Raw genomic sequence first — 56575 nt, 5'->3', positions numbered from 1 at the left:
GAGACTTTAACCGCTGGAACGCTTCTGCGTTCGGCTGATCCGTATCCCTCAGAACGCGGATCGGCCATGCGAGCCGGTTTTCGGGTAACCGCTCGCTAGGCGAGGGGCGGGCGGCTTCGCCGCCCCTCGCCTTCCTCTTCGTCAGGCGTCGAGGTCGGAGATCGCCGCCGGCTCGTGTGGGATCTCGTGCCACAGGTCCACGACCTCCTCGTCGCCGGGATCGTCGCCGGGGTGCGACCGGCCCACCACCGTGACCGCCGTGCTCTCGTGCGGCGACGTGCGGATGTAGATGCGATCGGATGCCGCCCCCTCGAGCGCCCGGGCGAGGTGACCGCGGATCCGCTCCAGGGCCTCCTCGCTCACGCCGTCGAGGCCTCCCTCGTCGAGGACGGTGACGATGCTGCCGCGACGGCGGGCCTCGTGCAGCTTCGCGCGGACGGACTCGTCGAGCAGGCGCGGTCCGCGCAGCTCATCGCGCAGGGCGCCTTCGGCGAGCCTCGCCTCGTCGCGCTCTGCGGCGCTCAGTCGGCCGTCCGACTCGATCGTGCGCGTCAGCACGGGGCCGGCGAGGGCGAGCGCCTGCTGCACCCGCACGCGCCGTTCCCGGCGGCGCCCTTCCTGACTCGCGAGCCATTCCGACGAGCGCCGCTCGATCTCGGTCAGCTCCGCGGTGTCGAGGGCGGCACGGTCCACGAGACCCGTCAGCAGCTGCGCCGTGCCCACCCACACCGCCGCGCCGACGGCGCCGAGGGTCAGGGCGTTGACGGGCCCGATCCAGGCGGAGGAGGCGGCCGCGAGCATCACGACGCCGGCCCAGGCGACGAGGGGGCGACGCCGCACCATCACGATGGTGAGGAGCGCTCCGACGCCGCCGAGGGTCCAGGTGGCGAACGACTCGAGCCGCGCCGCCTCGGCCACGGAGTACCACGTCGCCGAGGGGATGACGGCGGTGGCGGCGAGGGCGAACACGCAGGCCCACACCGGCAACGGGGCCGATCGCTGCAGCACCGCCTCGCCGCCCCGGCGCGTCCGCGGTGCGGCCTCCCAGAAGATGCAGAGCCAGGTCGTGACGAGGTACAGGACCAGTGCCGCCACGAAGATGGCGGGCATGTCCACCCGTCCGGTCCACACCATCCCGCCGATCGCGAGATAGGCGGTGAAGACGACGGCGAGGATCGACAGCCCGGCGCGCACGCGGCCGGTCATCGCAGCTGCTCCCAGCGCAGCTCGACCGTCGTGCCGCGCGCGGAGCTGCGGATCCGGGTCTGGCCGCCCACGGCGGCGATGCGGGCGACGATCGACCCGCGGATGCCGAGGCGGTCATCCGGCACGAGCGCCGGATCGAACCCGGCGCCGGTGTCGGTGATGCGGACGACGATCCGTCGCACGTCCGCCCCCACCTCCACCCGCAGTCCCGCGCCGCCGGCGTGCTCGACGGCGTTCACGATCGCCTGGGCGCCGGCGAGGACGAGGGCGCGCGCGACGCGGCCGGGCAGCGTCCGCGCGTGCGCGCCGATGGCGGTGGCGACGGGGAGCGCGAAGCCGTGCTCGGCCGCCGCGGCGCGGAGTCCGTCCACGACGAATGCCGCCGGGACCGGGTCGTCGGGCCCCTCCTCGGCGTCGCGGTCGGTGTTCGCGAGGCGCGTGAGCGCCTCGCGCGCCATCGCGACCGCGAGATCCCGTTCGCGCGGGGTGGTCGCGCGCTCGGCGGCGATGAGCGCCGCCAGGACGCTGTCGTGCATGAGCGCCGCCACCGAGACGCGCTCCTGCTCGGCGGCATCGGCGGCCGCCGCGGCCGCGTAGGAGCGGACGGCGACCGCCCGGGCGTTGTCGAGGTCGGCGGCGAGCTGCCGGACCATGTAGGCGATGAGGATCATGACGACCCCGAGGATGATCGCGAACACGACCTGCCGGAGGATCGGGATGACGGCATCCGTTCCCCCGCCCAGTTGGATGAACCGGGCGACGCCGTACATCGCCGGCACCATCGCCGCCCACACGAACTGCAGGACGAGCGGGAACACGAGCGTCGTCGCGGCGGTCGCGACGTTGAGCAGGTACCAGATCCACGGCTCACCGGCGCCGAGCTCGACGCGGCCGGCGGCCGCGACCGGCCACGCGACGAGGACGAGGGGGAAGGCGATCGCCACCGCCGCGGCGAAGGGGCGGAACAGGAGCCCGACGATGCCCGCCACGATCATCAGGACGAGCGGCGCGAAGGCGACCAGCATCAGGATGATGCGCCAGACCGGTGCCTCCTGATGGGATGCCAGTGCGTTGAGGAACGCCTGGGTGCCCATCACGGCGCATCCCACCCCGACGACGAGTCCCAGGACGCGCTCGATGCGCGCCCGGGTGAAGACGGACGAGTCCGACGGGATCTCGAGGGAGCCCGCGGATGCCTCAGCCGTCACGGCCGCCGTTGCCCTCGGTGACCAGGCCGTCCTCCATGGCGCGGCGCAGCAGGTCGACCTTGGTCGGGGCGGGTCGGCCGACCTCGACGTACTTCACGCGCACACGCGTGATGTTCTCCTTGGCGGTGGAGTAGGCGATGCCGAGCCGGTCGGCGACCGCCTTGAGCGGCAGCCCCGCCGCGTAGAGCCGCAGCACGTCGCGCTCCCGTGCGGACAGCTGCGCGTTGGCGAAGGTGCGATCGCCTTCGATCGCGGACGCCCACTCGACGTTGTCGAGCGTGTCGCCGCGCGCGACGGTCGCGATCGCGGCGAGGACGTCGTCGATGCGGGACGCCTTGCTGATCACGCCGGCGGCTCCGGCGACGAGCGCTTCGCGCACGGCCGCCGGCCGGTCCGCGACGCTGTGGATGATCACGGGCGAGCCGTCCTGCACCAGGCCGGTCACGTTCTCGGTCACGGTCGCACCGTCGCCGAGGGTGAGGTCCAGCACGACGACGTCGGCGGGATGCTCCTGGGAGAAGAGCCGCCAGTCCAGGTAGGCGGCGACGCTCGCCCCCGAGAAGACGACCGCGGTGGTCCCGGAGCGGGCGCAGGCGGCTTCGAGACCGAGTCGGACCGACTCGTGGTCGTCGATGAGCGCCACGCGGATCATGCGGACAGACTACCCACCCCGCTCACCGCGTCAGGACGGCGACCGCCTCGACGTGATGCGAATTCGGGAACAGGTCGAAGGCCCGGACCGACGGCGTCGTGTAGCCGAGGTCCGCGAACGTCCCGAGGTCCCGCGCGAGCGCGACCGGGTCGCATGCGACGTAGACGATGCGCTCGGGCTGCAGCGCCGCGAGGCGCTCGACGACCTCCCGGCCGGCGCCGGCGCGGGGCGGGTCGAGGACGACCACCCCCCGCTGCAGCCGCTCCCGCTGGGCGGCGCCGGCAGCGCCCTCGAGTCCGCCGAGCCAGCGGTCGACGCGTCCCGTCTCGGCGCGTGCGCCGATCCACTCCGAGAGGTTCTCCCCGGCGTGCTCGGTGGCCCGCGGATCGGACTCCACCGACGTGACGCGGGTCTGCGGGCCGCCCGCCCGGGCGACGGCCGCCGCGAGCAGCCCCACCCCGCCGTACAGGTCGAGGTGCCAGGCGTCGGGGTCGACGGCATCCGTCACGGCGTCCGCGACGGCCTGGTGGAGCGTGGTCGCCGCGAGGCGGTGGACCTGCCAGAAGCCGCCGGCGTCGACCCGGAACTCGCGTCCGCCGGCGACCTCGACGACCGTCTCCCGCGCCGCGGGATCGATGACGGACCGGCGTGACGACGGCTTCTCGGGGCGCGGGATGACGCGCACGCGGCCGTCCCCCGGCTGGACGAGATCGAGTCGGCCGGGCGCCGCGGTCCGGGCCCGGGACGCCGCGGCGGCGATCGCGGCGGTCGCGAGCGGGAGGTCCTCGACCTCGATGACGCGGTGGCTGCGGGCGGCGAACGGTCCGACGCGACCGTCCGCATCGACGTGCAGGCTGACGCGGGTGCGCCATCCGGCGCCGTCGTCCGAGTCGTCGCCGAGCGGCGGCTCCATCGTGACGGGCAGGTCGGCGCGCGCGAACCGCTGCAGGGCGTCACGGACGACCGCGGTCTTGAGCTCACGCTGGTGGCCGAGCTCGATGTGGCCGAGATCGGCGCCGCCGGGACGGTCCTCGGGCGGGACCGTCACGTCGGCGGCGGCCCAGATGTGGGGCCGCCGGTGCGGCGACGCGTCGAGCACCTCGACCACGTCGCCGCGCCAGAACGACGTCTTCCGGGTGTCGGTGAGCCGCACGCGGACCCGCTCCCCCGGGATCGCGTCGGGCACGAAGACGACGCGGCCCTCGTGGCGCGCGACGAAGACACCGCCGTGCGCGACAGCGGTGATGTCGAGGTCGAGGAGGTCGCCGGGCTGCATCCTCCGATGCTGTCACACCCCGCCTGGGCAGTAGCGTGGCGGCATGCGCGTGTGCCTCGCCTCCACGTCCCCCGCCCGTCTCATGCTGCTGCGGCAGGCCGGCATCGAGCCGCTCACCCGCGCGCCCGGCGTCGACGAGGAGGCCGTGATCGCGGAGACCGAGGCGGTCGAGGGCCGCACCCTGCCGCCGCACGAGCACGTCCTCCTCCTCGCGCGCCGGAAGGCGGCGGACGTCGCGTCGGCGCTGTCGTTGGAGGGCTTCGACGGCATCGTCATCGGCGGCGACTCCATGTTCGAGCTGGACGGCGAGATCCTCGGCAAGCCGTACGAGCCGGATGCCGCCCGCTCGCGCTGGCACGCGATGCGCGGGCGCACCGGCGTGCTGCACTCGGGGCACAGCGTGTTCCGGGTGGCGCCCGGACACACTCCCCACGAGGCGCACGCCGTCGCCGAGGCATCCGTCACCTTCGCCGCCGACGTCACGGACGCGGAGATCGACGCGTACGTCGCGACGGGCGAACCGCTGCAGGTGGCGGGCGCGTTCACCGTGGACAGCCTCGGCGGCGCCTTCATCGAGCGCGTCGAGGGCGACCCCTCGACGGTCGTGGGGATGTCCCTGTCGACGGTGCGGGGCCTGGCCCGACAGCTCGGCGTCGAATGGACCTCGCTCTGGAACCGGCCCGCCGGGTCGTAGACTTCCCCAGACGTTCTCCGAGGTATCTTGTGCGAGTTATCCAAAGAGGGCGGCATATCCATGGGTAGGCTCGAACCCATGCCTCAGAGCGCGACGACCCGGATCTCCAAGGTGCTCATCGCGAATCGCGGTGAGATCGCCGTGCGCATCATCCGCGCCGCCCGTGACTCGGGCAAGGCGTCGGTCGCCGTGTACGCCGATCAGGACCGCGACGCGCTGCACGCCCGCCTCGCCGACGAGGCGTACGCACTGGACGGCGCGACGAGCGCCGAGACGTACCTCTCGATCGAGAAGATCCTCTCCGTGGCCCGCCGCTCAGGCGCCGACGCCGTGCACCCCGGCTACGGCTTCCTGGCCGAGAACGCCGAGTTCGCGCGCGCCGTCATCCGCGCCGGGCTCATCTGGATCGGTCCGAGCCCGGAGGCGATCGAGTCGCTCGGCGACAAGGTCACCGCGCGGCACGTCGCCGAGAAGGTGGGCGCTCCCCTCGCCCCCGGAACCCCTGGTCCCGTCGCCGGCGCGGACGAGGTCGTCGCGTTCGCCCGGGAGTACGGCATGCCCATCGCGATCAAGGCCGCGTACGGCGGCGGCGGCCGCGGCCTGAAGGTCGCACGCGAGTTCGACGAGATCGAGGAGCTGTTCGAGTCCGCGACGCGTGAGGCCATCACCGCGTTCGGCCGCGGCGAGTGCTTCGTGGAGAAGTACCTCGACAAGCCCCGCCACGTCGAGACGCAGTGCCTCGCGGATGCCGCCGGCACGGTGGTGGTCGTCTCGACGCGCGACTGCTCGCTGCAGCGGCGCCACCAGAAGCTCGTGGAAGAGGCACCGGCCCCGTTCCTCAGCGACGAGCAGAACGCGATCCTCTACGCCTCGTCGAAGGCGATCCTCAAGGAGGTCGGCTACGTCGGTGCCGGGACCTGCGAGTTCCTGATCGGCGCCGACGGGACCATCTCCTTCCTCGAGGTGAACACGCGCCTCCAGGTCGAGCACCCGGTGTCCGAGGAGGTCACCGGAATCGACCTCGTGCGCGAGCAGTTCCGCCTCGCCGAGGGCGGCACCCTGGACTACGACGACCCCGCGCCCGTCGGCCACTCGTTCGAGTTCCGCATCAACGGCGAGGACCCCGGCCGCGGCTTCCTGCCCGCCCCGGGCAGCATCCACGTCTTCAAGACCTTCGGCGGACCCGGCGTCCGCCTCGACTCCGGTGTGACCGCGGGCGACGCCGTCTCGGGCGCCTTCGATTCCCTGCTCGGCAAGCTCATCGTCACCGGCCGCACCCGCGAGGAGGCCCTCGAGCGGTCCCGGCGCGCCCTCGACGAGTTCGAGGTCGCCGGCATGCCGACCGTCATCCCGTTCCACCGCAAGGTCGTCCGCGACCCGGCCTTCACAGCGGAGGGCGGCTTCGGCGTCTACACGCGGTGGATCGAGACGGAGTTCCACAACGACATCCCGGTGTGGGACGGCGAAGCCGGCCCCGCAGCGGAGTCCGAGTCGCGTCACACCGTCGTCGTCGAGGTCGCCGGCAAGCGCCTGGAGGTGAGCCTCCCCGACCGGATCGCGCACTCGCCCGCCGCGGTCGGCCGCCCCGCAGCCGTCCCGCCCTCCCGCCGGTCCCACGCGACGACCGCGATGGCCGGCGCGAGCGGCGACGCGGTGGCATCGCCCATGCAGGCCACCATCGTGAAGATCGCCGTCGAGGACGGCCAGCAGGTGATCAAGGGTGACCTCGTTGTCGTCCTCGAGGCGATGAAGATGGAGCAGCCCATCCAGGCCCACAAGGACGGCGTCGTCGGCTCGATCAACGCGGAGCCCGGCACGACCGTGGCCGCCGGTCACCAACTGCTCACGATCTCCTGATCCCGCGTGCCCGCCGGAGCGGGGTGGCATAGCGTGTGCCCATGAAGGGTTTCCGCCGGGCCGGTCTTGCGACATCGGCCGCCGTCCTGCTGCTGTGCGGGTGCGCCGCGACCCCCGAGGTCGATCTCGACGCCGCGCGAGAGTGGCTGGACACCGTGGCGGCCGAGTCGTCGGACGGACCGGGCGACGCCGGGACGGCCGGGATGCGCATCGGTCCCGCGACGGGCGGGGATCGCCCGGACGACGGCATCCGACTGGACTACGAGGCGCCGACGCAGGTGGTGCGGGTCGACGCCCGATGCTTCGGCGGCGACGGTGTCACGGCCGAGGTGACGATCACCGTGTTCCCGGCCGAGCAGTCGAGCTCCTCCCGCGCCGTCACCGACATCCCCTGCGACCGCGAGGCGCACGGGATCGCCGTCGACACCGGGCCCGCCGAGGCGATCCGCATCGACGCGAGCGCCGACGCGGAGACCTACCTGCACGCCACGGTCATCCAGGAGCTGGTCGTCGAACGCTGACCCGCTGCGCCGCAGCGGAAGCGGTCAGGAGAAGGTGTCCTCGTCCCGGCCGACCTGGTGCATGGCTCGCGTGGCATCCGTGATGCTGCCCGTCAGCGACGGGAAGACCGCGAAGACGCGCGAGAGCTGGTCGACGGTCAGGCGCCGCTCCACCGCGATGGCGATCGGGTAGATCAGGTCCGAGGCGCGGGGCGCGACGATCACGCCGCCGATCACCGTCCCGGACCCCTCTCGCGCGATGATCTTCACGAAGCCGTCCTTGACGCCCATCATCTTGGCGCGGGCGTTGGCGGCCAGCGGCAGCTTGTGCACGTAGCCGTTCACCGCACCCGAGGCGATGTCGCTCTCCTGCCGGCCGACGGTCGCGATCTCGGGGGCGGTGAAGATGTTCGCCGTCACGCGGTGCCGCTCGAGCGGGATGACGGTGTCGCCGAGCGCGTGGAACACGGCCATCCGGCCCTGCATCGACGCGACCGAGGCGAGCGGCAGGAAAGTGGTGCAGTCGCCGGCGGCGTAGATGTTCGGCACCGACGTGCGGGCGACCCGGTTGACCTGGATGTGCCCGGAGTCCGTCAGCTGCACACCGGCCTCCTCCAGGCCGATGCCGGCGGTGTTCGGGACCGAACCCACGGCCATGAGGCAGTGACTGCCCTCGACCGTGCGGCCGTCGCTCAGCGTGGCGATGACGCCGTCCGCGGTCCGCTCCACCTTCTGGGCACGCGACTTGGAGAGGACGGTCATGCCGCCGCGGGTGAAGACCTTCTCGATGACGGCGGCGGCGTCGGAGTCCTCGCCGGGAAGCACCTGGTCGCGGCTGGAGATGAGCGTCACCTCGGCGCCGAGGTTCATGTAGGCGGAGGCGAACTCCGCACCCGTCACACCCGAGCCGACCACGATCAGGTGCTCGGGAAGCGTCTTCATGTTGTAGAGCTGCGTCCAGGTGAGGATGCGCTCGCCGTCGGGCTTGGCGCTGTCGAGCTCGCGCGGCGCGGCGCCGACCGACACGACGAGGGTGTCGGCCTCGATGCGGTCGAAGTCCGTGCCGTCGGGCCCCGTCGACGCGATGACGGCGTGCGTTCCGTCGAGGCGGCCGTGACCCGAGATGATCCGGACGCCGGCATCCACCAGCTGCGCCCGCATGTCGTCGGACTGCTGCCGCGCCAACGACAGCACGCGCTTGTTGACCGCCGCGAGATTGATGGCGATCTCCGGCTTGAGCGGCTTGCCGTTGTCGCCGCGGGCGAACAGCTGCACGCCGAGGTCCGAGGCGCCGCGGGTCGCGACGGCGGCGTCGGCCGTCGCGATCAGGGTCTTCGACGGGACGACATCGGTGATGACCGCGGACCCGCCGACACCGGCACGCTCGACGAGAGTGACATCCGCGCCGAGCTGGGCGGCCGCGAGTGCCGCTTCATAGCCGCCAGGCCCGCCGCCGATGATCGCGACGCTCTGGGTGGTTTCGAAGCTCACAGACATGATGTCCATTCTCTCCCAGCACGCGAGCGTCGCGCGCCTCAATCTCGTCCGGATCCGCTCCGACTTCCTAAAGTGGACCCATGTCCGATTACAGCAACCCGCTCGACGACCCCTCCGCCGACCCGTTCGAGGTCGCCGCCACCGCGGCCGCCGACATCGCCCGGCTGACCGGCGTCGAGCGCCACGACATCGCCCTGACGCTCGGCAGCGGATGGGGCAAGGCCGCCGAGCTCATCGGCGAGACGACGGCCACGATCGACGCCACCGAGGTGACCGGGTTCAGCCGACCGGCCCTCGCCGGGCACGTCGGCTCGCTCCGCAGCATCCTCACCGCGACGGGCCGTCGCGTCCTCGTCATCGGCGCGCGCACCCACTACTACGAGGGCCACGGCGTCCGCCGTGTCGTGCACAGCGTGCGCACCGCCGCCGCGGCCGGGGCGCGGACGATGGTGCTCACCAACGGCGCCGGCGGGATCAAGCCCGCCTGGCAGCCCGGCCAGCCCGTCCTCATCAGCGACCACCTCAACCTCACCGCGGACTCCCCGCTCGAGGGCGCCACGTTCGTCGATCTCACGGACCTCTACTCCACCCGCCTGCGCGACGTCGCCCGCAGCGTCGACCCGACGCTCGACGAAGGCGTGTACTGCCAGTTCCGCGGCCCGCAGTACGAGACCCCCGCGGAGGTGCGCATGGCGAAGACGCTGGGCGGGCACATCGTCGGCATGTCCACCGCCCTCGAGGCGATCGCCGCGCGGCAGGCGGGCATGGAGGTGCTCGGCTTCTCCCTCATCACGAACATGGCGGCCGGCATCCAGACGACACCGCTCAGCCACCAGGAGGTCATCGACGCGGGCCGCGAGGCCGAGCCCGTCATCTCCGACCTCCTCGCCCGCGTGATCGGCGCACTGTGAACGCCGCGATCGTCGACGTCGCCCGCTCCTGGCTCGCCCAGGACCCCGATCCGGAGACGCGCGCGGAGCTGAGCGACCTGATCGCCCGCGCCGACGCCGGCGACGCCGCCGCGCATGCGGATCTGCACGGCCGCTTCGACACCCGGCTGGCCTTCGGCACGGCCGGTCTGCGCGGCGCCCTCGGGGCCGGGTCGAACCGGATGAACCGCGTGCTGGTCGGTCAGGCGGCGGCGGGCTTCGCCGCCTACCTGCGCGAGAACGCGACGGATGCCACCGCCTCCGTGGTCATCGGCTACGACGGCCGCCGGAACTCCGACGTGTTCGCCCGCGACAGCGCGGAGATCTTCGCGGGCGCGGGGCTCCGCGCCATCCTGCTCCCGCGCCTGCTGCCCACGCCCGTGCTCGCGTTCGCGGTGCGCCACCTGGGAGCGTCCGCGGGCGTCATGGTGACGGCATCCCACAACCCGCCCGACGACAACGGCTACAAGGTGTACCTCGGCGGGCCCGACGAGGGGTCGCAGATCGTCGCACCCGCCGATCGGGACATCGCCGCGCACATCGCGGCCGTCGCCGACCGCGCCGACCTCGGCTCGGTCCCCCGGTCGGAGGACTACGAGATCGCCGATGAATCCGTGATCGACGCGTACGTGGCCGCGACCGCGATGGTCGCACCTGCGCCGGCGGGAGCGGCGGGCATGCGGTGGGTCTACACCGCGATGCACGGCGTGGGCCATGAGACGCTGAGCCGCATCCTGTCCGTGTCCGGCTACCCCACCCCCGCCGTCGTGGAGGCGCAGATCGAGCCGGACGGCCGCTTTCCGACGGTCGCCTTCCCGAACCCGGAGGAGCCGGGCGCGATGGACCTGTCGTACGAGGCGGCCCGCGCCGCGGGAGCGGAGTTCATCCTCGCGAACGACCCCGACGCCGACCGGCTGGCCGTCGCGATCCCGGATGCCGGGACGCCCGAGGGCTGGCGCCGGCTCACCGGCAATGAGGTCGGCCTCCTGCTCGGCTGGCGCGCGGCCCGCACCACCGGCGCCGGGACGCTCGCGTGCTCCCTGGTGTCCTCGCCGGGGTTGCAGACGGTCGCCGAGCACTACGGGCTCGGCTTCGAGGCGACCCTCACCGGGTTCAAGTGGATCTCGCGCGCGCCGAATCTCGTGTTCGGGTTCGAGGAGGCGCTCGGCTACCTCGTGAACCCCGGAACCGTGCGCGACAAGGATGGGATCTCTGCGGCGATCGCGGTCCTCGGCCTCGCTGCGGAGGCGCGCGAGGAGGGAAGGACCCTGGCCGATCTGCTGGACCAGTTCAGCGAGACGTTCGGCTACTTCGCGAGCGGCCAGGTCTCGATCCGGGTCGACGACGTCTCGGTCATCGGCCGCCTCATGGCTGCGCTCCGCGCGGCCCCGGCCGCGATGATCGGCGAGGTCGCGGTCGAGCGCATCGACGACCTGCTCCCCGCCGCCCCCGGCGAGCCGTCCGGCGACGTGCTGCGGCTGTGGCTGGCCGACGGGTCGCGCGTCATCGTGCGCCCGAGCGGCACCGAGCCGAAGCTCAAGGCCTACCTCGACGTCCGCGGCGAGTCGGCCGCCGACGCAGCCGGACGTCTCGCGGGGCTCGACGCCGGCGTGCGGGCGCTGCTCGGCGCCGCTCAGGGGTGATCCCCGTGCTGTTCACCGACCCGGTCCCGCTCGAGAACGAGCACGTGCGGCTCGAGCCGCTCACGCCCGCGCACGCCGAGGACCTGACCGACGCCCGCACCGGGCTCGAGTACGCCTGGTACACGGCGGTCCCGGCATCCGTCCCCGACGAGATCGACCGGCGACGGGCCGAGCATCGCGACGGCCGGATGAACCCCTGGGCCGTCGTCGTCGACGGGCGCGCGGTCGGCATGACGACCTTCTGCGACATCGACCAGGCCAACCGGCACGTCGAGATCGGGTACACCTGGCTGTCCCCGTCGGTGCAGCGGACGGCCGTCAACAGCGCCGCGAAGCTCCTGCTGCTCGAGCACGCGTTCGAGCGCTGCGACGCGATCGCCGTGGAGTTCCGGACGGCCTGGCACAACCGGCAGTCGCGGGCCGCGATCGAGCGGCTCGGGGCGAAGCAGGACGGAGTGCTCCGCAATCACCGGCTCGGTCCCGAGGGGAGCCTCCGTGACACCGTGGTGTACTCGATCCTCCCGCACGAGTGGCCCGGCGTGCGGCTACGGCTGCAGGCGGCGATCGACCGGCGCTGACGCGCGGACGGCCCGGGCACGGGCGGATCAGCCGTCGACGACCGCGACCAGCTCGTCGAGGAAGGCGCCGAACGTCGTCCCGCGCCGCACGATGCGCTGCACGCTGTCGCGCTCGCTGAACACCTCGACGAGCTGCTCGAACACGGTCTGGAAGGCCTCGCGGTCGGACTCCGAGAAGGCGACCATCGCGACGACCTGCACGCGCTGGCCGCCCCACCGGATCGACGGGTCCGCCAGCCCGACCGCGATGGCCGTGCGGGTCGCGGTCATGCCGAGCGCATGCGGGACGGCGAGCGCGTCGGTGAACGCCGTCGACGACATCCGCTCCCGTTCGAGCGTCCGCGACACGTAGTCGTCGCCGATCACCCCCTGGGCGACCAGCAGTCCGCCGAGCTCGCCGATGACGCTCTCCTCGTCCGCACCGGGCGCGAGGCGCGGCACGAAGGCGTCCGGCGAGAAGTACCGCTCCAGCTCCGCGCGCAGCCCGGCGAGCCGGCGCGCGCGGCGGGCGCGCGAGGCCGCGGCCTGCACGCGCTCGACGTCGCTCTCGGTGAGGAACGGCTGCACGCGGACGACCCGCTCGGCGTGCGTCGGCGGGTCGATCGTCGTCAGGACCAGGTCGGTGTCGATCCCGCCCCAGTCCGGGTCGGCTCGGGTCTCGACCGAGACCACCTCGATCTCCCGTCCCAGCGCACGGTCGATGCTCGCGTGCAGGAGCTCGTGCATCTCGTAGTACCCGGGGCACACGAGCGTCGCCGTGAGCAGTCGTGCGGCACTGCGGGAGCGCTCCAGCCGGCCGCCCACGTGCATCGCGATGTAGGCGATCTCGTCCTCGTACAGCGGCGCCCCGATGAGCTCCCGCAGCTCTTCGGCGATGTAGACGGCGACCTCGAAGATCATCGGGTAGCTCGACTTCAGCGACCGGGTCAGTGCGTTCCGCGACCAGGCGCGCTCCTGCGCGCGGTGGCGCAGGTTCTGCACGTGGAGGGCCAGGCGCAGCGCGAAGTCCTCATGATCGATGTCGACGAGGAACTCGGATGCCGCACGCGCGACCGTCCCGCGGACCGCGCGCTCGATGTCGGGATCGAGCCGGTCGCGGATCACCGCGTCGGGCTCTGCCGCACCGGGGGCGACGACGCGGGTCTGCACGAGGGCGGCGAGGTGGTCGCGGTCGCCCTCGCCGAGCCGGACGTCGAGATGCCGGCGGGCCAGCCGGTCGAGCAGCTCGCCGATCGTGGTCCGCGCCGCCGAGGGCAGCGCCCCGCCGGCATCGAGGGCATGCCCGCGGCTCACGCGGTCGGCGGTGATGGCGATGTGCATCATGACGTCGCCGATCCCGAACTCGTTGACGAGATAGCCGAGGTCGCCGAGGCCCGCGACGAGGTCGGCTTTGAAGGCCACGAGCGCCGTCGTGTCGGCCGCGGTCTCGCCGAGGGCTCGCCGGAGCGCGCGCAGGTCGAAGGAGCCCTGCTCCATCTCCTCGTGCGCGAGCCGGCTGAGCAGGCGTCGCTGGGCGGTCTCCGTGCCGAGGAGGCGGACGCGTGACGCGGACCGCTCGAGGGTCAGCTGCGTTCCGCCGAGCAGGGCGCGGACCCGGCCGAGGTCGGCGTCGAGCGTGGCCTCGCTCACGAAGAAGGCCTCCGCCGTCTCGTGGACATCGATGCCGTCGGGAGCGTCGAGGATTCGGCGGACCAGCCGGTGCAGGCGGTCGCGGGGTGTCGCATCGGCCGTCCCGGCCTGCACGGCGTGCGGCGCACCGCCGCCCGCCCGGTATCCGGCGGGACCCGACTCCACGGCATCCGCACCCGGCACGCGGGCGTTGAGGGCGGCGACGTAGGAGCGGATGCTGCGCGGCGTCACGCCCACGAGGTCCGCGAGCTCGCTCGCGGTGCGCCAGGTGGCCTCCCGGGTCAGGAGCGCCATGACGCGGTCCTGTCTCGCCCGGCTCACGGGGTCCAGTCAACCACGGGCCGGGCCCGGAAGGTTTCCTCCCCCGCGGAAGAACGATGAGTTGTCCCCGGCTGGGAGCCGGATGAGAATGGCGAGAGGAACAAGGAGGCGGATCGATGAAGATCCTCGTCGTCTGCGGCGCTGGTGCGTCGAGCACGTTCGTCGCCCAACGGGTGCGCGCCGCCGCGCAGCGCCAGGCGAGGACCGTGGTCGTCGCGGCCGGGACCCCCGGCATGATCGCCGCGGAGGTCGACGCAGGGGACGTGGTGCTGATCGGTCCGCATCTGCGTTCCGCGCTCCCCGGGCTGCGCGCCGACGCCGCCGGCCGGGGTGCACACGCCGTGCTGCTGCCGGCAGACATCTTCGACGACCGGGACGGCTCCCGGACGCTCGCCCTCGCGGACGAGTGCGTCGCCCCCGCCGCCCCGACCGAAAGGACACCCCGATGACCGCTCAGGCCACGCGCACGGTGCGCATCGGCTCGGCGAACGGGTTGCACGCCCGTCCGGCGAAGCTCTTCGCACAGGCGGCGAAGGAGGCCGGCGCCGCGGTCACCGTCGCGAAGGGCTCGGGCGCCCCCGTCAACGCCGCGAGCATCCTCAGCGTCATCTCGCTCGGCGCGGAGTACGGCGACTACGTGACGCTGACCGCCGAGGGCGAATCCGCCGAGCGGGTGCTCGACACCCTGACCGAACTGCTCACCACCGATCACGATGCTTGAGGGAACCATGACAGAGCTCCGCGGAGTCGGAATCGGCCTGGGCGTCGCCCACGGCCCCATCGCCCGGATGGCAGAACCCCTGCCCGCACCCGAGGACACCCCGAGCACGGCGACCGTCGACGAGGAGACCGCGCGCGTGCAGGACGCGATCGCCGCGGTGGCGCGCGATCTGGAGAGCCGCGGCGAGACCGCCGGCGGCGCGGCGCAGGAGGTCCTCGAAGCGCAGGCGATGATGGCCGAGGACCCGGCCCTCGAAGAGGAGGTCGCCTCGCGTCTGGCGGCCGGCAGGACCGCCGAGTTCGCGGTCTTCGACGCCTTCGCATCGTTCCGCGACACCCTCAGCGCCATGGGCGGCTACCTCGGCGAGCGCGCCGCCGACCTCGACGACGTCGCGCAGCGCGTCATCGCCCACCTGCGGGGTCTTCCCGCCCCGGGCGTCCCCGACCCCGGGCATCCGTTCGTCCTCGTCGCGAAGGATCTCGCTCCGGCCGACACCGCCCTGCTCGATCTCGACAAGGTGCTGGCTCTCGTGACCACCGAGGGCGGACCCACCTCGCACACCGCGATCCTCGCGCGTGAGAAGTCGATCGTCGCGGTCGTCGGCGTGCAGGGCGCCGCCGACCTCGCCGAGGGCGAGACGGTCATCGTGGATGCCGCGCAGGGCACGGTGGCGACGTCGCCGAGCGACGACGACATCGCGCAGGTGGAGCGCCGGAAGGCCGATCGGGCCGCTGCCGCCTCCGCCCCCATCACCCCGGGCGCCCTCGCCGACGGCACCGCCGTACCTCTCCTGGTGAACCTCGGCAAGCCGGACGGCGCGGCCGCAGCGGTGGAGCTGGGTGCCGAGGGCGTGGGGCTGTTCCGCACCGAGTTCCTGTTCCTCAGCTCGGCGCAGGCGCCGACCGTCGAGGAGCAGACCGCGGCGTACACGCAGCTGCTGCAGGCGTTCCCGGGCAAGAAGGTCGTCGTCCGCGCGCTGGATGCCGGCGCCGACAAGCCGCTCGCCTTCCTCAACGACGCCCACGAGGAGAACCCGGCGCTGGGCCTGCGCGGCCTGCGCGCGCTGCGCGCCAGCGAGGACATCCTCCGCGAGCAGCTCACCGCCCTCGCGAACGCGGATGCCGCCACCGACGCGGACCTGTGGGTCATGGCCCCGATGGTCTCCACCGTCGAGGAGACGGAGTACTTCGTGCGCATCGCGAAGGAGTACGGCATCAAGACCGCCGGTGTCATGGTCGAGGTGCCCTCGCTCGCGCTGCTGGCCGACAAGGTGCTGGCCGTCGCCGACTTCGCCTCGATCGGGACGAACGACCTCACCCAGTACACCCTCGCCGCCGATCGCCTGCTCGGGTCGGTGGCCTCGTTCCAGGACCCCTGGCATCCCGCCGTGCTCCAGCTCGTCCAGGCGACCGGTGAGGGCGGCCGCCGCCGCGGCAAGCCCGTCGGCATCTGCGGCGAGGCGGCGGCGGACCCGCTGCTCGCCGTCGTCCTGGTCGGCCTCGGCGCGACCACCCTCTCGATGGCCCCGACGGCGCTGGCCGACGTCCGCGCCACCCTGCTCGACCACAGCCTGGACGATGCGCGTCGCATCGCCTCGGCAGCCCTCGCCGCGTCGGACGCGGCATCCGCCCGAGCCGCAGCCCAGGAGGCTGCGGCGCACCCGAAGGAGAACCAGCAATGACAACGACGTCCACTCGCAACGCGGGGGTGAACAGGGCACGAGTCGGAGTGCAGCGCTTCGGCACGTTCCTGTCCGGCATGATCATGCCGAACATCGCCGCCTTCATCGCATGGGGATTCATCACCATGCTGTTCATCCCCGACGGCTTCTTCGGAGCGAACAGCCCCTTCGGGTGGCACTGGTTCCCCGTGGCCGAGATCCTGGGCGGAGGCGGCGACGTCGCCGCCATCGGCTGGGAAGGCGCGCGCACCCAGCTCGCCGAAGGCGACAGCGGCACCTTCACCTCCTATGTGGGCCTCGTCGGGGCGATGGTGACCTACCTCCTGCCCCTGCTGATCGCGAACACCGCGGGCCGCATGGTCTACGACGCCCGCGGTGGCGTCGTGGCGACGATCGCCACCATGGGTGTCATCGTCGGCACCGACATCCCGATGTTCCTCGGCGCGATGATCATGGGCCCGCTCGCGGCCTGGGTCACCAAGCAGATGGACAAGCTCTGGGACGGCAAGATCAAGCCCGGCTTCGAGATGCTGGTCAACAACTTCTCCGCCGGCATCCTGGGCATGTTCCTGGCCATCTTCGGCTTCTTCGCCTTCGGGCCGATCATGCTCGGCGTGAGCGCCTTCCTCGGCGGCATCGTCGATTGGCTGGTCTCGCTCAGCCTCCTCCCGCTGCTGTCGATCGTGGTGGAGCCGGCGAAGGTCCTCTTCCTCAACAACGCCATCAACCACGGCGTGTTCACCCCGCTCGCGCTCCAGCAGGTGGAGGACACGGGCAAGTCGATCCTCTTCCTCATCGAGGCGAACCCCGGGCCCGGTGTGGGCCTCCTGCTGGCATTCACGTTCTTCGGCGTGGGCCAGGCGAAGGCGTCGGCTCCCGGTGCGGCGATCATCCAGTTCCTCGGCGGCATCCACGAGATCTACTTCCCGTACGCCCTGAGCAAGCCGGCCACGATCCTCGCCCTCATCGCCGGTGGCGCCACCGGTGTCACCACGAACATGCTCCTCGGTGGCGGACTGCAGTTCCCCGCGGCCCCCGGCAGCATCATCGCCGTCAGCGCGGCCGCCATCGGTGCGGGAGTGCCGAACCTGCTGGTGGTGTACCTGTCGGTCGTGCTTTCCGCGGCGGTCACGTTCCTCATCACCGGCGTCATCCTGCGGGCGTCCCGCAAGCGGGACCTCGCCGCAGAGAGCGACAGCTTCGACGCGGCGATCGCGCAGACCGAGGCGAACAAGGGCAAGAAGTCCGAGTACCTCGGCGGCCTGCGCAGCGACCAGGCCGGCGCGGGCGCCGGTTCGGCCGCCGTGACGACCGACCGTCAGGTGCAGAACGTCGTCTTCGCCTGCGACGCGGGCATGGGGTCGTCCGCCATGGGCGCCAGCGTGCTGCGCAACAAGTTTAAGAAGGCGGGCATCGAGGGTGTGACGGTCACGAACAAGGCCATCGCGAGCCTCGAGCCGTCGGCAGACCTGGTCATCACCCAGGCCCAGCTGACGGATCGGGCGCGCGGGGTGACCCCGGACTCGATCCACGTGTCGGTCGACAACTTCATGAACTCGCCGAAGTACGACGAGGTCGTCGAGATGGTGCGCCGCCAGCACGACGGCGCCTGATGCGGACCGCTGCGGGGTCGGAGACAATGGTCCCGGCCCCGCAGCCCTCGTTTTCCACCCACACAGCAGGAAGAGAGACACCCATGGCTCGCGAAGTTCTCACCCTCGGTCAGATCCGCATCCACTCCGGCTCGGTGAGCAAGGAGCAGGCGATGAAGGAGGCCGCCGACATCCTCGAGACGGCGGGTGCCGTCACCTCGGCGTACTTCGATGCGATGCAGCAGCGCGAGATCGCGGTGTCGACGTACATGGGCAATGAGCTCGCGATCCCGCACGGCACGAACGAGACCAAGGCGGCGATCCTCGACTCCGCGCTGTCGTTCGTGCGATACGACGGCGGCGTCGACTGGGGCGGCGAGCCGGTCACCTTCGTCGTCGGCATCGCGGGCAAGGGCGACGAGCACCTCGAGATCCTGTCGCAGATCGCACTGCTGTTCTCCGAGGACGAGGAGGTCGCCAAGCTGAAGGCGGCGACGACCCCCGAGGAGCTGTTCGCGCTGCTCTCGACGGTGAACAACGCATGAAGGCCGTCCACTTCGGCGCGGGCAACATCGGTCGCGGCTTCGTCGGCCTGCTGCTGCACGAGGGCGGCTACGAGCTCGTCTTCTCGGATGTCGCGGGCGCCCTCGTCGACGCCATCAACGCGGTCCCCGAGTACACCGTCCACGAGGTCGGCACCGGCGGGCGCGACACCGTCGTGACCGGCTTCCGCGCCATCAACAGCCAGAGCGACCCCGACGGAGTGGCCGACGAGATCGCGACCGCCGACGTCGTGACGACCGCCGTGGGGCCGAACATCCTCCCGTTCGTCGCCCCCAGCATCCTCGAAGGGCTGAAGCGGCGGGATGCCGCCGCCGCACCGCTGCAGGTCATGGCCTGCGAGAACGCGATCAACGCGACCGACCTGCTCCGCGCCGAGATCGAGACGCGCGCCGGCGACGAATGGGCGACGCTCGCGGACCGCGCCGTGTTCGCGAACACCGCCGTCGACCGCATCGTGCCGGGTCAGCCCGCCGACGGCGGCGTCGACGTCACGGTCGAGCCGTTCTACGAATGGGCCATCGAGAAGGGTCCGTTCGGCGCGAACCTGCCCCAGATCCCCGGCGCGCACTTCGTCGACGACCTGGCCCCCTACATCGAGCGCAAGCTGTTCACCGTCAACACCGGGCACGCCGCGACCGCCTACTTCGGCGCCGCTGCCGGCATCACGCGCATCTCGGACGCGCTGGCCGACCCGGCCATCGCCGCGAAGGTCGAGCAGGCGCTCACCGAGACCTCAGCGCTCCTGAGCGCGGTGCACCGGCTCGACCCCGCCGAGCTGGCCGAGTACCGGGCGACCATCCTGACGCGGTTCGCGAACCCCGCACTGCCCGACACGGTGCAGCGCGTGGGGCGTCAGCCGCTGCGGAAGCTGTCGCGCAACGAGCGGTTCATCGGTCCCGCGGCCGCCGCCGCGGAGCGCGGGCTGCCCGTCGACGGCCTCGTTGCCGCGGTGTCGGCCGCGCTCCGGTTCGAGGACGACGCCGATCCGCAGGCCGTCGAGCTCCAGGAGCGGCTGCGCTCCGAGGACGCGTCGGCGATCACGGCATCCGTCACCGGTCTTCCCGAGGGGCACCCGCTGTTCGGCCGTGTCCTCGATGCGGTGCGGACGCGACAGTCCGAGCTCGGCAGCTGACCGCCACCCGTGGCTGACCCGGCAGACGCCACGGCCGCGCGGTCACGTCGCCCGTCTCGCGGGCGGCGCATCCTCCGCGTCGTGGTGCTGTCGGTGCTCGGTCTCCTCGCCATCGCGGTCGTCGGCGTGGTCATCTGGAGTCAGGTCGGCGTGATGCCCGCCGAAGCGGAGCCGCTCGCGGCCGTCGAAGCCGACAGCCGGCTGTCCCTCGAGGAGCGGGACGGCAGCCTCGTCCTGGAGCCCGCGGACGGCGGTTCGGACGTGGGGATGGTCTTCATCCCCGGGGCGAAGGTCGAGGCATCCGCCTACGCTGCGAAGCTCGCCGACCTCGTTTCCGCCGCGGACGTCACCGTGGTGATCGCCCGGCCGTGGCTGAACCTCGCCTTCTTCGACCTGCGCCCGCTGTCCGCGTTCACCGACGCGGCGCCCGCCGTGGACACCTGGCTCGTCGGCGGGCACTCGCTCGGCGGCGTCCGCGCCTGCCAGCTCGCCGAGGATGCCGACGGCCTCGTCCTGTTCGCGTCCTACTGCGCCGCAGACCTGTCCGCGAGCGGGCTGCCGGTGCTGAGCCTCTCCGGGTCGGCGGACGGCCTCACCACGGCGGACAAGATCGCGGACGCGCGGCCGCTGCTGCCCGCCGACGCGACCCTGGTCGAGATCCCGGGAGCCGCGCACTCGTCGTTCGGCGACTACGGCTCGCAGGCCGGCGACGGCACCCCGACGATCTCCGACCCCGACATGACCGCCGCGCTGACGGCATCCGTCGCAGAGCTGGTCGCCGCACTCCCCCGCTGAGACGACTGCGAGAGCGGTTGCCGCCCGGGGGCGCCTGGGGCGGGCTGCCCCTTTGCCACCTGGGGCCGCTGGCGGCGGTGGCCGGCACGGCGGTGCCTGCAGGCCGAGCGCGGCACTCCCGGGCCGCGGCGGACGCCGCGGCGGCGGCACTCGCGACGGAGATCCGGGCGCAGCGCGTCCGATCCGGCGGCGGATCGGCTTCCCCGACCAGTTTCTCCGTCACGGGTGTCGGTCGTCGGCTCCTCCCCAGCCTGCGCGCGCCACGGCGATCCCCCGGGGACCGATCCGCCGCCCGTCGACCCGCGACTAGACCGGGATGGTGGGGCGATGACGGATGAACACCTCATCGACCGGACCCTCACCCGCGACGATCTGCGTGACCGCGGCTTCCGTCGCCGCGACCTCGACCGCGCCATCGCGTCCGGGCGTCTGCTGCGGCTGCGGCCGAACCGCTACGTCACCGCCGGTGTGACCGGTGACCAGCTGACGGCCATCGGACTCGGGGCACGGCTCGACTGCGTCTCACTGCTCCGCGCCCTCGGGGTCTTCGTCCTCGGCGACGACCGGCTGCACGTCCAGCTCGAGCCGCACGCGAGCCACCGTGGGCCGACCCCGGCGGGAGTCGTCCGGCACTGGCGGCCCAGCGGGCTCGAGCCCGCGACGGCGGCGACCGACGTCGTATCCGCGCTCGCCCAGGCCACGCGGTGCCAGGACCCGCGAGCCGCGATCGCGACACTCGACAGCGCGTGGCACGCCGGCGTGGTCGACGAGGCCGGCATCGCCGCGGTCTTCGCCCGTTTGCCCCGGAGGCTGCGGCGGCTGCGCAAGCTCCTCGACCCGCGCGCCGAGTCCGGGCCGGAGACCCTGATGCGCCTCATCCTGCGGTCGCTGGGCTGCTCGTGGGAGACGCAGACCGTGATCCGCGGCGTGGGCCGCGTCGACTTCGTGGTCGAGGGCTGGCTGATCATCGAGTGCGACAGCGAAGCGCACCACGCGAGTTGGGAGCAGCAGAAGCGGGACCGCCGCCGCGACCTCGCCGCTGCGGCACGGGGGTTCACGACGGTGCGTCCGATCGCAGAGGACATCTTCTTCCACCGCGACGCGCTACGCCGCGACCTCGCCGAGATCCTCGGATCCCGGCACCGGTGACGGAGCATTCGGGGCGGCAGGGGCGCTGGTCGGGAGATCCGGCGCGCACCGCCTGATCCTCCGTCCTCGCGGTCGTGGCCGGCGGGGCCGCCGCCCCTTGAGGCGGGAACTGCGGCGCGATTCGCGGCCGCGGGTGGGGCGGCACCGGCGACGGAGATTCAGGCACACTCGCGTCGTTCGGGCGGGTTTGAGCCGCTTTTCGCCGATTTCCCCGTCACGGATGCCGGGCGGGCAAGCCGGCCACCGGCGCCGCCGCTCCGGGACAGCCGCGGGCGGCCGCTCGCGGTCGAAGGATCCCCGGCACCGGGTGCCGCACGGCGGCCCCTCGCGACCGCGGGTGGGGCGGCACGCGCGACGGAGATTCGGGCAGCCACGCGTCGTTCGGGCGGGTTTGAGCCGCTTTTCGCCGATTTCCCCGTCACGGATGCCGGGCCGGCAACCGGCCGCCGGCGCCGCCGCTCCGAACTGCCGCGCCGGTGGCGAGCGGCCGGCAGATCCCGGCACGTCCGCCGCGCCGGCGGCTAGCGGCCGGCGGATCCCGGCACGGCCGTGCGGCGGGACTCGGGGATCAGCCCGAGAAGCCCTCAGCGATGAGCTCGATGAGCTCCTCGCGCTCCTCCACCGACAGGAAGGCCGCCGCGGCGGCGTTCAGCTGGAACGCCTCGAGGTCCTCGAGCGTGTAGTCGAACGTGTCGGCCAGGAGCTTCAGCTCGCGCGTCAGCGAGGTGCGGCTCATCGTCCGGTTGTCGACGTTCACCGTCACGGCGAAGCCGAGCTGGTAGAGCAGGTCGAAGGGATGGTCCTCGAGGCCGGTGCCCCACGCCGCGATCGCGCCGGTCTGCAGGTTCGACGAGGGCGACAGCTCGAGCGGGATCTCCCGGTCCCGGACCCAGCGGGCCAGGTCGCCGAACCGCACCTGCACCTCGTCGCCCTTCTGCTCGACGATGTCGAGGTCCTCGGCGATGCGCACCCCGTGGCCGAGCCGCAGCGCACGACCGTCGACGAGGGCCGATCGGATCGAGTCGAGCCCGGCCGCCTCGCCGGCATGCACCGTGACGGGGAAGAACTCGGATGCCAGGTACTCGAACGCCTCGCGGTGCTTCGACGCCGGGAACCCGTCCTCGGCGCCGGCGATGTCGAACCCGACGGCTCCGCGCCCGCGGTGCGCGACCGCCAGCTTCGCGATCTCCAGCGAGCGGTCCGCATGGCGCATCGCGGTGATCAGCTGGCCGACGCGGATGTCGCTCCCGGCGGCGTCGACGGCGTCCTCGCCCTCCTCGATGCCCTCCTGCACGGCTTCGACGGCCTCGTCGAGGCTCAGCCCGCCGGCCAGGTGCTGTTCCGGCGCCCAGCGCACCTCGCCGTAGATGACGCCGTCGGCGGCGAGATCCTCGACGAACTCCTTCGCGACGCGACGCAGCCCCTCACGGGTCTGCATGACGGCGATCGTCAGGTCGAAGGTCTTGAGGTACTCGACGAGGGAGCCCGAGTCGGCCTGGTCCTCGAACCAATCGGCGAGCTCGGCCGACTCCGTCGCCGGCACCTCGACGCCGGCCGCGTCGGCGAGCTCGAGGATGGTCTGCGGACGGAGGGCGCCGTCGAGGTGGTCGTGGAGCGACACCTTCGGCAGCGAACGGAGCGAGACGCCCTGGATCTTGGCGTCGCCGTGCTGGTCGATGGTCATGAGGATCTCCTCGGAGTCGTGGGTCAGGCGGTGATGCGCTCGAGGACGAGCGGAGTGGATGCCGGGGCTGCCGACCCGATCTCCCAGGCGCCCTCGACGGCCTCGGCGGCGCGGTCGAAGCGGCTCGCATCATCGGCCAGCAGGGTGAACAGCGGCTGGCCGGCGGTGACGGTGTCGCCCGGCTTGACGTGCAGGTCGATGCCGGCGGCGTGGATGACCGGATCCTGCGCGCGGGCGCGGCCCGCGCCCAGCCGCCACGCGGCGATGCCGAACGGCAGCGCCTCGAGGCGGGTCACGACCCCCGACGCGGGAGCCGTGATCGTGTGGGTCTCCCGGGCGGCCGGGAGGGCGGCATCCGGGTCACCGTCCTGCGCGGCGATCATCGCACGCCAGGCGTCCATGGCGCGGCCGTCCTTCAGCGCGGCCTCGACGTCCGCGTCGGGCTGACCGGCGAGGGCCAGCATCTCGCGCGCCAGCGCGACGGTGAGTTCGACGACGTCGGCGGAGCCGCCGCCGGCGAGCACCTCGACGGATTCCCGGACCTCGTTGGCGTTGCCGATCGCAAGCCCCAGCGGCGTGTTCATGTCGGTCAGCAGCGCGGTGGTCGCGACCCCCGAGTCGGTGCCGAGCGCCACCATCGTGCGAGCCAGCTCGCGTGCCTTGTCGACGTCGCGCATGAACGCGCCCGAGCCGAATTTCACGTCGAGCACGAGCGAGTCGGTGCCCTCGGCGATCTTCTTCGACATGATGCTCGACGCGATGAGCGGGATCGCCTCGACCGTGCCGGTCACGTCGCGGAGGGCGTAGAGGCGCTTGTCGGCGGGGGCGAGCCCGGAGCCTGCCGCGCAGATGACGGCGCCGACGCCGCGCATCTGCGCGACCATCTCGTCGTTGCTCAGCGCCGCCCGCCAGCCGGGGATCGCCTCGAGCTTGTCCAGGGTGCCACCGGTGTGGCCGAGGCCGCGTCCGGACAGCTGCGGGACGGCGACGCCGAAGGATGCCACGAGCGGCGCGAGCGGCAGCGTGATCTTGTCGCCGACGCCGCCGGTGGAGTGCTTGTCGACCGTCGGCTTGCCGAGGCCGGCGAAGCTCATCCGCTCCCCCGACGCGATCATGGCATCGGTCATGACGCGGATCTCGCTCCGGTCCATGCCGTTGAGCAGGACGGCCATCGCGAAAGCCGCCATCTGCGAGTCGGCGACGTACTCGCGCGTGTAGGCGTCGATCATCCACCGCAGGGCGTCCTCGGCGACGGCGCCGCCGTCGCGCTTGGTGCGGATCACGTCGACGGCGTCGAAGGGCTCCACGCTCATCGGGCGGCCTCCAGGTCGCGCGGCCCGAACGCGTCGGGGAGCACCTCGTCGATCGTGCGGATGCCGGAGACGGTCTCGAGCAGCATGCCCGGGAGGGCGAATTCGTACAGCAGCTGGCGGCAGCGACCGCACGGCATGATGGTCTCGCCGTCGTTGTTGACGCACACGAAGGCGACGAGCTCGCCTCCGCCGGTCATCTGCAGGTTGCCCACGAGGCCGCACTCGGCGCACAGCCCGACGCCGTACGACGCGTTCTCCACGTTGCAGCCCGTCACGATGCGTCCGTCGCTCACGAGGGCGGCGGCGCCCACGCGGTAGCGCGAGTACGGCGCATAGGCCTTCTCCATCGCGTCGACGGCGGCGCCGCGGAGTTCGTCCCAATCGATGTCGGTCACAGTCATCCCTTGATGTACGGCTTGCCCGACGCGGCCGGTCCTCGGATCTGACCGGCGAAGCCGGCCACGGCGAGGATCGTCACGACGTACGGGAGCATGAGCATGAATTCGCTCGGAATCGGCGTCTTCAGAACCGTCAGCAGGTTCTGCAGGGTGGTCGCGAATCCGAACAGCAGCGCGGCGAGTGCCGCGCGGATCGGGTCCCAGCGTCCGAAGATCACCGCGGCGAGGGCGATGAAGCCGAGACCCGCGGTCATCTCCTTGCCGAACTGGGGCACCGAGACGAGCGTGAAGTACGCGCCGCCGATGCCGGCGATCGCACCGGCGAGCGACACGTTCCAGAACCGCAGCCGGTTCACGTTGATGCCGACGGTGTCGGCCGCCTGCGGGTGCTCGCCGACCGCGCGCAGACGCAGACCCCACCGGGTGCGGTACAGCCCCCAGGCCACGATCGCCACCGTGAGGAACATCAGGTACACGATGAAGGTCTGGTTGAACAGCACGGGGCCGATGATCGGGATCTCGCTGAGCAGCGGGATCTCGATGCGCGTGAACCGGATCGGCGAGTTCAGCTGGTCCTCGTTCGGGACGAGGAGCGCTCCGTAGAGGAAGCCGGTCAGGCCGGTGACGAGGACGTTGAGCACGACACCGACGATGACCTGCTCGACGAGGTACTTGATCGCGAACGCCGCGAGGACGAACGCGACCAGCACGCCGCCGATCATCGCACCGACGAGGCCGACGAACGGGTTGCCGGTGATGCTCGACAGGAGCGCCGCCGAGAAGGCGCCGAGGAGCAGCTGTCCCTCGATCGCGACGTTGACGACGCCGACCCGCTCGCCGATGACGCCGCCGAGCGCGCCGAACACCAGCGGCACCGACAGCGAGATGGCGCCGGCGAGGAGGCCCGTGACGGGCACGAGACCGTCCGCGGCAGCCCAGGTCAGGAACGCGAACACCGCGAGGATGCTGTAGGCGACGGCGAGCCACATCGGCGACCGCCGGTACGACAGCGCGTCCCAGAACGCCCATGCCGTCAGCGCCGCGAGGAGCACGAGGGTGATCCAGGAGGTCGGCGCCGTGGGCACCCCGAGGTTCGGGAGGGCGACGGCGGATGCCGCATCCCCCAGCCGGAAGGTGCTCGTGCCGCTGCGCGGCGCGGCCAGGAACAGCACCGCGAGGAACACGGTCACCGCCGCCAGCACGATGGGCAGCTTCAGCTGCCGGCGCTTCACGGTGGCGAGGTGGATGGCCCCGTCGGGAGCCGTGGTGGGAGCGAGCGCGCTCATGCGGACACCGCCTTCTTGGCAGCCTTGGCTCGCGCCTTGGCGGCCTTCTCCGCGTCGGTCTTGGGAAGGAAGAACACCGTGCGCAGCAGCGGCGGCGCGGCGATGAACAGCACGATGAGCGACTGCACGACGAGCACGATGTCGACCGGGATGCCCTGCGCCTGCATGGCGAACGACCCTGCCTTCAGCGCGCCGAACAGGATGCCGGCGGCGAACACGCCCCACGGGCGGCTGCGCCCGAGGAGCGCGACGGTGATCGCGTCGAAGCCGATGCCGGCGTCGATCGTCCCGGTGAAGCCGGTCGTCACCGACCCCTGGATCTGGTTCATCGCGGCGAGCCCCGCGAGGCCGCCCGCGAACAGCATGGCGTAGATGTAGACGCGCTCCACGCTGATGCCGGCGGCGCGCGCCGCATGGGGGTTCTCACCGACCGCGCGCATCCGCAGTCCGAGGCTGGACCGCTCGATCACCCACCAGACGATCACGGTGGCGAGGATCACGATGATGAAGCCCCAGTCCAGCAGCGGGAACTGCGTGCCCAGCAGCTGCGGGAACTGCGCCGACTCGGGGGTCGCCGCGGTGACGGGCTGGTTGGTCCCCGGCTTCTGCAGCAGCGACGGGGTGCGGATCATCCACAGCACCAGGTAATAGGCGATGTAGTTGAGCATGATCGTGAGGATCACCTCGTGCGCCCCCGTGCGCGCCTTCAGGAGACCGACGATCCCGCCCCAGAGCGCACCGCCGACGATGCCGGCGACCAGGGTCAGCGGCAGGTGGAGCACCATCGGGAGGTCGACGTTGAAGGTGACGAGCGCGGCGAAACCGGCGGCCACCAGCATCTGACCGCGCGCGCCGATGTTGAACAGGCCCGCACGGAAGGCGAGGGCGACGCCGAGACCCGCGGCGATGAGCGGAGCGGCGAAGCCCAGCGAGTTCGTCAGCGGCCGGATCTGCAGGGCGAACTCGTCGACCGTGAAGTTGAACACGGAACCGCGGAACAGGGCCGCGTACCCGTTGGCGACCGAATTCCAGATCGCGACGAGGGTGTCCGTGGGACGGGAGAAGAAGTATCCGGACGCGGTCCGCACATCGTCGTTGGTCGCTGCGATGAGCACGCCGCCGGCGATCAGCGCGAGCACGATCGCCAGCACCGTCGTCACGGCGCTGCCGCGCAGCAGCTCCTTGATGAGGACGTTCGTGCGGGGCACGGCGGGCACCTCGCCTCCGGTGAGAGGGCCGGACGCGTGCGGCAGCTGCGGGTCTGCGGTGCTGCGGGTCGCGTCGTCGGGGCCGGGCGTCGTTCCGCTCATGCGGCCACCTCCGGGTCGGTCGCGCCGGCCATCATCAGGCCGAGGATGTCGCGGGCGGTGTCGGCCGGGACGATGCCGACGATCGCACCGCGGTACATGACCGCGATCCGGTCCGCGAGCGCCGTGACCTCGTCGAGTTCCGTCGAGACGACGACGACGGGAACGCCGGCATCCCTCGTCTCGATGATCCGCTTGTGGATGAATTCGATGGAGCCGACGTCGACGCCGCGGGTCGGCTGCGCGGCGATGAACAGCCGCAGGTCGCGGCTCATCTCGCGCGCGATGACGACCTTCTGCTGGTTGCCGCCGGACAGCGTGCCGGCGGGGACGTCGGGGCCCTGGGTGCGGATGTCGTACTCCGCGATCCGCTCGCGCGCGAACGTGTCGAGGACGCCGCGGCGGATGGTGCCGGCGCCGACGAACTGGGGGTCGCTGGACCGGTCGAGGATGAGGTTCTCGGCGACGGAGAACGAGCCGACGAGCCCATCCTCGGTGCGGTCCTCGGGGACGAAGCCGACGCCCTCATCGAGGATCGCCCGCACGCTCTTCCCGGCGAGCTCGACGCCGCCCAGGCGGATCGATCCCTCCGTGCGGGCGGCGAGCCCGACCATCGCGTCGACGAGCTCGGTCTGGCCGTTGCCCTGCACACCGGCGATGGCGAGGACCTCTCCGGGGCGGACGTCGAAGCTGACGTCGTCGACGACGATCTGCCCGGATGCCGTGAGCACGCGGAGGTTCCGCACCTCCAGTCCGCCGTCGGTCGGCTGGGCGGGCGTCTTCTGCACGGTGAGCTCCACCGCACGGCCGACCATGAGGGAGGCGAGCTCGGCGTTCGTCGCCGTGGGCGACGCCTCGCCGACGACCTTGCCGAGGCGGATGACGGTGATGCGGTCGGCGACCTCGCGGACCTCACGGAGCTTGTGGGTGATGAAGACGATGGCGGTGCCCTCGGCCTTGAGCTGGCGCATGATCGCCATCAGCTCATCGGTCTCCTGAGGGGTGAGCACGGCGGTGGGCTCGTCGAACACGAGCACCTTCGCATCGCGGGAGAGCGCCTTGATGATCTCGACGCGCTGCTGCACGCCGACGGGAAGGTCACCGACCAGCGCGTCGGGGTCGATCTCGAACCCGAACCGGTCCGCGACGTCGCGGACGTGCCGGCGGGCGGCGGCGATGTCGAGGCGGCCGAGCGCCTTCGTGTCCTCGTTCCCGAGCATGACGTTCTCGGCGACGGTGAACACCGGGATGAGCATGAAGTGCTGGTGCACCATGCCGATCCCCGCGGTCATCGCGTCGCCGGGGCCACGGAAGTGCTGGACGACGTCGTCCAGCAGGATCTCACCCTCGTCGGCCTGGTAGAGGCCGTAGAGGACATTCATCAACGTCGACTTGCCGGCACCGTTCTCGCCGAGCAGGGCGTGGATCTCACCCGGCTGGACGACGAGGTCGATGCTGTCGTTGGCGACGAGGCTTCCGAATCGTTTTGTGATTCCACGGAGCTCGAGCTTCATATCTGAACCCTATCTTCGACCGCCACCCGTGGGAGGCGGGACGAGACCGCACACGGCGATCGGGGCGGACAGCTTCCGCTGCCCGCCCCGATCGTCGTGTGGACTTACTGCTGGGGCGAGTTCTTCGACTCGACCGTGATGTCACCGGCGATGATGGCCTCCTGCAGGGCGGACAGCTCGTCGGCCAGACCCTCGGGAAGCTCGGCTTCGAAGTCGCCGAAGCCGGAGAGCTTGACGCCCTCGTTCTCGAGCGTGCCGATGTACGGCGCGACGTCGAAGTCGCCGGCGGCGGCCTCGACCGTGGCATCCTTCACCGCGACGTCGATCGCCTTCATGATCGAGACGAGCGTGATGTCGCTCACGCCGCTGTCCTTGACCGCGAGGTCGGAGTCGACACCGAGCATGAGGACGTCCGAGCCGCCGTCGGCGATGGCGGCCGCGGCGCTCTCGTAGATGGGACCGCCGACGGGGAGGATGACGTCGACGCCCTGGTCGAGGACACCCTGAGCGGTCTGCTTCGCGGTGTCGTTCGCCGCGAAGCCACCGGTGAAGCTGCCCTCCTGGTCGGCGACGTTCCAGCCGAAGAGGTCGACCGAGGCACCCTTGTCCTCGTTGTACTTCTCGACACCGAGCGCGTAGCCGTCCATGAACACGGCGACGGACGGGATCTGCATGCCGCCGAAGGTGCCGACCTTGTTCACGCCGGACTCCGCCGACCATGCCGCAGCGGCGTAGCCGCCGAGGTACGCGGCCTCGGCCGTGTTGAAGACGAGCGGCTTGATGTTCGGGGCATCGGTCTCGTTGTTGAAGTCGTTGTCCGCGAGGTCGTCGATGATGGCGTAGTCGATGTCGGGGTTGTTGTTCGCCGACTCGACCGTGGCGGCCGAGAGGTTGAAGCCGACCGAGACGATGAACGAGCAGCCCTGCGCGACGAGCTCCTCGAGGTTGGGCGCGTAGTCGTTCGGGGTGGTCGACTCGAGCTCGATGCCCTCGACGCCGAGCTCTTCGAGAGCGGCGTCCATGCCTTCCTTGGCGGACTGGTTGAACGACTTGTCGTTCCACCCGCCCTCGTCGGAGATCAGGCAGGGCTTGAAGCCGTCGACGACATCCGCTTCGGGTGCGGCGCCGGACGGGGAAGCCTCGGGAGCGCTGCCGCAGGCGGCGAGAGCGACGAGGAGCGCCGCAGCGCCCGTGGCGCCGAGGAGCTTCTTTGTGGTCGAAATGGTCAATGCAGCCTCCACATTGATGCGCCCCGCGGATCTCGCGGGGACAAGGTGAAAAGTTACCCACTGTGACGACGAGGGAGTGCCTCAGCGACACTCCCGGGCGCAATGGTTACAAAGACGCAACCTGCGCGACTCGCACGGCGCTCATCCAGAACGCCGCGTCGAAATCAGAGGACGTCGCCGCGGCCGGTGACCTTGAGGGCGTCGACCACGCTCTTCACCCGCTGCGCATGCTCGCTCGTGGTGACCAGCAGCGCGTCGTCGGTGTCGACGACGACGATGTCTTTGACGCCGATGATGCTGATGACGCGACTGGTCTGCGAGACCACGATCCCGCTCGCGGCGTCCGACAGCACCCGCGCGTTCTCGCCCAGGATCGCGAGATCGTTGCCGCGGCCGTTGGAGTTGAGCTTCGCGAGACTCGCGAAGTCCCCGACGTCGTCCCAGTCGAAGTGACCCGGGACCACGGCGAGCCGGCCCTTCTCCGCCGCGGGCTCCGCGACGACGTAGTCGATCGCGATCTTCCGCAGTCGCGGCCAGATCCGGTCGACGGCGGGGCCCCGTCGTTCGCGGTCGTCCCAGGCCTCGGCGAGCTCGAGGAGGCCGGCGTGGAGCTCGGGGCTGTTCGCCTCGATCTCGGCGAGCAGCACATCGGCACGGGAGATGAACATGCCGGCGTTCCAGAGGTAGGAGCGGTCGGCGACGTAGGAGCGGGCCGTCTCGAGGTCGGGCTTCTCGACGAAGCGCTCGACGAGCGAGGCGTCCCGGGCCCCCTCGACGATGAGCTCACCGCCGCGCTTGATGTAGCCGAAGCCGACGGCGGGCTCGGACGGCGCGATGCCGATGGTGCAGATGTACCCCTCCCGCGCCACCTCCACAGCATCGCGGACCGCGAACTCGAACACGCGCGTGCCGCGGATGACGTGGTCGGCGGCGAAGGAACCGATGATGACGTCGGGGTGGCGACGGTGCAGGATCGCCGCGGCCAGGCCGATCGCCGCCGCCGAGTCGCGCGGCTCCGATTCGAGGATGACGTTCCGGTCGGCGATGCCGGGCAGCTGCGCCTCCACGGCGGCGCGGTGCGCCCGCCCGGTGACGACGGCGATGCGGTCCGGACCGGTCAGCGGCTCGAGCCGGTTCCAGGTGTCGCGCAGCAGGGAATGGCCCGACCCGGTCAGGTCGTGCAGGAACTTCGGCGCGTCGGCGCGCGAGAGCGGCCACAGCCGTGAGCCGACCCCTCCTGCGGGGATGACGGCGTAGAAATCCGGGATGTGATCGAGCATGGTCGAACCCTACCGGGCGCACCGGGACGGCCCGGATGCGGGAGGTATCTCGACGTCGAGAGAACTTAGGTCCGCCTTCGTCGCCCCACCCCGAATACCGCCATAGGATGGAGGGTGCGCCCGTACTGCGACGAAGGGCGACATTCCCCTCGGGATGCCGCCGTTCCTCGCCGCATCGAGAGCGTCCCATCTCATCCAAGGGAGGACGACCGTGTCTGCACCAGCACGCGTCACACCGTCGGTAGCTGAGACCACATCCAAGACCCCGCGCGGCACGCTGTACCGCGGCAACGAGGGCATGTGGTCGTGGGTGCTGCACCGCATCACCGGCGTGGCCATCTTCTTCTTCCTGCTCGTGCACGTCCTCGACACGTCGCTGATCCGCGTGGCACCCGAGGCGTACGACGCAGTCATCGGCACCTACAAGAACCCGATCATGGGGCTCGGCGAGGTCGCCCTCGTCGCCGCGATCGTCTACCACGCCTTCAACGGCCTCCGCGTGATCGCCGTCGACCTGTGGCCGTGGGCAACGCGCCACCAGCGTCAGCTGTGGTGGGGTGTGCTGGCCGTCTGGGCCGTCACGCTCATCGGCTTCTCCGCCCGCCACCTGCCGAACGTCTTCTCGCACATGGGAGGCGAGCACTGATGACCGCTGACACCCTGGCCGCGCCCCGCAGCCCGCAGAGCGGCAACGTCCGCAAGAAGGGCCTGAACGTCGAGAAGTGGGGCTGGGTCTTCATGCGCGTCTCCGGCGTGCTGCTGCTCGTCCTCATCTTCGGGCACCTCTTCACGAACCTGATGGTGGGCGACGGCATCTCGGCGCTGGACTTCGCGTTCGTGGCCGGAAAGCTCGCGTCGCCGTTCTGGCAGGTGTGGGACTTCCTCATGCTGGTGCTGGCATTCATCCACGGCACCAACGGCATGCGCACGATCGTGATCGACTACGTGACCAACGCGAAGGTCCGGAAGGTCCTGGTGGTCGCACTCGTCACGGTCTGCGCACTCATGATCCTGCTGGGCACGCTGGTCATCTTCACCTTCGATCCCTGCATCCCCAACCTCAGCGACGGCAGCATCGTCGCCGAGGTCTGCAACGCCCGCTGAGCCGGCTCCCGCCCGGCACGCACGCGCTTAGAACAGAGGCAATTCCCACGTGAGCACCCAGACTGCAGACTCCGTCGTGAAGGACGGCGTCCACTACCACCAGTTCGACGTCGTCATCGTCGGCGCCGGGGGCGCCGGCATGCGCGCCGCGATCGAGGCCGGTCCCGGCGCGAAGACAGCGGTCATCACCAAGCTCTACCCCACCCGCAGCCACACCGGCGCGGCGCAGGGCGGCATGGCGGCGGCGCTCGCGAACGTCGAAGAGGACTCGTGGGAGTGGCACACCTTCGACACCGTCAAGGGCGGCGACTACCTCGTCGACCAGGACGCGGCCGAGATCCTCGCGAAGGAGGCCATCGACGCGGTCATCGATCTCGAGAACATGGGACTCCCCTTCAACCGCACGCCGGACGGCAAGATCGACCAGCGTCGCTTCGGCGGCCACACCGCCGACCACGGCAAGAGCCCGGTCCGCCGCGCCTGCTACGCCGCCGACCGCACCGGCCACATGATCCTGCAGACGCTGTTCCAGAACTGCGTCAAGCTCGGCATCAACTTCTTCAACGAGTTCTACGCGCTCGACCTGATCACGGTGAAGGATGCCCTGGGTCGGACCCAGATCGCGGGCGTCGTCGCCTACGAGCTCGCCACCGGCGACCTGCACGTCTTCCACTCCAAGGCCGTGGTCTTCGCGACGGGCGGCTTCGGCAAGATCTTCAAGACGACCTCCAACGCCCACACCCTCACCGGTGACGGCGTCGGCATCATCTGGCGCAAGGGCCTGCCCCTCGAGGACATCGAGTTCTTCCAGTTCCACCCGACCGGCCTTGCCGGACTCGGCATCCTCCTCACCGAGGGCGCGCGCGGCGAAGGCGCGATCCTGCGCAACGCCTCGGGTGAGCGGTTCATGGAGCGCTACGCCCCGACGATCAAGGACCTGGCGCCCCGAGACATCGTCGCCCGGTGCATGGTGAAGGAGGTGCTGGAAGGTCGCGGCGCCGGTCCCAACAAGGACTACGTCTACCTCGACTGCACCCACCTCGGCGCCGAGGTCCTCGAGACCAAGCTGCCCGACATCACCGAGTTCGCCCGCACGTACCTGGGTGTCGACCCGGTCGTCGAGCCCGTGCCGGTCATGCCGACCGCACACTACGCAATGGGCGGCATCCCGACCAACAACGACGGCGAGGTGCTCGCCGACAACGACACCGTCGTCCCCGGCCTGTACGCCGCCGGCGAGTGCGCCTGCGTATCGGTGCACGGCGCGAACCGCCTCGGCACCAACTCGCTGCTGGACATCAACGTGTTCGGCAAGCGCTCGGGCCGCAACGCCGTCGAGTACGTGAAGACGGCCGAGTTCGTCCCGCTTCCCGAGGACCCCGCGAAGGACGTCCGCGAGATGATCGAGGGCCTGCGCAACAACGCCGGCACCGAGCGCATCGCGACCCTCCGCAAGACCCTCCAGGAGGAGATGGACGCGAACGCCCAGGTCTTCCGCACCGAGGAGACCCTGACCGACGTCATGGGCACCATCAACGACCTGCGCGAGCGGTACAAGAACATCCACGTCGACGACAAGGGCAAGCGGTACAACACCGACCTGCTCGAGGCCGTCGAGCTCGGCTTCCTCCTGGACATCGCCGAGATCGTCGCCTACGCCGCCCGCAACCGCAAGGAGAGCCGCGGCGGCCACATGCGCGAGGACTACCCCGACCGCGACGACGAGAAGTACATGCAGCACACGATGGCGTATCTCACGGGCGACCCGCACTCGGCGAACCCCGAGGACCACATCCGCCTGGACTGGAAGCCGGTCGTGTTCACGAAGAACGAGAAGGGCGAGTTCAACTACCCGCCGATGGAGAGGAAGTACTGATGACGCTCGTCGCCGACGACGCTGTGGAAGCCCCCGCCGAGGAGGCCATCCAGTCGTACCTCGTCACCTTCATCGTCCGCCGGTTCAACCCGGAGGTCGATGCGGAGCCGCACTGGGTCGACTACGACGTGGAGATGTACCCCACCGACCGGGTGCTCGACGCGCTGCACCGCATCAAGTGGGACGTGGACGGCTCGCTCGCCTTCCGGCGCTCCTGCGCGCACGGCATCTGCGGGTCGGATGCCATGCGCATCAACGGCCGCAACCGTCTGGCCTGCAAGACGCTGATCAAGGACCTCGACATCTCGAAGCCGATCTACGTCGAGGCGATCAAGGGCCTGCCGCTCGAGAAGGACCTCATCGTCGACATGGACCCGTTCTTCGAGTCCTTCCGCGACGTGCAGCCCTTCCTGCAGCCGAAGACGGCGCCCGAGCCGGGCAAGGAGCGCATCCAGTCGATCAAGGACCGGGCCGTGTACGACGACACCACCAAGTGCATCCTCTGCGCCGCGTGCACCTCGTCCTGCCCCGTGTTCTGGACCGACGGCCAGTACTTCGGTCCCGCCGCGATCGTCAACGCGCACCGCTTCATCTTCGACTCGCGCGACGACGCGGGCGATGTGCGCCTGGACATCCTCAACGACAAGGAAGGCGTGTGGCGCTGCCGCACGACCTTCAACTGCACCGAGGCGTGCCCGCGCGGCATCGAGATCACCAAGGCGATCGCCGACGTCAAGCAGGCGGTCCTGCGGGGCTGACCGCCTCACAGCGCTGCCGCTAGCCTGACGGCGTGAGCTCGGACGACGCAGAGTCGGACCTGTCCCTTCGTGAACGCTGGGACGGGTCCCGGCTCCGCGAGCGCCTGGAGCCGCCGATCGAGCGCGCCGCCGGGCTGACCCGCCGCACCCTCGGCTGGTTCCCCATCCGGGTGTGGCGCCACTTCCTGCAGCACAACGGTTTCCTCCTGGCCGCCAGCATCAGCTACCAGGCGCTGTTCGCCATCTTCGCGACCCTGTACACCGCGTTCGCGGTCGCCGGCCTCTGGCTCGGCGGCTCGAGCGAGGCGGTCGACGGCCTCATCGCCATCGTGAACTCGTATCTGCCGGGGCTCATCGCCCCGGACGGTCCCGTGAAGCCGGACGACGTCGCCGCGATCGCGCGCACGAGCGGCGGCGTGCTGGCCGTCACCGGCGCCGCGGCGTTCGCCGTCGCGGTCTGGACCGCGATCGGGTTCGTGACGTTCGCGCGTCGCGCCATCCGCGACAGCTTCGGGCTGCCCTTCGACAAGCGCAACTTCCTCCTGCTGAAGCTCGGCGACTTCGTCGCGGCGATCCTCTTCGGCGTCGCGCTGCTGCTCGGCGCGGGGCTCGGTCTCATCGCGGGCGGCATCGTCGCCCAGGTCTTCTCCTGGCTCGCCGTGCCGTACGAGAGCACCGCCGTCGACCTGCTGGGCCGCATCGTCTCGGTCGTCGTCGGCTTCGCACTCAACGCGGCGGCGCTGACCGCCCTCATCCGCTTCCTCACCGGCACGTCACTGCCGTGGCGGGCGATCATCCCGGGTGCGACGCTCGGCGGCGCCGCCCTCAGCCTCCTCCAGCTCGGCGCCGGCTTCCTCGCCGTCTACTCCCCCACCAACCCGCTGCTGGCGACCTTCTCGGTCGTGGTCGGCTTCCTGCTGTGGCTGCGTCTCGCCGGCATCGTCATGCTCGTCGCGGCATCCTGGGTCGCCGTCGCCGCCGACGACGCCGGGATCCCGCTCGTGATCCCCACGGCGGAGGAGCAGCGCGAGCGCGAGCGTCGCGCACGGCTGGTGCTCGCCGATGCGCGCGTGAAGGACGCGGCATCCGCCCTCGCCGAGGCGTCGTGGTGGCGGCGCCCCGCCGCGCGGCGCGCCCTGCGGGCGGCCGAGGAGCGCCGCGCAGCCGTCTCGCCGTCGGCGGAGCCGGGACGTCGGTGACCCGGCTTACGCTGGAACGCGTGCCTCGCCCCCTTCGCATCGCCTCGGTCAACGTCAACGGCATCCGCGCCGCCGCCCGGAAGGGGATGCACGGCTGGCTGGAGACGGCGGACGTCGACATCCTCACCCTGCAGGAGGTCCGCGCCGAGGCCGCCGACCTCGCCGCGGCCCTGCCGGGCTGGCACTTCGTCAACGACGAGGCGCTCGCGAAGGGACGCGCCGGCGTCGCCATTGCGGCCCGGGAGCCCCTCGACATCTGGCGGGTCGACCTCGGCGACGACACCCTCGACTCCAAGGGCCGCTGGGTCGAGGCCGACATCGACGTCGACGGCGAGCAGATCACGGTGGTGAGCGCGTACGTGTTCACGGGCGAGGCGGACACCGACAAGCAGGTCGCGAAGTACTCCTTCCTCGACGCCATGGAGCAGCGGATGGGACACCTCGGCGCCGGGCTCGCCGTGATCACCGGCGACCTCAACGTCGGTCACCGCGAGTTCGACATCCGCAACTGGAAGGGCAACGTCAAGAAGGCCGGCTTCCTCCCGCGCGAGCGCGCCTACTTCGACCGCTTCACCGCTCCCGCCGGCGCGAGCATCACGACCGCCGACGGCGCGACGGGCACCGGCCTCGGCTGGAGCGACGTCGGTCGCACCTTCGCGGGCGAGATCGACGGTCCGTACACATGGTGGTCGAACCGCGGCAAGGCCTTCGACAACGACACCGGATGGCGCATCGACTACCACCTCGCCTCGCCTCCGCTGGCGCCGCGCGTGACCGACTACCGGGTCGTGCGCGCCGCGTCCTGGGACACCCGCTGGAGCGACCACGCCCCCGTCATCGCGGACTACGCGGTCGGGCGCTGACCCGGGCGGGGTCGGCGGGGCGGCATCCGTTCGCGCCTAGGATTGACGGGTGAGCAAACCCCGCCTGTACTCCGGAATGCAGCCGTCCGCCGATTCTCTCCAGATCGGCAACTACATCGGGGCTCTCATGCAGTGGCGGGACCTGCAGGAGTCGTACGAGGCGTTCTTCTCCGTCGTCGACCTCCACGCCCTCACCCAGCCGAACGACCCGGCGGAGCTGCGCGAGAAGACGCGTCGCACCGCCGCCCAGTACATCGCGGCGGGCATCGAGCCCGCGAAATCGACGCTGTACGTGCAGTCGCACGTCCGCGCGCACGCCGAGCTGGCGTGGATCCTCTCCACCGTCACCGGCTTCGGCGAGGCCGGCCGGATGACGCAGTTCAAGGACAAGTCCTCGCGCTACGGGACGGATGCCACGAGCGTCGGCCTCTTCACCTACCCGGTCCTGATGGCGGCCGACATCCTGCTGTACCAGACCGACATCGTGCCGGTCGGCGACGACCAGAAGCAGCACGTCGAGCTCACCCGCGACCTCGCGGAGCGGTTCAACGGCCGCTACGGCGAGGCCTTCCGGGTGCCGATCCCGGTCATCCAGAAAGACACGGCCCGCATCTACGACCTCCAGAACCCGACCGCGAAGATGTCGAAGTCGGCGGAGTCGGATGCCGGTGTGCTCTGGCTGCTGGACGATCCGGCGAAGTCGGCGAAGAAGGTCATGCGCGCGGTGACCGACTCAGAGGGCGTCGTGCGGTACGACCGCGAGAACAAGCCCGGTGTCTCGAACCTGCTGGTCATCTACGCGGCGCTCAGCGGCCGGCAGATCCCGGCGATCGAAGACGAGTACGCCGGCCGCGGCTACGGCGACTTCAAGAAGGGTCTCGCCGAGGTGGTCGTGAACGAGTTCGGACCCGTCCGCGAGCGCGCCCTCGAGCTGCTGGACGACCCGGCCGAGCTCGACCGCGTCCTGGCCGCGAACGCCGCCCGTGCGGAGGAGGTCGCCGACGCGACCCTCCGCGACGTGTACGACAAGGTGGGCCTGCTCCGCCGCGGCTGAGTCTCCGCCGCGCCGGGGCGCGGCGACCGCGTCGGCGGGCGCGTCGCGGCCGGCATCCGTTGCGGCTGCACGACCGCGGGGGCTGATGGCATCCGGTGGGGCCGATGCGGCACCGCCCCACGCGCCGGTCGTGCATCCGTGTCGGCACGGGCGCCACCGCCGGGGTTCGGGCCAGGCCGCGGCCGACGACCGCACCCCGCAGCGGTCGCCGGACCTCGTCAACCCCTGACGCCCGGTCACCGCCGCGTGGCAGGATGACGCCATGCCCGAGATGCCGGAGGTCCAAGGTCTCGTCGACTTCCTCGACGCGCGACTCCGGGGCCTGACCGTGACGAAGGTGACGGTCGCCAACATCGCGGCGCTGAAGACCTACGACCCGCCGATCGATGCACCCGTGGGCGGCCGGGTCGCCGGTGTGCGCCGTCATGGCAAGTTCGTCGACATCGAGACGGATGCCGAGGACCGTGAGCCCGTCCACCTGGTCTTCCACCTGGCCAAGGCGGGCTGGCTCCGCTGGTACGACCAGCTGCCCACCACCCTCCTGCGGCCAGGGAAGAGCCCCATCGCCCTGCGCGTCGCCTTCGACGACGGATCCGGCTTCGACCTGACCGAGGCCGGCACGAAGAAGTCGCTCGCGGTGTACGCCGCGCACGACCCCGCCGATGTCCCCGGCATCGCGCGGCTCGGCCCCGATCCCCTCGACCCCGGCTTCACCCGGGACGTCCTGGCGGGGCTGACCGCGGGCCGGCGCACGCAGATCAAGGGCGTCCTCCGCGACCAGTCCATCGTGGCGGGCATCGGCAACGCCTACTCCGACGAGATCCTCCACGCCGCGAAGATGTCGCCGTATGCGCTGGCGGCGGGCCTGGACGACGCCGAGATCGACCGTCTCTTCGCGGCGACGCGCGAGACGCTCACCGAGGCCGTCGCCGCGGCATCCGGCAAGCCGCCCGCGGAGCTGAAGGACGCCAAGCGTCGCGGCATGGCCGTCCATGGCCGCCGCGGCGAGCGCTGCCCCGTCTGCGGCGACGAGGTCCGGTCGGTGTTCTTCGCCGACAACAGCCTGGAGTACTGCCCCACCTGCCAGACCGGCGGCAAGATCCTCGCGGACCGGCGGCTGTCGCGCCTCCTGAAGTAGCCGCCTCAGACGGTGTCGGCGAGGATGCGGGCGTCGTCGTCGACCCAGTCCATCGACTTCTGCACCGCCTTGTCCCACATCCGGCCGCGGCGTGCGCGCTCGTCGTCGGACATCCGCGGCTCGAAGCGGGTGTCCTCCTGCCAGTATCCGCGCAGCGAGTCGAGGTCCGGCCAGACGCCCACCGCGAGCCCGGCCGCGTAGGCGGCGCCGAGCGCCGTCGTCTCGACGACCCGGGGGCGCACCACCGGGATCCCGAGGATGTCGGCCTGAAACTGCAGCAGCAGGTCGTTGCGCGTCATCCCGCCGTCGACCCGGAGCTCGTCGAGGTCGTGCCCGGTGTCGGAGACGACGGCAGCGATCACATCGCGGGTCTGGAACGCGGTCGCCTCGAGCGCGGCCCGAGCGATGTGCGCCTTCGTGACGTAGCGGGTGAGACCGACGAGGGCGCCGCGGGCGTCGGGCCGCCAGTACGGGGCGAACAGGCCGGAGAACGCCGGCACGAAGTAGGCGCCGCCGTTGTCGTCGACGCTGCGGGCGAGCCGTTCCACGTCGGCCGAGTCGGAGATGATGCCGAGGTTGTCCCGCAGCCACTGGATGAGGGAGCCGGTCACGGCGATGGACCCCTCGAGCGCGTAGTGGGCGCGCGCGTCGCCGATGCGGTAGGCGACGGTCGTGATCAGTCCCGCGTCGGAGCGCACGAGCTCGGTGCCGGTCCCGACGAGGAGGAAGTTCCCCGTCCCGTAGGTGTTCTTCGACTGGCCGGCGTCGAAGGCGGCCTGGCCGAAGGTCGCGGCCTGCTGGTCGCCGAGGATGCCGGCGATGCGGATGCCGCGCGCCACGCGGGGCTGCACGACCTCGCCGTAGACCTCCGACGACGAGCGGATCTCGGGAAGCATCGCACGGGGGATGTCCCATGCGGCGAGCATCTCGTCGGACCAGTCCAGCGTCCGCAGGTCCATGAGGAGCGTGCGGCTCGCATTGGTGACGTCCGTGAGGTGGAGGCCGCCGTCGCTGCCGCCGGTGAGATTCCAGACGACCCAGGTGTCGGTCGTCCCGAAGAGCAGGTCGCCGGCGCGCGCGGCATCCCGGGCGCCGTCCACGTGGTCGAGGATCCAGGCGATCTTCGATGCGGAGAAATAGGTCGCCAGCGGCAGCCCGGTCACGTCCGCGAAGGCGTCGACCCCGTGCGCGTCGATGAGCCGGTCGATCTGGGGCTGCGTGCGGGTGTCCTGCCAGACGAGCGCGTTGTGGATGGGGCGGCCGGTCCGGCGGTCCCACACGATCGCCGTCTCGCGCTGGTTCGTGACGCCGATGGCGGCGACGTCCGCGGCGGCGAGGCCGGCCTGGCTCAGCGCCCGCGCCAGCACCCACTGGGTGTTGGTCCAGATCTCGACGGGGTCGTGCTCGACGCGACCCGCGCGGGGGAAGATCTGCTCGTGCTCGCGCTGCGCCGTCGCGACCAGCCCGCCGGCCCCGTCGAAGACGATGGCCCGGGTCGAGGTGGTGCCCTGATCGATCGCGATCACGTGGTCCGTCACATCGTCTCCTCTTCGAGTTCGAGCATCGGGGAAGCTCCGCCTCAGACCGTCGCCGGCTCCGCGATACGGACGGCGGCGAGCGCGCGGTGCACCTCGGTGCGGCGCTGCGCCTCATCCCAGCCGCGCACGTCACCCACGATCTCGGCGATCTCCTCGACGACGGCCGGCGTGGCCTCGCCGCGGAACGCGATGCTCGTGCGGCGGAGCAGCACATCCTCGAGGTGGACGACCGCCTCCGCGCGCGCCATGTACCGCAGTTCGCCGCTCGTGTATCGCGGCAGCGATGCGAGCGGGGCGTCGTCGGCGTCCTCGCGGAGGGCGGCGGCGACGGCGGTGGCGTGGGTGCCGTAACGGTGCAGCATCCGCACGGCCTGTTCCCTGTCCACGTCGGCGAGGTGCTCCGCCACCCACTCCGAGCGCTCCGGCTCGGTGCGCGGGAAGCCGACGGCGCCGCCGATGGGGAGCCCCTTCGTCGTGCGCAGCCGCGTGCGGCCGAGGCGCGCCAGCGCGCGGTCGGTGAGGTTCGCGGCGACCGCCCGGAACGTGGTCCACTTGCCGCCGATGAGGCTCAGCACGGGTGTCGCGGCGCCCCCGTTCAACGGCGCCGCCTCGATCCGGTAGTCCCGCGACACGAAGCCGGCCGCCATGTCGCCGTGGCCGGGCAGGGGACGCACGCCCGAGTACCGGTGCACGATGGACGACCGGTCCACCTCGATCGCGGGGAAGACATGGCCGATGAGGTCGAGGAAGTAGTCGACTTCCGCCTCGGTGCAGACGGCGGGCTCCGCCATGTCGTGCTCCAGGTCGCTCGTGCCGACGAGGACCCGTCCGTTGAGCGGGTAGATCAGCACGATGCGGCCGTCGGAGTGCTCGAAGAACAGCTCGCGCCCGCCGGTCGCCTGCAGCAGCTCGGGATGGTCGAGCACGATGTGGGACCCCTTGGTGCCGCCCATGTAGGCGGTCGGCCGGCCGAGGTCGTCGTTGGTGAGGTCGGTCCACGGTCCCGAGGCGTTGATCACCACGGATGCCGAGAACGGGAACTCCTCGCCGGTGTCCTCGTCGCGCAGCAGGACCGCCTCGCCGTCGCTGCCGACGGCCGAGACGTAGTTCGCGGCGCGCGCCCGATCTCCGCCGAGGGCGACGCCGTCGCGCACGAGATCCAGACCGAGCCGCTCGGGGTTGCGCAGCGACGCGTCCCAGTAGGTCGCGGTGTACGCCACGCCCGGGTTCAGCTCGGGCAGCACCTGGAGGGAGCGCCGGCGCCCGTGGAACGTGTGCCGCGGCACACGACCGCCGCCGCGCGAAAAGGAGTCGTAGATGACGAGGCCGATCTTGATCAGCAGCGCTCCCCGTTCCGCCGAGGCGGTCCTGCGGTGCAGCAGCATCCGCAGCGGCGCGGACAGCAGCCCCGAGAAGGTGGAGAAGATCGGCACGGTCGTCCGCAGCGGCCGCACGTAGTGGGCGGCGGTGGTGAGGAGGTCGTTGCGCTCGGTGACGGCCTCGTGGACGAGGCGGAACTCGCCGTTCTCGAGGTAGCGGATGCCGCCGTGGATCATGTGGCTGGACGCCGCCGACGCTCCCGAGATGAAGTCGCCTCGCTCGACGAGGGCGACGTCGACGCCCTGCAGCGCCAGGTCGCGGAAGGTCGCGACGCCGTTGATGCCGCCGCCGATGATGAGGACCTCGGCGTTCGGTCGGTCGCGCAGGTCGTCGCTGCTCCGGTGGGTCTTCACGGTCACGGCCCTGCTCCCCCTGTCGTCGGCGACCCGGAGAGGTCGCACGTGCGGCTGTGTCCATGATGTCATCCGACGGGTCGGGTGCGGCCGGACGACCCGATTCGCGGGAATGAAACGGGCGGATGCCGGTTGACTACACTCGAGAGCAAGAGAACGTGCTCCGGGGTCGGTGGGAATCCGAACCGGCGGTGACAGTCCGCGAGCGGGGTCCTTCGGGGCCCGGCTGATCCGGTGGAAATCCGGAACCGACGGTGATGCGACGCGAGTCGCTAGTCCGGATGGGAGGCAGCACGCGACGCTCGTGGACGACATCCGCGAGCCCGTCGCCCCTGCATCCGCGCCCCGGAGTCCCCATCGTGAGGATCCGGATGAGTGTCACCGACGCAGAACGCACCGCCCTGCGGCGCGCGTTCGAGCTCGCCCGGCGGGGACCCCGCGGCCTCAACCCGCAGGTCGGCGCGGTCCTCCTCTCGCCGTCCGGCGACGTGCTCGCCGAGGGGTGGCACCGGGGCGCCGGGACGGCCCACGCCGAAGTCGACGCGCTGTCGAAGCTCTCCCCCGGGAGCGCGCGCGGCGCGACCGCCGTGGTCACGCTCGAACCCTGCAACCACACCGGCCGCACCGGCCCGTGCGCCCTCGCCCTCATCGAGGCGGGCATCGCGCGGGTCGTGTTCGCCGTCGCCGATCCCGGTGACGCCTCCTCGGGCGGCGCCGACCGCCTGCGCGCCGCCGGCGTCGACGTCGCGGCGGGCGTCCTCGCCGACGAGTGCGAGGACCTCCTGCGCAGCTGGCTGACCGTGCAGCGCCTGGGCCGGCCGCACGTCACCGTCAAGTGGGCGCAGTCGCTCGACGGGCGCGCTGCGGCATCCGACGGCACGAGCCAGTGGATCACCGGGCCCGACGCCCGTGCCGACGTCCACGAGCGGCGCGCCGCCGCCGACGCGATCGTCGCCGGCACCGGCACCGTCCTCGCCGACGACCCCGCCCTCACCGCCCGCCGGCCGGACGGATCGCTCTACGACGACCAGCCGCGCCCGGTGATCGTGGGAACGCGGGCCGTCCCGCAGGAGGCGCGGCTGCGTCGGCACCCGCGTCCGTTCATGCAGGACGAGGGCGAGGATCTGCCCGACCTCCTCGACCGGCTGCGCGAGCTCGGCACGCACCGCGTCTTCGTCGAAGGCGGCCCCACCCTCGCCGGCTCGTTCCTGCGCGCCGGGCTCGTCGACGAGCTCCTCGTGTACCTCGCCCCGACGCTCATCGGCGGCGACCGGCTCGCCGTCGGCGACCTCGGCATCACCACCATCCGCGACCAGCGGCGCCTCGACATCGCCGCCGTCCACCGCCTCGGCGACGACATCCTCGTCATCGCGCACCCGAAGGAGACCCCCTGATGTTCACCGGGATCATCGAAGAGCAGGGCATCATCACCGCGATCGAGCCCTCCGGCGACGGCGTGCGCCTCACCGTGCAGGCCCCGCTCGCCGTGTCGGACGCCGCACGCGGCGACTCCATCTCCATCAGCGGCGTCTGCCTGACGGTCACGGACCAGTCGGCCGACGGCTTCACGGCCGACGTCATGAAGCAGACCCTCGACATGTCGACCCTCGGCGGATTCGGCGTCGGCACCCCCGTCAACGTCGAGCGCGCCATGGCCGCGCACGGGCGACTGGGCGGCCACATCGTGCAGGGGCACATCGACGGCACCGGAGAGGTCCTCGAGGTGCGCCCCGGCGAGCAGTGGCAGGTCCTCCGCATCTCGCTTCCGGCATCCCTCGCCCCGCTCGTCGTCGACAAGGGATCGATCACGGTCGACGGCGTCTCGCTGACCGTCTCCGCCGTCTCCGCCGCCGCCGCCGACCTGCACTGGTTCGAGGTCTCCCTGATCCCCGAGACCCTCGCGGTCACGACGCTCGGCGGCCGATCGGCCGGCGACGCCGTCAACCTCGAGACCGACATCCTGGCCCGCCACGTGCAGCGCATGCTCCGATTCACCCCCGCAGAAGAAGGAGGCTCGGAATGAGCCTTTCCCCCATCCCCGACGCCCTGACCGCACTGCGGGCCGGCCGGCCCGTCCTGGTCGCCGACGACGAGGGACGCGAGAACGAGGGCGACATCATCCTGTCGGCCCAGCTGGCGACGCCCGAGTGGATGGCGTGGACGATCCGCTGGTCGAGCGGCTTCCTGTGCGCGCCGATGCCCGCCGACCTCGCCGACAGCCTCGACCTGCCCCCCATGGTGGAGGTCAACCAGGACAGCAAGAGCACGGCGTACACCGTCAGCGTGGACGCCGCCGAGGGCGTGACGACGGGCATCAGCGCCGCCGATCGCGCACGGACGGTGAACGTCCTCGCCGACCCGACGTCGACACCGGCCTCCCTCATCCGACCCGGTCACGTGCTGCCGCTCCGCGCGGTCGACGGCGGGGTGCGCGAGCGCGCCGGTCACACCGAGGCGGCCGTCGACCTCCTGAAGCTCGCCGGACTGGCCCCCGTCGGCGTCATCGGCGAGGTCGTCGCCGATGACGGCAGCATGATGCGGATGCCGGGGCTGCTCGAGATGGGCGAACGCGAGAACATCCCCGTCATCACGATCGAGCAGCTCATTGCCCACCTGGATGCGATGGACGGCGAGAGCGCGGTCACCACGCCCGTCCACCCCCACCGGCGCCGCGTCAGCCTGCGCGCCGAGTCCACCGTCCCCACCTCGCACGGGGAGTTCCGCTTCCTGGCGTACAAGGACCGGATCACCGGAACCGACCACATCGCCGTCGTGTCCGGCGACCTGACCGGGGGCGCTTCCCTCGTGCGGGTCCACTCGGAGTGCCTGACCGGCGAGGCCTTCGGCTCGCTCAAGTGCGAGTGCGGCCCGCAGCTGGACGCCGCGCTCGACGCGATCGAGCAGGACGGCGGTGTCGTCATCTACATGCGCGGTCACGAGGGACGCGGCATCGGCCTCATCAACAAGCTGCGCGCGTACAGCCTGCAGGAGCGCGGGCTCGACACCGTCGACGCCAACCTCGCGCTCGGCCTCCCCGCCGACGCCCGCGACTACGCGGCGGCCGCCGGCATCCTCGACGACCTGGGTGTGCGGGAGATCCGCCTGCTGACCAACAACACCGACAAGGTCGCGCAGCTGCGCAGCCTGGGGCTGTCGATCGTCGAGCAGGTGCCCCTCCTCGTCGGCGTCGGCGCGAACAACCACCAGTACCTGGCGACGAAGGCCGACCGCATGGGCCACATCATCGACGCCGACGAGCTGCGCGAGGCTCTCGCGCACAGTGAGGAGCAGGACGCATGAGCGGACACGGCGCACCCAAGACCGAGCCGATCGACGGAACCGGCCTCACGGTCGTCGTCGTCGCCGGCCAGTGGCACGACGTCATCACGGACGGCCTGATCGCCGGCGCAGCCCGGGTCCTGGACGCGTCCGGCGCCTCGTGGCAGCTCGTCCGCGTGGCGGGCTCGTTCGAGCTGCCGGTCGTCGCGAAGGCCGCGCTCGAGGCGGGTGCCGACGCCACCGTCGCGCTCGGCGTCATCATCCGCGGCGGGACCCCGCACTTCGACTTCGTCTCGGCCGCCGCGACCGACGGACTCACCCGGGTGGCGCTCGACACCGGCAAGCCGGTCGGATTCGGCGTGCTCACGCTGGACGACGAGCAGCAGGGCATCGACCGCGCCGGCCTTCCCGGGTCCAGGGAGGACAAGGGCGCCGAGGCGGCCGACGCCGCGCTGCGCACGGCTGTCACCCTCCGCGACCTTCAGGTACCCTGATGGCATGGAGACCCTCCGCAGCATCGTCGTCCTGATCCACCTCGTCGGCTTCGCCGCGATCTTCGGCGCCTGGCTCGTCGAGGCCCTCGGCCGGCGGCGCATCACCCGCCTCATGCACTGGGGGCTCGGCGTCGCGCTGCTCGCCGGCCTCGTCCTGTCCGCCCCGTGGGGGCTCAGCCACGACCTGAACTACACGAAGATCGGCATCAAGCTCGTCGTCCTCGTCATCATCGGCGGCCTCCTCGGCGCCGGTGCCGCGCGCGGCCGGAAGGCGGGTGCGGTGCCGGCCGGCATCTTCTGGTCGGTCGGAGCACTCACCCTCCTCAACGCCGGACTCGCCGTCATCTGGCGGTGACCCCCGCCCCGGATGCCGCGGCCTCGGCATCCGGGGGGGGGGGGGAGCTCGGCCGTCTCTGGGAGTACACTGGGAACGCGCGCCGGCCACACCGCCGGCGCTTTCGGTTTTCCCGCGCGAGTCCCGCTGCGACACACCCCGTCGCCAGCGACACCGCCGCCGATCGTCCCACGAGGACGTTGCACGCTCTCTCCGACAGGTCCCCCCGCATGTCCACTGCTCCCGCAGCATCGGCAGCCACGGCTGCCCCCGCCAATCCCCGCTCGCGCGTCATCACCGCGAGCCTCGTCGGCACGACGATCGAGTTCTACGACTTCTACGTCTACGCGACCGCCGCCGTCCTCGTCTTCCCCATCCTCTTCTTCCCGACCGGCGACGACACGACCGCGCTGCTGTCCTCGTTCGCCGTGTTCGGCGCGGCGATGGTCGCGCGCCCGATCGGCGCCGTCGTCTTCGGACACTTCGGCGACAAGTTCGGCCGTAAGGCCACCCTCGTGGCATCCCTCCTCACGATGGGTGTCGCGACGTTCCTCATCGGCGTCCTCCCGACGTACGACGGCATCGGGTGGTGGGCAGCCCTCCTCCTGCTGATCCTGCGCCTGTTCCAGGGCTTCGCGCTCGGTGGCGAATGGTCGGGTGCCGCCCTCGTCGCCACCGAGAACGCTCCGAAGGGCAAGCGCGCCTGGTACGGCACGTTCCCCCAGCTCGGCGCGCCGATCGGCTTCATCATCGCCAACGGCATCTTCCTCGTCATCAACTTCGCCCTCCCGCACCCCGACGGCCCGGCACAGCGCTCGGACGCGTTCCTGGAGTGGGGCTGGCGCGTGCCGTTCCTCTTCTCGGCCGTGATGGTCATCATCGGCCTGTGGGTGCGACTGAAGCTCGTCGAGTCCGAGACGTTCGCGAAGGCGGAGAAGTCCGGCGCCATCCGCAAGTTCCCGCTGGGCGAGGTCGTCCGCCGTCACTGGTGGCAGCTCATCCTCGGCACGTTCATCATGCTGGCGACCTACGTCCTCTTCTACCTGATGACGAGCTTCACCCTGTCCTACGGCACGAAGGCCGGTCTCGAGGCCGCCGAGCAGGCCGCCGCGGAGGCGGGCACCGCCTTCGACGCCGCCGCGTACGTGCCGGGCCTCGGCTTCGGGTACACCGACTTCGTCATCATGCAGATCGTCGGCGTGGTGTTCTTCGGCATCTTCACCCTGCTGTCCGGGCCCATCGCCGACGCCCTCGGCCGGCGCAAGCTGCTGCTGTGGATCACGGCCGCGATCGCCGTCTTCGGCCTCACATTCAACGTGTTCCTCCTGCCGCAGGTGGACCCGAAGTTCACCGGCGCGCTCGTGCAGGCGTTCCTGATCCTCGGATTCATGCTGATGGGCGCGACGTTCGGCCCGATGGGCGCGATCCTGCCGGAGCTGTTCCCGACCAACGTGCGGTACACCGGCTCGGCGATCTCCTACAACGTCTCGTCGATCCTCGGCGCGGCGCTCGCACCGATCGTGGCCGTCGCGCTGTGGGCCGCCACGGGCGGCTCGCCCTGGCTCGTCGGCGTCTACCTGACCGGAGCCAGCGTCCTCACCTTCGTCGCCCTGTGGCTGTCGAAGGAGACGAAGGACGTCGACTACGACACCTTCATCGGGGCCGAGGAGCGCGCGTCCCGCTGACCCGCGCTCGGCACGACGGATGCCGCGGCCCTCCCCTCGTCGGGCGGAGCCGCGGCATCCGTCTGTGCGGCGCCGATCGTCAGTCGAGGAACAGCGCGCGGAGCCGCTTCGTCGTGAAGACGAGGCCGACGGCGATCATCACGACGTAGTAGAGCACGTGCCACAGCATCGACGCCGACAGGATGCCGGTGGTGAGACCGCGGATGAGCTCCACGCCGTGCCACAGCGGAAACGCCATCACGGAGCTCTGGACCCACTCCGGGTACACCGAGATCGGGTAGAACGTCGCCGAGAAGAGGAACATCGGCAGCAGCACGAAGTTGATCCAGTCCATGTGCTGGAAGGTCTTCATGTAGCTCGTGATCGCCATGCCCAGGCTCGCGAAGCCGAACGCGATGAGCAGCACCGCCGGGATCGCGAGGATCGCGGTGGGCGCCAGGTTGAGCCCCAGGACCTGCATGATGATCATGAAGCCGGTCGCGTAGAGCAGTCCGCGCAGCAGCGCGTAGAGGATCTCGCCGAGGGCGACGTCGAGCGGGCCCAGGGACGTCGAGAGCATGCCCTCGTAGAGCTTGCCGTAGTTGAGCTTGAAGAAGACGTTCCACGTCGAGTCGTAGATCGCGCCGTTCATCGCCGACACCGCGAGGAGAGCCGGGGCGATGAACGCGGCGTACTCGACCTGGACGCCCTGCGAGGTCTGCAGGTCGCCGACCAGCGATCCGAGGCCGATCCCCATCGAGGCGAGGTAGAAGACCGGCTCGAAGAACCCCGACAGCACCACGATCCAGCTGGAGGATCTCGCCGCGAGCAGCCCGCGCTGCACGACGGCGCCGGGATTGCCGGCCCAGAGGGCGCGGACGCCTCCGCCGCGGGTGGCGGGTGGAGCGGCGGTCACGGCGGTCATGTCGCGAGCCTTTCGATGAAGACGCGCCGACCCCACAGGTAGCCGATGCCGGCGAGCGCCACGAGGTAGCCGAGGTGGATGGCGACCATCACGGGGGGAACCGACGCGCCGTAGGTGGCGAGGCGGCCGAGCTCGGCGCCGTGCCACAGCGGCGAGATCCAGCCGATCCACTGCAGCCAGCCGGGGAGGTTCTCGAGCGGGTAGAACGTCCCCGAGAACAGGAACATCGGCATGAAGATGAAGCGCTGCACGAGCGCGAACTGACCTCTGTCGTCCTCGATCGATCCGGCGTACGCCATGAGCGGGATGCCGAAGGCGACGCCGGCCAGGATGCCGACCGGGATCGACAGCCACCCCGTCTCGGGCGTCGGGACCGTGCTCCACCCGAGGCCGGTCGCCCCCAGGAGCCAGATGAACAGGTAGTACGCGGCGACGGCGAAGGCCATCCGGGCCGTCGCCCCGAGGATGACGCCGTTCGCGATCTGCGGGCTCGACAGCGCCGACGCGTTGAAGCCGAAGAAGTAGCGCCGCCACTTGAAGCCGGCCATGACGGGGTAGGTCATCTCCTCGGATGCCACGGAGATCGCCGCCGTGACCAGCAGCGCCGGGGCGACGAAGACGAGGTAGTCGACCGATTGGCCGCCGTCTCGGATCGGGGCGTCGATGAGCGCGGCGAGACCGGCGGCGAGGCCCAGAAGATAGAGGACCGGCTGTCCCAGTGCGCCCACCACGATCGTCCACCCGTACGCGCGCATCGCCCGCACCATGTGCTCGGTGACGTACCAGCTGCCGCGGCGGCGGGGCAGGCGGCCCCACTCCATCGCCTCGGCGCGCAGCTCGTCCAGGGTCGGCGTCGGGGACTGGGCCGTCTCGCTCATTCGATCAACGACCTTCCCGTCAGCCGCAGGAACACGTCCTCGAGGCTCGAGCGGCGGACGAGGCTCGTGATCGGCTGCAGCCCCGCGGCGGTGACGCGCTCGAGGGCGGCCTCCCCGTCGGCGGCGTAGACGAGCACACGGTCGGGAAGGACCTCGACACGGTCGCCGATGCCGTGCAGCTGCGCGGCGACCTGCTCGTTGCGGTCGGAGCCGAAGCGGACCTCCAGCACCTCCCTGCTGGAATGCGCCCGGATGAGCGACGAGGGCGTGCCCTCCGCCATGATCCGTCCCTTGTCGACCACGATCAGTCGGTCGCAGAGCTGCTCGGCCTCGTCCATGTAGTGGGTCGTGAGGACGAGGGTCGTGCCGCGCTCCTTGAGCCGGAACAGCCGGTCCCACAGGACGTGCCTCGCCTGCGGATCGAGGCCCGTCGTCGGCTCGTCGAGCAGCAGGATGCGGGGATCGTTGATGAGACCGCGGGCGATCGTGAGACGCCGCTTCATGCCGCCGGAGAGCTGGTCGACCCTGCTCTTGGCTTTGTCCTCGAGCTGCGCGAAGGCAAGGAGCTCGTCCGCCTTCTGCGCGCAGACGGCACGCGGCAGGCCGAAGTAGCGGCCGTAGATGAACAGGTTCTCGCGCGCGTTGAGCTCGCCGTCGAGATTGTCCTGCTGCGGGATGACGCCGAGCCGGGAGCGGATCTCGGGGCCGTGGCGGTCGGGGTCGAGGCCGAGGATCGACAGGTCGCCGCTCGTGCGGGTGGAGACCGCGCCGATCATCTTCATCGTCGTCGACTTGCCCGCCCCGTTCGGGCCGAGGAGCCCGAACGACTCCCCCGGCGCGACGTCGAAGTCCAGCCCGCCGACGGCGACGAAGTCGGGCTTGCCCTTCATCCGGTACGTCTTGACGAGGTTCCGGGCGGAGATGACGGGTTCGGGCACCGCACCACACTAGCGACGGGCGGCGACACGCGGATCACAGCGTCAACTCACGTTGACAAAATCGCGCTGTGTCAATTACGGTTGACACATGAGCAGCGACGACATCCGCACCCTCCTCGGTGCGGCGCCGGACCCGCAGCCCCTGGCCGAGCTGCGGCGCCTCGCCGACGTGCGGCGCGAGCTCGCGCGCGCCGAAGAGGTGCAGGTCCGCAAGGCCCGGATCGCCGGGTTCTCCTGGCAGGCCATCGCCGGGGCGCTCGGCGTGACCCGGCAGGCGGTTCACAAGAAGTTCGGACGAAGATAGAGGCGGCGCCGTCGCCCCGATCCACCCACGACCCCGAGGACGCATCCCCATGTCTTCCGACTCCCGATCCCCGCTGCGCCGCCGCAAGCCCCCCGAGGGGCCGCGCGCGAGCTTCACGCAGCTGCTGCCGTTCGTGTTCGAGCACAAGCGGGTGCTCGTCGTGGTCGCGATCCTCAGCGTGCTCGAGGCTGTCGCGACCCTCTTCCAGCCGGTCCTGGTCGGACAGGTGATCGAGCGCGTGCAGTCGAGCCAGGCGCTCGGCATCCTCGTCTGGCTCCTCGTGGGCCTCGTCGTCACGGCCTCCCTCGTCGGCGGCGTGCAGCACTACCTCCTGCAGCGCACGGGCACGGCGGTCGTCTACTCGAGTCGCCGACGACTCGTCGCGCGACTGCTCCACCTGCCCGTGCAGGAGTACGACGCCCGGCGCACCGGCGACCTCGTCTCGCGCGTCGGGACGGACACGACGCTGCTCTACGCCGTCCTGACCCAGGGGCTCGCCGACTCGCTGGGCAACGCCCTCATCTTCGTCGGCGCGATCGTCGCGATGCTCCTGATCGATCCCGTCCTGCTCGCGCTCATCGTCGTCGTCATCGGCGTCTCGGTCGCCCTCGTCGGCGGTCTCAGCACGCGGATCCGGGCGGCCACGACCGCGCAGCAGGAGAAGGTCGGCGCGCTCGCCTCGGGCGTCGAGCGTGCCGTCGGCTCGATCCGCACGATCCGCGCGTCCGGCGCCGGCAACCGGGAGCAGGCCGCGATCGAGGCGACGGCACGCGAGGCGTACGACGAGGGAGTGCGGGTCGCGAAGGTCTCCGCACTCGTCGTGCCGGTCGCCAGCATCGCGCTGCAGGTGTCGCTGCTCGTCGTCCTCGGCGTGGGCGGCTTCCGCGTCGCCGAGGGCGCGATCGACATCGCGCAGCTCGTGACCTTCATCATGTTCCTCTTCTTCCTCATCGCGCCGCTCGGCTCGCTCTTCGGAGCCATCACGTCCGTCAACCAGGCGCTGGGAGCGCTCGGGCGCATCCAGGAGGTGCTCGATCTGCCCACCGAGACCGAGGCGGATGCCCGGATCGCGGCGTCGCTCGAGGCGGATCCGGCCGTGCACGAGAGTGCCTCGATCGAGTTCCGCGACGTGCACTTCTCGTACCCTCGGGCCGTCGTGGAGGCGCGGCGCTCGGTCGAGCGGCAGGCCGCCGACGCGCTCGCCGACGTGCACGCCGACACGCGCGCACTCGAGACCGAGGAGGCCGATGGCGAGGTGCTGCGGGGCGTCTCCTTCCGCGTCCCGCGCGGCGCGCGCGTCGCGCTGGTCGGACCCTCCGGCGCCGGGAAGTCGACGACGCTGGCCCTCATCGAGCGGTTCTACGACCCCACGTCGGGCGCCGTCCTCCTCGACGGCGTCGACGCCCGCACGCTCGACCGCGCGCGCCTGCGGGCGCAGCTCGGATACGTCGAGCAGGATGCCCCCACCCTCGCCGGCACGATCGCCGACAATCTGCGCCTCGCGTCGCCGGACGCGAGCGACGCGGCGTGCGAGCGCGTGCTGCGGGCGGTCAATCTCGGCGACGTGCTCGAGCGCAGTCCGCTCGGACTCGACGCGCCCGTCGGAGAGGCGGGCGTGATGCTCTCCGGCGGCGAGCGTCAGCGACTCGCGATCGCGCGCGCCTTGCTGGCCGCTCCCCCGATCCTGCTGCTCGACGAGTCGACGTCGTCCCTCGACGGGCTCAACGAGCAGCGGATGCGGGAGGCGATCGATGCCGTGGCATCCGGCCGCACGCTCGTCGTGATCGCGCACCGCCTCTCGACGGTCGTCGACAGCGACCTCATCGTGGTGCTCGACCGGGGCCGCGTGGTCGGACAGGGCACCCACGAGGAGCTCGTGGCCACCGTGCCGCTGTACCGCGACCTCGCCGCCCGCCAGCTGCTGGTCTGACCTCGCGAGGACGGCCCCGCTTCAGGCGGGCAGCGCGGCGCGCTTCAGGCGGTACCGGAGCGCCGCGAGCTCGGCGTACAGCGCCGGCGGCACCTTGCCGCCGAACGTCCGGTAGAACTCCTCGGTGAGGTCGGCCTCGGTGAGCCACGAGTCCGGGTCGATCGCGAACAGCTCGTCGAGATCCTGCGACGGGACGTCGATGCCGTCCAGGTTGAGGTCCGCCGGCTGCGGCAGCCGCCCGACCGGACTGTCCACGGCACCGACCGTGCCGTCGACGCGCCGGATGATCCAGTCGATCACGCGGGCGTTGTCACCGAACCCGGGCCACAGGAACCGGCCGTCCGATCCCTTCCGGAACCAGTTGACCTGGAAGATCCGCGGCGCCCGGTCGAACCGCAGCTGCTGGCCGACCTTGATCCAGTGGCCGAAGTAGTCGGCCATGTTGTAGCCGCAGAACGGCAGCATCGCGAAGGGGTCGCGCCGCAGCTCGCCCACGGTGCCCTCCGCCGCCGCCGTGCGCTCGGAGGAGATGTTCGAGCCCATGAAGACGCCGTGCGTCCAGTCGGTGGCCTCGACGACGAGCGGCACGTTCGTGGCTCGGCGCCCGCCGAAGAGGATCGCGTCCAGGGGGACGCCCTCGGGCGCCTCCCAGTCCGCCGCGATCTGCGGGCACTGGCCGGCGCTCACGGTGAAGCGCGAGTTCGGGTGCGCGGCGGGCGTGCCCGACGCGGGCGTCCACGGCCGGCCCTGCCAGTCGGTCAGCTCGGCCGGCACCTCGTCCGTCAGGCCCTCCCACCAGACGTCGCCGTCGGGACGGAGTGCGACGTTCGTGAAGATCGTGTTGCCCCAGAGCGTCTCCACGGCGGTGACGTTGGTGGACTCGCCGGTGCCGGGCGCGACGCCGAAGAACCCCGCCTCGGGGTTGATCGCCCAGAGCCGGCCGTCCTCACCGGGACGCAGCCAGGCGATGTCGTCGCCCAGCGTCTCGACGCGCCAGCCGGGGATCGAGGGGCGCAGCATCGCGAGGTTCGTCTTGCCGCACGCCGACGGGAAGGCCGCCGCGACGTGGTACGCCTTGCCGTTCGGGTCGATGACGCGGATCAGCAGCATGTGCTCGGCGAGCCATCCCTCATCGCGGCCGATGACCGAGGCGATGCGCAGGGCGAAGCACTTTTTCGCGAGGATCGCGTTGCCCCCGTAACCCGACCCGAACGACCACACCTCGAGGGTGTCGGGGAAGTGGACGATGTACTTCTCGTCGTTGCAGGGCCAGGCGGCATCCGTCTCCCCCGGCGCGAGCGGTGCACCCACGGAGTGGACCGTCTTGACCCAGGGCTTGCCGTCGGCGATCTGGCTCAGCACCGTCGTCCCGACGCGGGTCATGATGCCGATCGAGGTGACGGCGTACGCACTGTCGGTGACCTGGACGCCGATGTGCGACAGCGGTCCGCCCACGGCGCCCATCGAGAAGGGAACGACGTACATCGTCCGGCCGCGCATGCTGCCGGCGAACAGCGGCGTGATGGTCGCACGGATCTCCGCCGGGTCGGCCCAGTTGTTCGTCGGGCCGGCGTCCTCCTCGCGCTCCGAGGCGATGAAGGTGCGCCCCTCGGTGCGCGCCACGTCGCTCGGGTGGGAGCGCGCCAGGTACGAGCCCGGCCGCCACTCGGGGTTGAGCTTGATCAGCTTGCCCTCCTCGACCTGCTGACGCAGCAGCATGTCGTTCTCGGCAGCCGACCCGTCGACCCAGTGGATGCGGTCGGGCGTCGTGAGGGCGGCGATCTCCTCGACCCAGGCGTGCAGCGCGGCCATGCCCGGCCCCGCGAGGTTCGGGCGGTCGCCGTACGACGCGGCCCGGCTCGTGGCGCCGGTCCGGATCGGTCGGGTGAAGAGGTCTGCGATGGCCATCGTCGCTCCTTCGGTAGGTGGCTTGTTTCCACTCTCCGCCTCTCGAGCGTCCTCTTTCCACCTCGGCAGGCGTCAAGAAAGGGGAATCTTTCACTACACTCAAGATCATGGCGTCCCCTCTGCAGCTCTCCACCCTCGGTCACCGCATCCGCCATCACCGGCTCGCGAAGGGGTACACCCTCGACGAGCTCGGCGCCATCGTGGGCGTCGCGGGGAGCCAGCTCAGCCTCATCGAGAACGGCAAGCGGGAGCCGAAGCTCTCCCTCCTCCAGGCGGTCGCGGTCGCGACGGACACGGACGTCACGGACCTCCTGTCCGCGGAGCCGCCGAACCGGCGCGCCGCCCTGGAACTGGAGCTGGAGCGCGCCCAGCAGAGCCCGGTGTTCCGACGGCTCGGCGTCCCCCCGGTCCGGGTGACGAAGACCATGACCGATGACACGATCGACGGCATCCTCGCCCTCCACCGCGAGCTGCAGCGCCGTGAGCGCGAGGCCACCGCGACGCCGGAGGAGGCACGACGCGCCAACACCGAGCTGCGTCTGCGCATGCGCGAGGTCCACAACTACCTCCCCGAGATCGAGAAGCTCGCCGAACGGCAGCTCAAGGCCGCCGGGCACACCACCGGCGCCCTCACCCACCGCACGGTGAGCATCATGGCCGAGCAGCTGGGCTTCGAGCTCATCTACGCGAACGACCTGCCGCACTCGGCCCGCTCGGTCACCGACCTCGAGAACGGTCGCATCTACCTGCCGCCGGCATCCATCCCCGGCGGCCACGGCCTGCGCTCCATGGCGCTGCAGGCGATGGCGCACCGGCTGCTCGGCCACACGCCGCCCACCGACTACGCGGACTTCCTGCAGCAGCGCCTCGAGATCAACTACTACGCGGCGTGCGCGCTCATGCCCGAGACGGCCTCGGTCGCCTTCCTCGCGCAGGCGAAGAAGGATCGCAACCTCGCCGTCGAGGACTTCCGCGACGCGTTCGGTGTCACCCACGAGGCCGCCGGGATGCGCCTGACGAACC

Annotated in this window: 51 protein-coding genes and 1 riboswitch (1 of these 52 cut by a window edge); of the genes, 31 read left to right on the top strand and 20 right to left on the bottom strand. The window is 71.2% G+C overall.

The window, feature by feature from the left end:
- Window positions 1-141 precede the first annotated feature (141 nt).
- Genes AB3M83_RS11100 through AB3M83_RS11085 form a run of 4 tightly spaced genes read right to left on the bottom strand, consistent with a single transcriptional unit; the run spans window position 142 to window position 4342 of the window.
- Window positions 142-1206, bottom strand: a complete 1065-nt coding sequence (locus AB3M83_RS11100; protein ID WP_412948069.1) for a hypothetical protein — start codon at window positions 1204-1206, stop codon at window positions 142-144.
- The gene (locus tag AB3M83_RS11095) at window positions 1203-2414 is read right to left on the bottom strand and encodes a sensor histidine kinase (protein WP_412948067.1); all 1212 of its coding nucleotides are present in this window, start codon (window positions 2412-2414) and stop codon (window positions 1203-1205) included. The genes AB3M83_RS11100 and AB3M83_RS11095 overlap by 4 nt, the downstream gene beginning before the upstream one ends.
- Complete coding sequence (locus tag AB3M83_RS11090; RefSeq protein ID WP_412948065.1) at window positions 2404-3066, bottom strand: response regulator transcription factor; 663 nt, start codon at window positions 3064-3066, stop codon at window positions 2404-2406. Before AB3M83_RS11090 ends, AB3M83_RS11095 begins: the two co-directional genes overlap by 11 nt.
- Window positions 3067-3088: 22 nt before the next feature.
- Window positions 3089-4342 carry a class I SAM-dependent RNA methyltransferase gene (locus tag AB3M83_RS11085; protein ID WP_412948063.1) on the bottom strand — a complete coding sequence of 418 codons (1254 nt, stop codon included), beginning with the start codon at window positions 4340-4342 and terminating at the stop codon, window positions 3089-3091.
- A 43-nt stretch (window positions 4343-4385) separates the two neighbouring features.
- On the opposite strand from AB3M83_RS11085, the gene AB3M83_RS11080 reads away from it, so the two are divergent.
- The 3 genes from AB3M83_RS11080 (at window position 4386) to AB3M83_RS11070 (ending at window position 7414) form a co-directional block, all read left to right on the top strand.
- Window positions 4386-5036, top strand: coding sequence for a Maf family protein (locus AB3M83_RS11080; protein WP_412948061.1), 651 nt, complete (start codon window positions 4386-4388; stop codon window positions 5034-5036).
- Between the two features lie 78 nt (window positions 5037-5114).
- The gene (locus tag AB3M83_RS11075) at window positions 5115-6893 is read left to right on the top strand and encodes an acetyl/propionyl/methylcrotonyl-CoA carboxylase subunit alpha (RefSeq protein ID WP_412948059.1); all 1779 of its coding nucleotides are present in this window, start codon (window positions 5115-5117) and stop codon (window positions 6891-6893) included.
- A gap of 41 nt (window positions 6894-6934) precedes the next feature.
- Window positions 6935-7414 (top strand): hypothetical protein, encoded by a 480-nt coding sequence (locus AB3M83_RS11070; protein WP_412948058.1) that lies wholly within the window; start codon window positions 6935-6937, stop codon window positions 7412-7414.
- A gap of 24 nt (window positions 7415-7438) precedes the next feature.
- On the opposite strand, the gene AB3M83_RS11065 is transcribed toward AB3M83_RS11070, so the two are convergent.
- Complete coding sequence (locus AB3M83_RS11065) at window positions 7439-8890, bottom strand: NAD(P)H-quinone dehydrogenase (RefSeq protein ID WP_412948056.1); 1452 nt, start codon at window positions 8888-8890, stop codon at window positions 7439-7441.
- A gap of 80 nt (window positions 8891-8970) precedes the next feature.
- Between AB3M83_RS11065 and AB3M83_RS11060 the strand changes: the two genes are divergently transcribed.
- From AB3M83_RS11060 to AB3M83_RS11050, 3 genes are read left to right on the top strand one after another with little or no spacing between them, the layout of a single operon-like run.
- A complete protein-coding gene (locus AB3M83_RS11060; RefSeq protein ID WP_412948054.1) occupies window positions 8971-9801 on the top strand; it encodes a purine-nucleoside phosphorylase in 831 nt (276 codons plus the stop codon).
- Window positions 9798-11462 (top strand): phospho-sugar mutase, encoded by a 1665-nt coding sequence (locus tag AB3M83_RS11055; RefSeq protein ID WP_412948052.1) that lies wholly within the window; start codon window positions 9798-9800, stop codon window positions 11460-11462. The genes AB3M83_RS11060 and AB3M83_RS11055 overlap by 4 nt, the downstream gene beginning before the upstream one ends.
- Window positions 11463-11467: 5 nt before the next feature.
- A complete protein-coding gene (locus AB3M83_RS11050) occupies window positions 11468-12040 on the top strand; it encodes a GNAT family N-acetyltransferase (protein WP_412948050.1) in 573 nt (190 codons plus the stop codon).
- Between the two features lie 27 nt (window positions 12041-12067).
- Here the strand turns inward: AB3M83_RS11050 and AB3M83_RS11045 are convergent, their stop codons facing one another.
- The gene (locus tag AB3M83_RS11045) at window positions 12068-13963 is read right to left on the bottom strand and encodes a BglG family transcription antiterminator (protein WP_412948509.1); all 1896 of its coding nucleotides are present in this window, start codon (window positions 13961-13963) and stop codon (window positions 12068-12070) included.
- Window positions 13964-14106: 143 nt separating this feature from the next.
- Between AB3M83_RS11045 and AB3M83_RS11040 the strand changes: the two genes are divergently transcribed.
- The 8 genes from AB3M83_RS11040 to AB3M83_RS11005 all read left to right on the top strand — a co-directional run bounded on the left by AB3M83_RS11040 (window position 14107) and on the right by AB3M83_RS11005 (window position 21624).
- The gene (locus AB3M83_RS11040) at window positions 14107-14439 is read left to right on the top strand and encodes a PTS sugar transporter subunit IIB (protein WP_412948048.1); all 333 of its coding nucleotides are present in this window, start codon (window positions 14107-14109) and stop codon (window positions 14437-14439) included.
- Window positions 14436-14711, top strand: a complete 276-nt coding sequence (locus AB3M83_RS11035; protein WP_412948046.1) for an HPr family phosphocarrier protein — start codon at window positions 14436-14438, stop codon at window positions 14709-14711. Before AB3M83_RS11040 ends, AB3M83_RS11035 begins: the two co-directional genes overlap by 4 nt.
- Window positions 14712-14718: 7 nt before the next feature.
- Entirely contained in the window at window positions 14719-16392 is a 1674-nt protein-coding gene (gene ptsP / locus AB3M83_RS11030; RefSeq protein WP_412948044.1) for a phosphoenolpyruvate--protein phosphotransferase, read from the top strand.
- Complete coding sequence (locus AB3M83_RS11025; RefSeq protein WP_412948042.1) at window positions 16389-18005, top strand: PTS mannitol transporter subunit IIBC; 1617 nt, start codon at window positions 16389-16391, stop codon at window positions 18003-18005. The genes ptsP and AB3M83_RS11025 overlap by 4 nt, the downstream gene beginning before the upstream one ends.
- 83 nt (window positions 18006-18088) lie before the next feature.
- Entirely contained in the window at window positions 18089-18529 is a 441-nt protein-coding gene (locus tag AB3M83_RS11020; protein ID WP_412948040.1) for a PTS mannitol transporter subunit IIA, read from the top strand.
- Entirely contained in the window at window positions 18526-19680 is a 1155-nt protein-coding gene (locus AB3M83_RS11015; protein WP_412948038.1) for a mannitol-1-phosphate 5-dehydrogenase, read from the top strand. The genes AB3M83_RS11020 and AB3M83_RS11015 overlap by 4 nt, the downstream gene beginning before the upstream one ends.
- Window positions 19681-19689: 9 nt before the next feature.
- Entirely contained in the window at window positions 19690-20475 is a 786-nt protein-coding gene (locus tag AB3M83_RS11010; RefSeq protein ID WP_412948036.1) for an alpha/beta hydrolase, read from the top strand.
- A 327-nt stretch (window positions 20476-20802) separates the two neighbouring features.
- Entirely contained in the window at window positions 20803-21624 is an 822-nt protein-coding gene (locus AB3M83_RS11005; RefSeq protein WP_412948035.1) for a hypothetical protein, read from the top strand.
- A gap of 568 nt (window positions 21625-22192) precedes the next feature.
- Here the strand turns inward: AB3M83_RS11005 and AB3M83_RS11000 are convergent.
- The 8 genes from AB3M83_RS11000 to AB3M83_RS10965 all read right to left on the bottom strand — a co-directional run bounded on the left by AB3M83_RS11000 (window position 22193) and on the right by AB3M83_RS10965 (window position 31635).
- Complete coding sequence (locus AB3M83_RS11000) at window positions 22193-23308, bottom strand: adenosine deaminase (RefSeq protein ID WP_412948033.1); 1116 nt, start codon at window positions 23306-23308, stop codon at window positions 22193-22195.
- Between the two features lie 23 nt (window positions 23309-23331).
- Window positions 23332-24621, bottom strand: coding sequence for a thymidine phosphorylase (locus tag AB3M83_RS10995; protein ID WP_412948031.1), 1290 nt, complete (start codon window positions 24619-24621; stop codon window positions 23332-23334).
- Window positions 24618-25016, bottom strand: a complete 399-nt coding sequence (locus AB3M83_RS10990) for a cytidine deaminase (protein ID WP_412948029.1) — start codon at window positions 25014-25016, stop codon at window positions 24618-24620. The genes AB3M83_RS10995 and AB3M83_RS10990 overlap by 4 nt, the downstream gene beginning before the upstream one ends.
- A 2-nt stretch (window positions 25017-25018) precedes the next feature.
- Window positions 25019-26305: an ABC transporter permease gene (locus tag AB3M83_RS10985; RefSeq protein WP_412948027.1), complete on the bottom strand. Its 1287-nt coding sequence runs from the start codon at window positions 26303-26305 to the stop codon at window positions 25019-25021.
- Entirely contained in the window at window positions 26302-27615 is a 1314-nt protein-coding gene (locus tag AB3M83_RS10980; protein ID WP_412948025.1) for an ABC transporter permease, read from the bottom strand. The genes AB3M83_RS10985 and AB3M83_RS10980 overlap by 4 nt, the downstream gene beginning before the upstream one ends.
- Window positions 27612-29126 (bottom strand): ABC transporter ATP-binding protein, encoded by a 1515-nt coding sequence (locus tag AB3M83_RS10975; protein ID WP_412948023.1) that lies wholly within the window; start codon window positions 29124-29126, stop codon window positions 27612-27614. The genes AB3M83_RS10980 and AB3M83_RS10975 overlap by 4 nt, the downstream gene beginning before the upstream one ends.
- A 104-nt stretch (window positions 29127-29230) precedes the next feature.
- Complete coding sequence (locus AB3M83_RS10970; protein WP_412948021.1) at window positions 29231-30355, bottom strand: BMP family lipoprotein; 1125 nt, start codon at window positions 30353-30355, stop codon at window positions 29231-29233.
- Between the two features lie 164 nt (window positions 30356-30519).
- Window positions 30520-31635, bottom strand: coding sequence for a mannose-1-phosphate guanylyltransferase (locus tag AB3M83_RS10965; RefSeq protein ID WP_412948019.1), 1116 nt, complete (start codon window positions 31633-31635; stop codon window positions 30520-30522).
- Window positions 31636-31846: 211 nt separating this feature from the next.
- Here AB3M83_RS10965 and sdhC point away from each other — a divergent pair, with 211 nt between their 5' ends.
- The 8 genes from sdhC to AB3M83_RS10925 all read left to right on the top strand — a co-directional run bounded on the left by sdhC (window position 31847) and on the right by AB3M83_RS10925 (window position 39627).
- A complete protein-coding gene (gene sdhC / locus AB3M83_RS10960; RefSeq protein ID WP_412948017.1) occupies window positions 31847-32281 on the top strand; it encodes a succinate dehydrogenase, cytochrome b556 subunit in 435 nt (144 codons plus the stop codon).
- Window positions 32281-32739: a succinate dehydrogenase, hydrophobic membrane anchor protein gene (gene sdhD / locus AB3M83_RS10955; RefSeq protein WP_412948015.1), complete on the top strand. Its 459-nt coding sequence runs from the start codon at window positions 32281-32283 to the stop codon at window positions 32737-32739. The genes sdhC and sdhD overlap by 1 nt, the downstream gene beginning before the upstream one ends.
- 49 nt (window positions 32740-32788) lie before the next feature.
- The gene (gene sdhA, locus AB3M83_RS10950) at window positions 32789-34615 is read left to right on the top strand and encodes a succinate dehydrogenase flavoprotein subunit (protein ID WP_412948013.1); all 1827 of its coding nucleotides are present in this window, start codon (window positions 32789-32791) and stop codon (window positions 34613-34615) included.
- Window positions 34615-35373, top strand: a complete 759-nt coding sequence (locus AB3M83_RS10945) for a succinate dehydrogenase iron-sulfur subunit (RefSeq protein ID WP_412948011.1) — start codon at window positions 34615-34617, stop codon at window positions 35371-35373. The genes sdhA and AB3M83_RS10945 overlap by 1 nt, the downstream gene beginning before the upstream one ends.
- Window positions 35374-35405: 32 nt before the next feature.
- Window positions 35406-36572 carry a YihY/virulence factor BrkB family protein gene (locus AB3M83_RS10940; protein WP_412948009.1) on the top strand — a complete coding sequence of 389 codons (1167 nt, stop codon included), beginning with the start codon at window positions 35406-35408 and terminating at the stop codon, window positions 36570-36572.
- A gap of 20 nt (window positions 36573-36592) precedes the next feature.
- Window positions 36593-37435 (top strand): exodeoxyribonuclease III, encoded by an 843-nt coding sequence (locus tag AB3M83_RS10935; RefSeq protein ID WP_412948007.1) that lies wholly within the window; start codon window positions 36593-36595, stop codon window positions 37433-37435.
- A gap of 49 nt (window positions 37436-37484) precedes the next feature.
- The gene (gene trpS / locus AB3M83_RS10930) at window positions 37485-38489 is read left to right on the top strand and encodes a tryptophan--tRNA ligase (RefSeq protein ID WP_412948005.1); all 1005 of its coding nucleotides are present in this window, start codon (window positions 37485-37487) and stop codon (window positions 38487-38489) included.
- A 262-nt stretch (window positions 38490-38751) separates the two neighbouring features.
- Window positions 38752-39627, top strand: coding sequence for an Fpg/Nei family DNA glycosylase (locus AB3M83_RS10925; RefSeq protein WP_412948003.1), 876 nt, complete (start codon window positions 38752-38754; stop codon window positions 39625-39627).
- Window positions 39628-39632: 5 nt separating this feature from the next.
- Here AB3M83_RS10925 and glpK read toward each other — a convergent pair whose 3' ends face one another.
- Both glpK and AB3M83_RS10915 read right to left on the bottom strand, forming a co-directional pair.
- Window positions 39633-41165: a glycerol kinase GlpK gene (gene glpK, locus AB3M83_RS10920; protein WP_412948001.1), complete on the bottom strand. Its 1533-nt coding sequence runs from the start codon at window positions 41163-41165 to the stop codon at window positions 39633-39635.
- A 41-nt stretch (window positions 41166-41206) separates the two neighbouring features.
- Complete coding sequence (locus AB3M83_RS10915) at window positions 41207-42904, bottom strand: glycerol-3-phosphate dehydrogenase/oxidase (protein ID WP_412947999.1); 1698 nt, start codon at window positions 42902-42904, stop codon at window positions 41207-41209.
- Between the two features lie 149 nt (window positions 42905-43053).
- A riboswitch (FMN riboswitch) is annotated at window positions 43054-43196 on the top strand.
- Between the two features lie 73 nt (window positions 43197-43269).
- Between AB3M83_RS10915 and ribD the strand changes: the two genes are divergently transcribed.
- The 6 genes from ribD (at window position 43270) to AB3M83_RS10885 (ending at window position 48690) form a co-directional block, all read left to right on the top strand.
- Entirely contained in the window at window positions 43270-44292 is a 1023-nt protein-coding gene (ribD, locus tag AB3M83_RS10910; protein ID WP_412947997.1) for a bifunctional diaminohydroxyphosphoribosylaminopyrimidine deaminase/5-amino-6-(5-phosphoribosylamino)uracil reductase RibD, read from the top strand.
- Entirely contained in the window at window positions 44292-44921 is a 630-nt protein-coding gene (locus AB3M83_RS10905) for a riboflavin synthase (protein WP_412947995.1), read from the top strand. Before ribD ends, AB3M83_RS10905 begins: the two co-directional genes overlap by 1 nt.
- A complete protein-coding gene (gene ribA, locus AB3M83_RS10900) occupies window positions 44918-46198 on the top strand; it encodes a GTP cyclohydrolase II (protein ID WP_412947993.1) in 1281 nt (426 codons plus the stop codon). Before AB3M83_RS10905 ends, ribA begins: the two co-directional genes overlap by 4 nt.
- The gene (gene ribH / locus AB3M83_RS10895; protein WP_412947991.1) at window positions 46195-46671 is read left to right on the top strand and encodes a 6,7-dimethyl-8-ribityllumazine synthase; all 477 of its coding nucleotides are present in this window, start codon (window positions 46195-46197) and stop codon (window positions 46669-46671) included. Before ribA ends, ribH begins: the two co-directional genes overlap by 4 nt.
- Window positions 46672-46675: 4 nt before the next feature.
- A complete protein-coding gene (locus AB3M83_RS10890; RefSeq protein ID WP_412947989.1) occupies window positions 46676-47026 on the top strand; it encodes a Fe-S protein in 351 nt (116 codons plus the stop codon).
- A gap of 209 nt (window positions 47027-47235) precedes the next feature.
- Window positions 47236-48690: an MFS transporter gene (locus AB3M83_RS10885; protein WP_412947987.1), complete on the top strand. Its 1455-nt coding sequence runs from the start codon at window positions 47236-47238 to the stop codon at window positions 48688-48690.
- A gap of 79 nt (window positions 48691-48769) precedes the next feature.
- Here the strand turns inward: AB3M83_RS10885 and AB3M83_RS10880 are convergent, their stop codons facing one another.
- From AB3M83_RS10880 to AB3M83_RS10870, 3 genes are read right to left on the bottom strand one after another with little or no spacing between them, the layout of a single operon-like run.
- Entirely contained in the window at window positions 48770-49594 is an 825-nt protein-coding gene (locus tag AB3M83_RS10880; RefSeq protein ID WP_412947985.1) for an ABC transporter permease, read from the bottom strand.
- Window positions 49591-50472 carry an ABC transporter permease gene (locus AB3M83_RS10875; protein WP_412947983.1) on the bottom strand — a complete coding sequence of 294 codons (882 nt, stop codon included), beginning with the start codon at window positions 50470-50472 and terminating at the stop codon, window positions 49591-49593. Before AB3M83_RS10875 ends, AB3M83_RS10880 begins: the two co-directional genes overlap by 4 nt.
- Window positions 50469-51410, bottom strand: coding sequence for an ABC transporter ATP-binding protein (locus AB3M83_RS10870; protein WP_412947981.1), 942 nt, complete (start codon window positions 51408-51410; stop codon window positions 50469-50471). Before AB3M83_RS10870 ends, AB3M83_RS10875 begins: the two co-directional genes overlap by 4 nt.
- 88 nt (window positions 51411-51498) lie before the next feature.
- Between AB3M83_RS10870 and AB3M83_RS10865 the strand changes: the two genes are divergently transcribed.
- Window positions 51499-51714, top strand: coding sequence for an AsnC family protein (locus tag AB3M83_RS10865; RefSeq protein WP_412947979.1), 216 nt, complete (start codon window positions 51499-51501; stop codon window positions 51712-51714).
- 49 nt (window positions 51715-51763) lie between these two features.
- Window positions 51764-53644: an ABC transporter ATP-binding protein gene (locus AB3M83_RS10860; protein WP_412947977.1), complete on the top strand. Its 1881-nt coding sequence runs from the start codon at window positions 51764-51766 to the stop codon at window positions 53642-53644.
- A 21-nt stretch (window positions 53645-53665) separates the two neighbouring features.
- Here the strand turns inward: AB3M83_RS10860 and AB3M83_RS10855 are convergent, their stop codons facing one another.
- Window positions 53666-55552, bottom strand: coding sequence for a phosphoenolpyruvate carboxykinase (GTP) (locus AB3M83_RS10855; protein WP_412947976.1), 1887 nt, complete (start codon window positions 55550-55552; stop codon window positions 53666-53668).
- Between the two features lie 107 nt (window positions 55553-55659).
- On the opposite strand from AB3M83_RS10855, the gene AB3M83_RS10850 reads away from it, so the two are divergent.
- Window positions 55660-56575, top strand: partial view of a helix-turn-helix domain-containing protein gene (locus AB3M83_RS10850; protein WP_412947975.1) — the 5' portion only. 524 nt of this gene lie beyond the right edge of the window; the window shows 916 of its 1440 coding nt (coding positions 1-916); it begins with the start codon at window positions 55660-55662; its stop codon lies off the right edge, out of view.

This window comes from Microbacterium pasadenense (genome assembly GCF_047246565.1).
GTDB lineage: Bacteria > Actinomycetota > Actinomycetes > Actinomycetales > Microbacteriaceae > Microbacterium.
The sequence above is the reverse complement of the archived record's forward strand: the minus strand, read 5'-3'. Positions and strand labels throughout refer to the sequence as shown.

Bases quoted from the DNA above. Each gene is read 5' to 3' on its own strand.
- AB3M83_RS10890 (WP_412947989.1), top strand. From the start codon at position 46,676: ATGGAGACCCTCCGCAGCATCGTCGTCCTGATCCACCTCGTCGGCTTC.
- AB3M83_RS10965 (WP_412948019.1), bottom strand. From the start codon at position 31,635: ATGCTCGATCACATCCCGGATTTCTACGCCGTCATCCCCGCAGGAGGG.
- AB3M83_RS10995 (WP_412948031.1), bottom strand. From the start codon at position 24,621: ATGAGCGTGGAGCCCTTCGACGCCGTCGACGTGATCCGCACCAAGCGC.
- AB3M83_RS10985 (WP_412948027.1), bottom strand. From the start codon at position 26,305: ATGAGCGCGCTCGCTCCCACCACGGCTCCCGACGGGGCCATCCACCTC.
- AB3M83_RS10945 (WP_412948011.1), top strand. From the start codon at position 34,615: ATGACGCTCGTCGCCGACGACGCTGTGGAAGCCCCCGCCGAGGAGGCC.
- ribA (WP_412947993.1), top strand. From the start codon at position 44,918: ATGAGCCTTTCCCCCATCCCCGACGCCCTGACCGCACTGCGGGCCGGC.
- AB3M83_RS10885 (WP_412947987.1), top strand. From the start codon at position 47,236: ATGTCCACTGCTCCCGCAGCATCGGCAGCCACGGCTGCCCCCGCCAAT.
- AB3M83_RS11015 (WP_412948038.1), top strand. From the start codon at position 18,526: ATGAAGGCCGTCCACTTCGGCGCGGGCAACATCGGTCGCGGCTTCGTC.
- AB3M83_RS11025 (WP_412948042.1), top strand. From the start codon at position 16,389: ATGACAACGACGTCCACTCGCAACGCGGGGGTGAACAGGGCACGAGTC.
- ribH (WP_412947991.1), top strand. From the start codon at position 46,195: ATGAGCGGACACGGCGCACCCAAGACCGAGCCGATCGACGGAACCGGC.
- sdhD (WP_412948015.1), top strand. From the start codon at position 32,281: ATGACCGCTGACACCCTGGCCGCGCCCCGCAGCCCGCAGAGCGGCAAC.
- AB3M83_RS10865 (WP_412947979.1), top strand. From the start codon at position 51,499: ATGAGCAGCGACGACATCCGCACCCTCCTCGGTGCGGCGCCGGACCCG.
- AB3M83_RS11005 (WP_412948035.1), top strand. From the start codon at position 20,803: ATGACGGATGAACACCTCATCGACCGGACCCTCACCCGCGACGATCTG.
- AB3M83_RS11080 (WP_412948061.1), top strand. From the start codon at position 4,386: ATGCGCGTGTGCCTCGCCTCCACGTCCCCCGCCCGTCTCATGCTGCTG.
- AB3M83_RS11045 (WP_412948509.1), bottom strand. From the start codon at position 13,963: ATGGCGCTCCTGACCCGGGAGGCCACCTGGCGCACCGCGAGCGAGCTC.
- AB3M83_RS11085 (WP_412948063.1), bottom strand. From the start codon at position 4,342: ATGCAGCCCGGCGACCTCCTCGACCTCGACATCACCGCTGTCGCGCAC.
- AB3M83_RS10975 (WP_412948023.1), bottom strand. From the start codon at position 29,126: ATGAAGCTCGAGCTCCGTGGAATCACAAAACGATTCGGAAGCCTCGTC.
- AB3M83_RS10855 (WP_412947976.1), bottom strand. From the start codon at position 55,552: ATGGCCATCGCAGACCTCTTCACCCGACCGATCCGGACCGGCGCCACG.
- AB3M83_RS11060 (WP_412948054.1), top strand. From the start codon at position 8,971: ATGTCCGATTACAGCAACCCGCTCGACGACCCCTCCGCCGACCCGTTC.
- AB3M83_RS11035 (WP_412948046.1), top strand. From the start codon at position 14,436: ATGACCGCTCAGGCCACGCGCACGGTGCGCATCGGCTCGGCGAACGGG.
- ptsP (WP_412948044.1), top strand. From the start codon at position 14,719: ATGACAGAGCTCCGCGGAGTCGGAATCGGCCTGGGCGTCGCCCACGGC.
- ribD (WP_412947997.1), top strand. From the start codon at position 43,270: ATGAGTGTCACCGACGCAGAACGCACCGCCCTGCGGCGCGCGTTCGAG.
- AB3M83_RS10860 (WP_412947977.1), top strand. From the start codon at position 51,764: ATGTCTTCCGACTCCCGATCCCCGCTGCGCCGCCGCAAGCCCCCCGAG.
- AB3M83_RS11100 (WP_412948069.1), bottom strand. From the start codon at position 1,206: ATGACCGGCCGCGTGCGCGCCGGGCTGTCGATCCTCGCCGTCGTCTTC.
- AB3M83_RS11000 (WP_412948033.1), bottom strand. From the start codon at position 23,308: ATGACCATCGACCAGCACGGCGACGCCAAGATCCAGGGCGTCTCGCTC.
- AB3M83_RS10880 (WP_412947985.1), bottom strand. From the start codon at position 49,594: ATGACCGCCGTGACCGCCGCTCCACCCGCCACCCGCGGCGGAGGCGTC.
- AB3M83_RS11040 (WP_412948048.1), top strand. From the start codon at position 14,107: ATGAAGATCCTCGTCGTCTGCGGCGCTGGTGCGTCGAGCACGTTCGTC.
- AB3M83_RS11075 (WP_412948059.1), top strand. From the start codon at position 5,115: ATGCCTCAGAGCGCGACGACCCGGATCTCCAAGGTGCTCATCGCGAAT.
- AB3M83_RS10925 (WP_412948003.1), top strand. From the start codon at position 38,752: ATGCCCGAGATGCCGGAGGTCCAAGGTCTCGTCGACTTCCTCGACGCG.
- AB3M83_RS11070 (WP_412948058.1), top strand. From the start codon at position 6,935: ATGAAGGGTTTCCGCCGGGCCGGTCTTGCGACATCGGCCGCCGTCCTG.
- AB3M83_RS11065 (WP_412948056.1), bottom strand. From the start codon at position 8,890: ATGTCTGTGAGCTTCGAAACCACCCAGAGCGTCGCGATCATCGGCGGC.
- AB3M83_RS10905 (WP_412947995.1), top strand. From the start codon at position 44,292: ATGTTCACCGGGATCATCGAAGAGCAGGGCATCATCACCGCGATCGAG.
- AB3M83_RS11020 (WP_412948040.1), top strand. From the start codon at position 18,089: ATGGCTCGCGAAGTTCTCACCCTCGGTCAGATCCGCATCCACTCCGGC.
- AB3M83_RS11090 (WP_412948065.1), bottom strand. From the start codon at position 3,066: ATGATCCGCGTGGCGCTCATCGACGACCACGAGTCGGTCCGACTCGGT.
- AB3M83_RS10980 (WP_412948025.1), bottom strand. From the start codon at position 27,615: ATGAGCGGAACGACGCCCGGCCCCGACGACGCGACCCGCAGCACCGCA.
- AB3M83_RS10875 (WP_412947983.1), bottom strand. From the start codon at position 50,472: ATGAGCGAGACGGCCCAGTCCCCGACGCCGACCCTGGACGAGCTGCGC.